Source organism: Pseudomonas sp. LP_7_YM (assembly GCF_004364435.1).
In the GTDB taxonomy this organism is placed as follows: domain Bacteria; phylum Pseudomonadota; class Gammaproteobacteria; order Pseudomonadales; family Pseudomonadaceae; genus Aquipseudomonas.
Genome location: NZ_SOCT01000012.1, coordinates 1 through 57,671, shown reverse-complemented (window position 1 = coordinate 57,671; position 57,671 = coordinate 1). Strand labels below are relative to the sequence as shown.

The following is a 57,671-nucleotide window of genomic DNA, read 5'->3' as shown; positions in this document are numbered from 1 at the left end:
GGTATCTGCTGGCCACAAATCCGCAGATGAAACGCCTGCTGGTATTGACCGGGCCTGCGCATTCGCGGATCTCCGAAGAGCGCCTCAAGGGCGTGAAAGCGGCGCTGACGCAAAGCGGCAAACAGGTGCAACTGGATGTGTTCGCCGGGGATTACACGCTGCAACCGGCCTATCAAAGCACCCTCGATTTCCTGCAGGCGCACCCGCTGCCGGATGCCATTTTCGGTTTCAACCAGTTGATTACGCTGGGGGCGATGAAGGCCTTGCGTGACTGCGGTATTGCCCACGAAAGCCTGCCCATCTGCGGCATCGACCGACTGCCTTTCGCCGACATCTTCGGCATCCCCATCGCCTGCATCGCCCACGACGCATCCCTGGCCGGCAGCAGCGCGGTGAAGATGCTGTTCGAGCGGATTCAGGACCGGTATCTGCCGAAGGCGAAGGTAGTGATTGTGGGACGGTTGGAGAATGGCTCGATCTCGCAGCGTCCACCTGCTCTGCCTGACCCCGCGCAGGCTCACCCACACTGAAGGCTCAATCGGCACCGCACTTGTAGAAGCGAATTCATTCGCCAAGGATCGTACAAGCACCGCATTCCTGTCGCCCGTACCATTTTTCGCGAATCAATTTTCTCCCACAGTGGGTATGCATACGGCCTGCAACTGAGCGCCTGATTTGATGACTACCGGCTGGTATACCCACCATCAATCGGCAACGACACGCCGCTGATCATCGATGCTGCGCTGCTGAGCAGGAACAGAATCGGTGCGGCGACTTCAGACGTCTCGGCAAAACGCCCAAGCGGAATCGCAGCCAGTGCCGGGTCACGCTTGCTCGGTTCGCTCCACGCCATCATGGCCATGGGCGTGAGGGTGACGGTCGGGTTGACGCTGTTGACGCGAATGCCGTGCCGACCCCATTCACCGCACTGCACACGAGTCATGGCGTCCATCGCGCCTTTCGACGCGCAGTAACTCAAGTGATCGTCCAGCGCCACCAATGACGCCTGGCTGGAGACGTTGACGATGCTGCCCGCCACGCCCTGCGCGAGCATCTTTTTCGCCACACTCGCCGCAACCATTGCTGCCGCCCGTACATTGACCGTCATGACCTGATCGAATGCGGCGGCGCTGACGTCTGTGGCGGCTTCAAGAATGGAAATCCCCGCGCAATTGACCAGACCGTGCATCACTGGCAAATCCGCGAGCAATGCGGTCAGTTGCAGATGATCGCCGATCTCCACGCGCAGCACGTGACAGCCTTGGGCTTCCAGTTGTTGCAGCGCCCCTGGATCACGCCCGAGGGCATACACCTGGGCACCGCTGATGAGCAATTGCCGGGCGACTTCCCAGCCGATGCCGCTGCTGGCGCCGGTCACCAGAATGCGCTGGCCGCTGAAATCGAAATGGGCGGTATTCACAGTCAGGCTCCCTGCAGACGATGCATGATGGGTTTAAGCGCCGGATACAGCGCCACGTAATCGGCGAACAAGCGTGAATACAGCGCTACGTTGTGGGCCTGCGGTTCGGCCCTGCGCTGCAGTTGCACCCAGCCTTTATGCACCTGCGTCTCGTCCACCAGCCCGCCTGCGTAGGCTGCGAGCAACGCTGCACCGAAGGCCGCCTCCACTTCCTGAACGATGGTGTAGACCGGAAAGTGGGTGACGTCAGCGATGATCTGCATCCACAGATCCGAATGGCTGGCGCCGCCGACCACGATCAGTCGCGGGTCCAGGGATTGCGCGCCTTTGGTGCCAGCTTCGATGTTGTGACGCAGGGCGAAGGTGACGCCTTCCAGCACCGCGCGATACAGGTGAATACGGGTGTGGTAGAGGTTGAGACCGACGAAACTACCGCTGGCTTTGGCATCCCACACCGGGCTGCGCTCGCCCATCAGGTAGGGCTGGAAAAGCACGCCGTCGCTGCCTGCAGGAATCTGCGTCGCGGCGCGTTCGAGAATGGCGTGGCTGTCTTCACCCGTTTCGCGGCCCTCTTGCTCTTCGGCCTGACAGAACTGTTCGCGAAACCAGCTCACCGACGCGCCTGCGGTAATCGCGCCGCCAAAGATATAGAGGTCTTTCGCACCGTTGAAGACGTGGGGAAAACTCACAAGCCCGTGCCGGGCATCGACCTGCTGATTGAGGTAACCCCAGCACATGCTGGTGCCAATCATGGCCACGTGGTTGCCGGCCTGGGTCACGCCCGCCGCGAACGTCGCCATGGCCGCATCCACGCCGCCGCCGAGCAAGGGTATCCCCGCCGACAGCCCCAGGCATTCGGCCCACTCAGCCAGCAACCCGCCGACCACATCGCCGGAGTACACCAGACGCTCAGGCATCATCGACGACGGGATGCCAAGTGCGTCGAGCATTTCCGCTGACCAGCTTCGCGCCTGGATGTCATAGACGCCGCCGATGTTGCCAGCAGCGCTGTGGTCCACTGCGATCTCGCCAGTGAGGCAGTAATTGATATAGCTGTTGGGCGGCAGCAGCAAGCGCGTCTGGGCCCAGATGTGCGGCTGTTTATCCTTGAGCCAGAGCATCTTGGTGAAACCGTAATAGCTGTCCACCGAGTTGCCGGTGATCGCGTGCAGCCGCTCGAGATCGACATGCTGATTGACCCACCCGACCTGCTCTTCGGCGCGCCGATCCATCCAGATCAGACACGGATACAGCGGCTTGACCTGCGCGTCGACGGCAATACCCGAGCCGCCGTACAGGCTGCTGATGCAGAGGGCTTTGACGCTGTCTTTGGGCACGCCGCCCTGGCGCATGCAGCCTGCGACACAGGTCTGGACGGCATCGAGCCACACCTGCGGCCATTGTTCGGCCCAGCGAGGTTTTGGCGTGTCGACCTTATAGCCATGGCTGTGCTGCGCGACGATGCGGCCCTGAGCGTCGACCAGCAGTGCCTTGGTGCTCTGGGTGCCGATGTCGACCCCGATGACATATTCCATCTTTGTGCGCTCTCTTGTTGTTGGATACACCACCTGATCTGCGACGCTCCAAGCGCATCATCGCGAATGAATCCGCACCCACAGGAGAGCGCACTCTAGCTGTGGGTGTAAATTCATTCGCCAGACGGCATCAAGCGCGGCACACATTCAGACCCCGGTTGCAGGCTTGAGCAACACCTTGATCGACTTCGTCGAGTTCGCCAGTTCGAACGCCTCGGCGTAGTCATCCAGCCCGAAGTCATGGGTGACGATGCCTGCGGAGGTCACCAGTCCACGCTCGAACAGGTCGATGGCAATCGGGTAGCAATACGGGCCCAGATGGGCGCCGCGCACGTCCAGCTCCTTGCGGTCGCCGATGATCGACCAGTCGGCGCTGGTCTCGGCACCGAACACGCTGAACTCGACGAAACGACCCAGCTTGCGAATCAGGTCCAGTCCTTGAGTCACACCCACCGGCACGCCGGTGGTCTCGATATACACATCACAGCCATAACCATCGGTAAGGCCGTTAATAATCTCTTTCGCGTTGTCGCGGCCGGGGTTGATCACTACGTCGGCACCGAATGTCTTCGCCAGCTCCAGACGCTCGTCGACCATGTCGATGACCACCAGTTTCCTCGGCGTTTTCAGGGCCGCAACCTGCACCATGCACAGGCCCAGCGTGCCTGCGCCAGCGATCACCAGGACGTCATCGAGTTGCACCTCACCCCGGTTGACGGTGTGGATCGAGCAGGCCATCGGCTCGACCAGCGCGGAGTCTTCCAGCGACACCGACTCGGGAATCCTGTGCACGATGGCCGTCTTCGGAATGCGCATGTATTGCGCCATGCCGCCTTCGGCCACATCCTTCTGGAAGCCGAAAATGTTGTGCACTTCGCACATCCAGTACTTGCCGGATTTGCAGAACCTGCACTTCTCGCAGGGCACGATCTGCTCGGCGATGACCTTGTCGCCGAGCTTCACACCGAAGTGTTCTTCAGCGCCCTCGCCGACCGAGTCGACGTAGCCGAAGAATTCGTGGCCTGGCACCACCGGCGCCTTGACCCAAGGGCTTTCACCACCCCAGAACATTGCCGCCCCCGAATGGCATTTGCAGTCGCTGGCACAGATACCGCAGGCGCCGATGCGAATCACCAGTTCATTGGCGCGGGCCACGGGTTTGCTGATGCGCTCCAGACGATAGTCCTTCGGTGCATGGCAGACGACGGCTTGCATGGTGGTTTTTGTGTTTTGTTCCATGTCGGTTCACCTGTTGGGTTATTCGGTCGGCTGATTTGGCCGCAGATTCAATTTCGATTCGTTGGTGACTGCAGCGGCCCTTTCATGAGCAAGCTCATGAAAGGGCCGCCACATGCCTTATTTATGCCGCTGCCGACTGATGAAAATCGCCAGCAAAATGATTGCGCCCTTGATCACGCTCTGTACGTACGGCGACACGCCAAGCATGTTCAGCCCGTTGTTGAGCACGCCCAACAACAGCGCGCCCACCAGCGTGCCGATGATCACGCCGCGTCCGCCCGCAATCGACGCACCGCCCAATACGACGGCAGCAATCGCATCCAACTCGAAACCAATCCCGGCATTCGGCTGGCCACTCATCAGGCGCGAGGACAGCACCAGCCCGGCAATCGCCGCCGTCAGGCCGCTGATCGAATACACCAGCAGCTTGAAGCGCGAAGCACGCACGCCAGACAGGCGCACAGCTTCCTCGTTGCCACCAATGGCATACACGTAGCGACCGATGCGCGTGTGCTGCAACAACACCCAGGCGACGAAGTAGGTCAGCAGCATGATCAGGATCGGCACTTGAATACCGAACAAGGTGCCGCGACCGAACCAGGCGAACCACTCCGGCATGCCTGCAATCGGGTAGCCGTCGGTGTACATCAGGCCCAGGCCGCGAGCGATGCCCATGGTCGCGAGGGTGACGATGATCGGTGGCATTTTCAGGTAGGCGACAAAGACACCGTTACCCACCCCGAAGCCCACACCCACCAGCAAGCCAATGAGAATCGCAATGGGCGCAGGGACACCCGCGACCATCAACCCCGTCGTCAGCGTGCCAGACAGCGCCATGACAGGCCCCACCGACAAATCGATGCCGCCGGTGAGAATCACGCAAGTCATGCCGACGGCGATGATCGCGTTGATCGACACCTGGCGCGCGATGTTTTCCAGGTTCGCACCGGTGAGGAATTTGTCGCTGGCAAAGATCATGAAGACGGTCACCAGCAATAGCCCGACAAAGGGATAAAGCGCCGGCGAGCGGATCAGTCGGGCAACGTTGTGCTTCGTCCGGCCAGGTTGCGCGGTCATGGTTTTAGTGGAGGTGTTCACTGTTCAGACTCCCGGTGGCGTGACGCATCACTTCTTGCGGGTTGATGGCCGTTGACTCCAGTACATTGACGATGGCGCCCTTGTTGAAGACGGCCACGCGGTCGCACATGCCGATGATTTCCGGCAGTTCCGAAGAGATCATGATGATCGCGTAGCCTTGTTCGGTGAGTGTGCGCATCAGGGTGTAAATCTCCGCCTTGGCACCGACGTCGATGCCGCGGGTCGGTTCGTCGAAGATCAGAATGTCGCAGTGGTGATTGAGCCAGCGCGCGATCACCACCTTCTGCTGATTACCGCCGCTCAAGTTGAGCACCCGGCTTTCGCAGGTGGGCGCCTTGATCGACAGCTGCTTCATCAACTCATCGGTGGTGGTGTCTTCCTTGTGCCGGTCGAGCAGATGCGCCACGCCTTCGTACTTGCCCAGATTATTCAGCGAGATGTTTTCACGAATGCTGAAATCGACGATCAGCCCTTCACTCTTGCGGCTTTCCGGCAGCAGGCCGATGCCATTGGCCAGCGCATGGGCCGGGTCACTGAGATTGACCGACTGGCCGCGCAGCAGTACGTCCTTACTCATCACCGGCAACGCGCCAATCACCCCCAGCGCCAGCTCCGTACGCCCCGAACCGACCAGCCCGGCAAAGCCGAGAATCTCGCCTTTATGCAGAGTGAAACTGTTGTGCGGGCCGTTGCGGGTCAGTTGAATATCACGCACCTGCAAAACCACATCGCCGCGCGGCCGGCTTGGCTTGGGTGGGAAACTGGCCTCCAGACGCCGACCCACCATCATCTCCACCAACGTATCGATATCGCTGTCGGCCACGGTCAACGCGCCAACGTTGGCGCCGTCGCGCAACACGCTGATGCGGTCGCAGACCTGAAAGATTTCCTCCAGGTGATGGGAGATGAAAATCACCGCCACGCCCTGGCTTTTCAGCTCGCGCATGATGTCGAACAGCAGCTCGGCCTCGGACGGCGTCAGAGTCGCGGTCGGCTCATCGAGAATCAGCAGACGCGCCTCAAGGGCCAGCGCTTTGGCAATCTCGACGAACTGCTGCTCGGCGACGCTCAGATGCTGCACCGAACACTCCAGATTGATCCTCACGCCAAGACGGTCAAACAATGCGATGGCCTTTTCACGCATCTCACTTTTACGCAGCCAGCCCAAGCCGTTAACGATCTCATGACCGAGGAAAATGTTTTCCACGGCATCGAGGTAGGGAATCAGGCTGAATTCCTGAAAGACGATGCCGATGCCCGCCGCCACCGCTTCGTTGTAGGTCGCGAAGTGCTGCTCGGCGCCATTGATGCGAATGCTGCCTTTGTCCTGATGTTCGACACCGGCCAAGATCTTCATCAGCGTGGATTTGCCCGCGCCGTTCTCGCCGAGCAGTGCATGAATTTCGCCGCACTCGACCTCAAGGTTGATCGACTTGAGCGCATGCACGCCGGGGTAGCTTTTACAGATGTTTTCCAGTTGCAGAAGGCAGCTCATGGGCACCTCGCCAAAGCAGAAACTCGCTTGAATCGGCGGTGCTTGCCGGACCGCAAACGATCAGGCAAGCAGCGACAGTCCGGTTACCAGGAAAAGGTTTTGGCCTTGGCCTGATCCACCAGGAGGATGTCCACGGGAACGGTGGCCGGGACTTGCGAGCCCCACTTTCTGGCAAGCGCCAGCCCCAGGGCCAGACGCACCTGATCGCGCGGGTATTGGGCGGAGGTGGCGATGAACTTGCTATCGGCCTTCTGGATTTCCTTGATCGCTTCCGGCGCGCCGTCGACGCTGGTTAACTTGACGTCCATGCCGCTGGATTCGATGGCGGCCAGTGCGCCAAGCGAGCCATTGTCGTTGACGCTGAACAGGCCTTTGAGAGTGGGCTGCGCCTGGAGCATGTTCTCGGTCACGCTCAGTGCCTGATCACGTTCCTGTTTGCCGTTCTGAATGCTGACGATTTTGATGTCCGGGTACTTGCCCAATGCTTCCTTGCAGCCGCGAACCCGCTCCAGGATCGGCACCACGGCGATACCGTCGAGAATACCGACGTCGCCCTTGCCGCCGATGTTTTTGGCCAGGTAGTCACAGGCCTGAACGCCTGCGTCAAAGTTCTTCGAGCCGACGAACGAATCCAGCGGGCCATTGGCCTGAGCGTCGACCGCAACAACCACAACACCCTTGTCGTGAGCCTCTTTGACGGCGGACTGAACACCCACCGAATCGGTCGGGTTGATGATCAGAATATCGATGCCTTTTTGCAGCATGTCTTCGATGTCGCTGATCTGCTTGGAAACGTCGTGACGCGCATCGGTCACCAGCAACGTCGCGCCGATGCTGCGGGTGGCGTCCTGCAGCGCGTCCTTCATGGTCACGAAATAGGGGTTGTTGATCTCTTGAAACGAGGCACCGATCTTCAGCGGAGCGTTTTTGGCGTCTGCGGCGTGGGCGGTTGTAAAGCTGGCGCACGCTACTGCTATAGCGAGCGAACAAAAGACGGCAGGGAAGCCCTTCTTGAGGCGAGTTGTCATGGCGAGAAATCCTGTTGTTTTTATTGTTAAACCGGAAATGTCATCGTTAACATTCCGGAAATTAGCAGAGAAACTGGAGGTCCGCAACAACCGTCAAACGGCATGCATGCTTCCCTTACCGCGTTGACATTTTTTGCAACGAATGCGGATAATCCGGTCACATGTCATACGACAACGGATGACACCAATAACAACAACATTTCAATCAGGGCTTGCTCACGATGACTCAATCAAGTGCCCACACCCCGTTCAACCGCCTGCTGCTCACCGGTGCGGCTGGCGGACTTGGCAAGGTACTGCGCGAAAGCCTGCGCCCCTATGCCCGAATCCTGCGTCTTTCCGACATCACCGAAATGGCCCCCGCCGCTGGCGAGCATGAAGAAGTGCAGATTGGCGACCTGGCGGACAAGACCGCTGTCGATCATCTGGTCGAAGGCGTCGATGCCATCGTGCATTTCGGCGGCGTCTCCACGGAGCGTTCGTTCGAAGACATTCTCGGCCCCAATATCTGTGGCATTTTCCATATCTACGAAGCGGCGCGTCGTCACGGCGTGAAGCGCGTGGTGTTTGCCAGTTCCAATCATGTGATTGGCTTCTATCGCCAGGACCAGACCATCGACGCCAGCGCTGCACGGCGTCCAGACAGTTACTACGGCCTTTCCAAGTCCTACGGTGAAGATCTCGCCAGCTTCTACTTTGATCGCTATGGCATTGAAACCGTGAGCATCCGCATCGGCTCCTCGTTCTCCGAAGCGCAGAACCTTCGGATGATGAACACCTGGCTGAGCTATGACGACCTCACTCAGTTGGTCGAGCGTGGCTTGTTCACCCCCAATGTCGGTCATACCGTGGTGTACGGCGCGTCCAACAACGCCCATGTCTGGTGGGACAACCGTCTGGCTAATCATCTGGATTACCAGCCCAAGGACAGCTCCGAGCAGTTCCGTGCCAAGGTCCAGGCGCAGCCAATGCCGGCGTCGGACGATCCGCTGATGGTCTATCAGGGTGGCGCGTTTGTGGCGGCAGGCCCGTTCGACGACAAGTGAAACTGCGTTGAAAGCGGCCGGCCAGGTTGGCCGTCCCGCCCTCTTGAACCTCACAGGTGGTCATCATGCAGGCTGAGCTGATCCTCGACTCATGCAACGTTACTGGCGAATGTCCGGTCTGGCATGCCGGTGAGCAAGCGCTGTACTGGGTGGATATCCCGGCGCGAACACTCAACCGCTGGAGTGCGCTGGATAATCAGGCTTGCAGCTGGGAAGCGCCGCAGATGCTGGCGTGCGTCGCCAGCTATGGCGACGGTAGCTGGCTGGCGGGTATGGAGGACGGCTTGTTCCGCGTTCGCCCGCAAGAGGACGGAACGCTCGCCTCGCAACGGCTGGCGGGTGTCAAACACGCGCGGCCAAACATGCGCTTCAACGATGGTCGCTGCGACCGCCAAGGACGTTTCTGGGCAGGCACGATGTTCATGGACATGGCCGAGACGTCCGCGGTGGGCGCGTTGTATCGCTACGCAAGCGGCCAACGTGAAGCGCTCAGCGCCAGCGTTACGGACATGATCGTACCCAACGGGCTTGGCTTCAGTCCTGACGGCGCGCTCATGTACCTTTCTGACTCTCACCCCTCGGTGCAGAAAGTCTGGGTGTTCGACTACGACGTCGACAGCGGTACGCCGCACAATCGCCGCCTGTTCATCGACATGAATCAACATCCCGGCCGTCCTGATGGCGCGGCGGTGGACGCCGATGGCTGCTATTGGATTTGCGGCAATGACGCAGGCCTGGTCCACCGTTTCACGCCCGCAGGGAAACTGGATCGTTCCATGCCAGTGCCGGTGAAGAAGCCGTCCATGTGTGCTTTCGGAGGTCGCGATCTGGACACGCTGTTTGTGACCTCGATTCGTCCCGATGGAGACCTCAGCGATCAGCCTCTGGCTGGCGGAGTGTTTGCCTTGCGGCCAGGCGTTCAGGGGCTTGAAGAACCGCTGTTCGGCAAGGGATCTGCCAGGTGAACCCTGACATCACCTCATGAACATGCGATGACCGCTTTTTCATCGCATCGCGTTAGAAGATACCGCCTGCCATTCCGAAATAACCTTATGAAGTTTGGTTATCTTCATAAAGCTCCTGCATAAACTCCTCTTCTATATTTATGACAAAAGGTGATTAGCGATTCACTGATTTATATCTTTATGATCTGAGCCATAACAACCTGAACAGGAGTGAAGGACATGGCGATTCAGATCAAACCCGTAGCAGGCAGGATTGGCGCCGAGTTGAGTGGCATCAAACTTTCCGGTGATATCAACACGCAAGATTTCGACTTCATCAACCGCGCGCTGCTGGAGCACAAGGTCCTGTTCTTGCGCGAGCAGTTCCTCACCGATGAGCAGCACGAAAGCTTCTCCCGGCGCTTTGGCGATCAAGTGCCACATCCGACCGTACCTTCTGCCAGGCAGAGCAACGCCATCCTGCATCTGGACGCCAGGGAGACCCGTGCCAACTCCTGGCACACCGACGTCACCTTCGTCGCCAATTACCCGAAGATTTCCATTCTGCGTGGCGTGGTCATTCCTCCCTACGGCGGCGATACCGTATGGGCCAACACAGCTGCCGCATACGCCGACCTGCCTGCGCCACTGAAGACGCTGGCGGACAGTCTGCGGGCCTTGCACACCAATCTCTACGATTACGCGGCGCCGCGAGACACCGGCGATGCCGGGGTAAAGCGCTATCGCGAGCAGTTCACTGCGCAGGTTTACGAAACCGAACATCCGCTGGTACGCGTGCATCCCGAAACCGGCGAGCGCAGCCTGCTGCTCGGGCACTTCGTCAAACAGATTCAAGGTCTCAGCAGCAATGATTCCAAACAACTGATCCGCCTGTTCCACGACCGCATCACTCATCTGGACAACACCGTACGCTGGCGCTGGAGCGAGGGCGATGTGGTGATCTGGGACAACCGCGCTACTCAGCACATCGCAATCAACGACTACGGCAACGCTGAACGTATCGTGCGTCGCACAACCGTGGCCGGCGACATCCCGGTAGGCGTCGATGGACGCGCGAGCCAGGCGATCAAGCCCACCTCCGACACCCTTTCCCCGCCGACAGAAGCCGACAAAAAGCATCTGGCCGCCTGACTCCCCGTCGCTCAATTCTCAAGGAAAAAACGTCATGGCAAAGACCAAGCGCCCCTCTGTATTGAGTACGAAAAGTGTAGCTACCGCACTGGCGGCGCTGCTGATGGTGCCCTTGGCCGAGGCCGACGTGCTGCGCATTGGCGTGGCCAGCGCGGGGGGCGGCGATCCGGTTACCTTCAGCGGCTCGCCCTTGGGCATCGTGCGCAACCAGCAGCTTCTGGAAAAAGCCTTCGAGGGCACCGGCACCGAAATTCAATGGTTTTTCTTCAAGGGCGCAGGCCCTGCGGTGAACGAGGCGCTCTCGAATCAGCAGCTGGATTTCGCCTACGAAGGCGACCTGCCGCAAGTAGTCGGGCGTGCCAACGGCCTGGACACCAAACTGCTGGCCGCCATCGGTGTGCGCTCCAACGTGTACCTGGCAGTGCCGAAAGGCTCGGACATCAAGACCATCGAAGACCTCAAGGGCAAGAAAGTCGCAGTGTTCCGGGGCACCAACGGCCATCTGGTGTCGATCAACCTGTTGGCCGATCACGGTCTGACCGAACGCGATTTGAAAGTGATCAACCTCGACAGCGGCAGCAGCCAGGCCGCCCTCGCGTCTAAAGGAGTCGATGCCGCATTCGGCGGTCGTGAGCTGTTCAAGCTGCGCGATCAGGGGCTTGCGGACATCATCTTCGATAACCCGAACAACGACGTACGCTACACCCGCCAGTGCGCTCTTGTGGTTCGCGGCGCCTATGAAAAGGAACACGCGGACAACGTGCAGAAGGTGATCAACACCTTGGTTGATGCCGCCAAATGGGAGTCCGAAGAGAGCAACCGCGACGCCGTGCTCAGCGAGTGGGCCAAGACCAACGAACCGCTGGCCTCGCTCAAGGCCGATTTCGGGCATATCACCTTGCGCGACAGTGCCTCGCCATTGGTGGATGAATTCCTGCGCACGCGTTATCAGGCAGTCGCCGATCAGGCCAAGGACGAGAAGATGATTCGCCGTCCGGTGACCATCGACGGCTGGTTCGAAACCAAATACCTGGAAAACGCGCTGAAAGCCAAAGGCCTTGAGCATTACTGGACAGCCTATGGCGCGGACGGCAAGGCACCCGCGAACAACGCGACGGCGTCATCGGACAAAACCCTCAACAACGGAGGCTGATGCCATGGCCAGAGCCACCGCAACCGCGCTCGATCCACGACAGTCGCCAGCCAAGACACTGGCGCCTGTGGAACGTCTGCCTAACGTCCCGGCTCGCCCGCCACGGCGCGTGGCCACTGCTGCGCGTCCTCGTAAAGCCTGGCAAATCCGCACGCTGAACCTCGCGCTGTCGTGGCTGCTGCCCGCCGCGCTGCTGGGCCTCTGGTATCTGGGCACCGAGCGCGGATGGCTTTCCGAGCAGGTACTGCCGCCGCCAGCTTACGTCTATCAAACGCTGACGGATCTGTTCACCACCGGCGATCTTTGGCTCAACGCCTCGGCCAGTCTGCAAAGGGTACTGGCGGGTTTTCTGATCGGCTCCGGGCTTGGTGTAACGCTGGGGCTGTGCATGGGGCTGTCGAAGACCGTCGAGGACTACCTGCTGCCCACCTTCAACGCACTGGTGCAGATCCCGGTGTTGGGCTGGATGCCCTTCGCCCTGCTGCTGTTCGGCATCGGCGAGCCCTTAAAATACGTACTTATCGCCCATGCAGCGCTAGTGCCGGTCACCCTGTGTACCTTGCAGGCGTTTAATCAAGCGCCCAAGCGCCTGCTGGAAGTGGGTCAGGCTTACGGCTTCAGTCAGCGTCAGATCGTCACCGACATCGTCCTGCCATGCGCGATTGCGCCGATCTTCACCGGGCTGCGCCTGGGCTTCACCAAAGCCTGGCTGTCGCTGGTGGTGGTCGAGCTGCTCGCCTCCAGTGAAGGCCTGGGCTATCTGATTGCTTACGGACGTCAGTTGTTTCAGCTGGATCTGGTGATGGCGGCGGTTGTAGTGGTCGGCACCGTCGGGCTGTTGATCGATCGTGGGTTCGAAGTCATCGAGCGGCGTCTCAACAAGGGTCGGACAGTGACGCCGGGGAGATTGGCATGAGTTCATTGGCAGTCACACCCACCTCTGGGCAACATCGCTATCGCGGCTGGGTCGTGCCCGTGGCAGGTGTCGCCCTTTGGTGGCTGGCGGCGAACCAGGGCTGGAGTGATTCGGGCCTGCTGGTGTCGCCGCAGACGGTCGCGGTTACCGCCTGGGAACAGGTGACTTCTGGCCAGTTCTGGCGGGCGATTTCGTCGAGTCTGGCACGCGACCTCAGCGGCTTTTTCATCGGCACTGTACTGGGCCTGGTCCTCGGCTGCCTGCTGGGCTTCTCGCGATTGTTCGAGCGGCTGGTGGGACCAAGTTTCAATACGTTCAAGCAGATTTCGTTGTTCGCCTGGATCCCGCTGATTTCGGTGTGGTTCGGCCTGGGTGACGTGGCCAAGGTGGTCTTTCTTTCTCTGGCGGCACTGGTGCCCGTGGTGGTCAACACCTGCGACGGTCTGCGCAACGTACCCAACGCGTTTGTGGAAGTGGCCAAGGTGTATGGCTTCAGTCGCTGGCAAACCATCGTCGGGGTGATGCTGCCCGCAGCGCTGCCTTCGATCTTTACCGGGATTTATCTGGCGCTGGTGTACTCATGGCTTGCCACCATCGGCGCTGAATACCTGCTGGTCTCAGGCGACGGCATCGGCAACACGCTGATCGACGGCAGCGAGCATTTCATGATGGATCTGGTGCTGTTCGGCATGGTCATCATCGGGCTGGTCGGTTGGGGGCTAAACGTTCTGGCACGCCGACTGGAGCGTCGTATGCAACGGCTGTACGGCATCGCACCTCGCTAGTCTTTCCTCTCGACCATTACGCATTCAAAGGAATCCACCATGTCTGCCAGTCAACCGCTTCCCCTTTCAACACCGCAAGGCAACGGGCTGCGTCTGGAGCACATCAGCAAGCACTTCTCCGGCACCGGCAACGACACGCCGCTGCACGTGCTGGACAACATTCAGCTGGACATCGCTCCTGGCGAATTCATTACCATCGTCGGCGCCAGCGGTTGCGGCAAATCGACCCTGCTGCGGCTGATTCTGGGGCTTGATGAGGAATTCGACGGGCGCCTCCTGCTCGATGACAGACCGATCAAGGGCACGGGGCTTGAGCGCGGCATCGTGTTTCAGGATCATCGTCTGTTCCCGTGGCTGACCGTGGAACAGAACGTCGCCGTGGGGTTGAAAAACGCGCCGCTGACACCTGCGCAAAAGCGCGAAACCGTACGCGAGCATATTCATCTGGTGGGTCTCCAGGACTTCACCGAGTCCTATCCGCATCAGATTTCCGGCGGCATGGCGCAACGCGTGGCAATCGCCCGCGGCTTGGTGAATCGTCCCAGTGTGTTGTTACTGGACGAGCCTTTCGGCGCGCTCGATGCATTGACCCGCACTCGCCTGCAACGCGAACTGCAGAACATCTGGCAGCAGGAAAAAATCACCATGGTCCACGTGACCCATGATGTGGATGAGGCGGTGTATCTGGGTGATCGTGTGGTGGTCATGCAACCGCATCCGGGGCGGATTCGGCGCATCCTCGACATCGACTTGCCACGCCCACGCAATCGCAGCGATGCGCGGTTCATTGCGCTGCGTGACGATGTGCTGAGTGATTTTGCAGAAGTGTCGTGAGGCACTGATGACTCGGCAGAATGCATCTGTAACAGGGTCGCTTCATGCTGCGACACAGGCTGCGTTCATTTCGCTTGAGTTAGCCAGCCCCTGAATAAAACAAGCCCCGACGCGAGCGCCAGGGCTTGTAATGGCCACATCCTTGTGGCCTTCGCATGAACCTTCAATCGATCGACTGACGACCTCCCTGGCCTTCAATCGCCCGTTCGTACGGTTCCTGGAAATTGATTACTCAGCTTTCAGGCCGTCAGCCGAAACGGCTTTTACGCCTTTGATTTTCTTGGTGATAGCAACGGCGGTAGCCTTTTGAGCATCAGTGACAGCGACGGTCGACGACAGGGAAACCACGCCTTTGTTGGTCTCAACCTTGATATCGGAACCTGGGATGCCTTTCTCAGTCAGCAGGTCGGATTTGACTTTGGTAGTGATCCAGGTGTCAGCAGTGGCTTCTTTAGTTTTATTGACTTCGCCTGAAGCAACCGTCATAGGCGCTTGAGCTTGAGTAGAGGTCTGAGCCATGGCTACGTTAGCCAGAGTCAGGGTCAGAGCAGTGGCGGTAGCAGCAGCGATAGCGAACTTCTTCATACGAGTAACTCCTGTTTTTCTCAGAAACTGCGCCAACCTCGTTGGCCGCAGGGTTACTGGTATATCGCAATCGCTGTGCCACATCTCGATGAGCTGTTTTTACCTTATAAATCAGCAGGTTAAAAAACTTCCAGTTCACTACCGTCGTGCAGATTGCCCGTTTATCAAAAGTTCCGCTTGCAAGATGCATGTTCGCGTCTGCCGACGGAGTGCCTTCCTACGCTGTAAGCCATTAATTGCAATCGAAAAAAAAGGGCCCTATACGGGCCCTTTTTACAGCCGGAGCTATATAGCGTTAGACGCCCGAAGCTTTGGCAGCTGCTACGTCTTTGATCGACAGCTTGATGCGGCCGCGGTTATCAACGTCCAGTACCAGCACTTCGACTTCCTGACCTTCTTTCAGAATGTCGGTCACTTTCTCTACTCGAGCATCGCTCAGCATGGAAATGTGAACCAGGCCATCTTTACCCGGCAAGATATTGACGAATGCGCCGAAGTCGACGATGCGTTCAACCTTGCCGACGTAGATCTTGCCGATCTCGGCCTCAGCGGTGATGCCCAGAACGCGCTGACGTGCTGCTTCAGCCGCTTCCTTGGTTTCGCCGAAGATCTTGATCGAGCCGTCGTCTTCGATGTCGATCGAAGCCTTGGTTTCTTCGCAGATGGCGCGGATGGTTGCACCACCTTTACCAATGACGTCACGGATCTTGTCGGTGTCGATCTTCATCGCGATCATGGTCGGAGCATTTTCCGACAGCTCGGTACGCGACTGACCGATGATGGTGTTCATCTGGCCGAGGATATTCAGGCGAGCTTCCAGGGCCTGGCCCAGGGCGATCTCCATGATCTCTTCGGTGATGCCCTTGATCTTGATGTCCATCTGCAGCGCGGTGACGCCTTTGGCGGTACCGGCTACTTTGAAGTCCATGTCGCCGAGGTGGTCTTCGTCACCCAGGATGTCGGTCAAGATGGCGAACTTCTCGCCTTCCTTGACCAGACCCATGGCGATACCGGCAACCGGTGCCTTCATCGGCACACCGGCGTCCATCAGTGCCAGGGAAGCGCCGCAGACCGAAGCCATGGAACTGGAACCGTTGGACTCGGTGATTTCCGATACGACGCGGATGGTGTACGGGAACACATCAGCGGCTGGCAGCATGGCCTGAACCGAACGACGGGCCAGGCGGCCGTGACCGATTTCACGACGACCAGCGCCGCCCATGCGACCACACTCGCCCACCGAGAACGGAGGGAAGTTGTAGTGCAGCATGAAGGGGTCTTTCTTCTCGCCTTCAAGGGTGTCAAGCAACTGCGCGTCACGTGCGGTACCCAGGGTGGCAACGACCAGCGCCTGAGTTTCGCCACGAGTGAACAATGCCGAACCGTGGGTCTTTGGCAGAACGCCAACTTCGATGTTCAGCGGACGCACGGTACGGGTGTCGCGACCGTCAATACGAGGCTTGCCGTTAACGATGTTTTCGCGAACGGTGCGGTATTCGATTTCACCGAATGCGGCTTTGACTTCGGAGGCAGACGGGCTGCCCTCTTCGACAGCCAGCTTGGCAACGATCTGATCCTTCAACTCGCCCAGGCGAGCGTAGCGGTCGGCCTTGACGGTAATGGTGTAGGCCTCGGAGATGGCAGCGCCGAACTCGGAGCGGATAGCGCCCAGCAATTCGGTCGCTTCAGCTTTCGGAGCCCAATTCCAGACAGGCTTGGCGGCTTCGGCTGCCAGCTCTTTGACGGCCTTGATCACCGACTGGAATTCATCGTGGGCGAACAGCACGGCGCCCAGCATCTGGTCTTCGGTCAGCTCTTTGGCTTCGGATTCGACCATCAGTACCGCTTCTTCGGTACCGGCTACAACCATGTCCAGGCTCGATGCCTTGAGTTGCTCGTAAGTCGGGTTCAGCAGGTAGCCGGTGCTTTCATGGAAAGCCACACGCGCGGCACCGATCGGGCCGTCGAAAGGAATACCGGAGATTGCCAGCGCTGCCGACGTACCGATCATCGCAGCGATATCCGGATCGGTTTTCTTGCTGGTGGAAACGACGGTGCAGACAACCTGCACTTCGTTCATGAAGCCTTCGGGAAACAGGGGGCGGATCGGACGGTCGATCAAACGCGAAGTGAGGGTTTCTTTTTCCGAAGGACGGCCTTCACGCTTGAAGAAACCGCCTGGGATCTTGCCGGCAGCGTAGGTTTTTTCCTGATAGTGAACGGAAAGTGGGAAGAAGCCTTTGCCGGCGTCTGCTTGCTTGGCGCCGACCACAGTCACGAGCACGGTGACGTCGTCGTCAACGGTGACCAATACCGCACCAGAAGCTTGACGGGCGATGCGGCCTGTCTCCAGGGTTACGGTCGATTGACCGAATTGAAATTTCTTGATTACCGGGTTCACGGTTTCCTACCTTCTTTGTGGCTCTTGGGGGAACTAGTTTCTTGCGAATTCTTGGGCAGCGAGGGGAATCGGCCCCTTCGGCAGTCCAGATAAAACTAGAGGCTGGAGGCCTGTCAGAAACCCCGGTAAACCGGCGAATACTGGCAGACGACCAACCTCTTACTGCGACGTTATTAGCGACGCAGACCCAGACGACCGATCAGGGCGCTGTAACGGCTAACGTCCTTACCTTTCAGGTAATCCAGCAGCTTACGACGCTGGTTTACCATACGGATCAGACCACGACGGGAGTGGTGGTCCTTACCGTTGGCCTTGAAGTGGCCTTGCAGTTTGTTGATGTTGATGGTCAGCAGTGCAACTTGCACTTCTGGCGAACCCGTGTCACCAACAGCTTGCTGGTAGTCGGTTACGATCTGAGCTTTTTCTTCAACGCTGAGTGCCATGTGGGCATTCCTTTATCAGGAAACCGCTCCAGAGAGAGGTTTCAACAGGCCGAGAGCAGACTCTCGTATTAAAAAGTGAGGAGTGACCATGCCTGTTAACAGCCACCCTCAACCGCCATGTCAGAAACCTGTCATGACGGGTCCGGTCATTCCGACCGAATCAGTCGACGCGGCGCAATCCGCCCGTCTTCGCTCACTTCACCGATTCCGATGAAGCGTCCTTCATGATCCTGCACCCGCACCATGCCAAACTTCGGCGCGTCCGGGGCGCGGACTGGCTGACCATGCAACCAGTAAAACGAACTGTGCTCGGAAAACTTCAACAGAGGCCAGTCGAGCAAGCCGCTGTCGGAAGGCATCAGGAAACGATCAACCGCCTCATTTCCCCCCTCGGCATGCACTGCTTCCAGCTCTTCGAGCGTTACCGTCTGCGCGAGGGTGAAAGGGCCTGCCTGGGTACGACGCAACTGGGCAACATACGCACCACAGCCAAGTTGCTCACCGATATCCTCCACGAGGGTACGGATATAGGTGCCTTTGCTGCAGTCGACGGCCAGTCTCGCGGTTTCGCCTTCGCTCGCCAATAATTCCAGGCGCGCAATAGTAACAGAACGCGGTTCACGCTCCACCACTTCCCCTGCACGAGCCAACTTGTACAACGGCTGGCCATCACGTTTGAGAGCGGAGTACATCGGCGGTATCTGGCTGATTTGTCCGCGAAAACCGGGCAGCGCAGCCTCGATATCGGAGCGACCAACGGTCACCGGGCGAGTTTGTAACACCTCGCCTTCGGCGTCTGCCGTCGTTGTGGTCTTGCCCAACTGCATCAGGGTTTCGTAACCCTTGTCGGAATCGAGCAGGTATTGGGAGAACTTGGTCGCCTCGCCGAAGCATAACGGCAGCACACCGGTCGCCAATGGATCGAGGCTACCGGTGTGGCCGGCCTTTTCCGCATTGAGCAGCCAACGAACCTTCTGCAGGGCCGCATTGGAAGTGAACCCCAAAGGCTTGTCGAGCAGGATGATGCCGCTGACATTGCGGCGGATACGCTTGACCTGAGCCACGCCTTTACTCCTCCGGACCGTCTTGCTTGGGAGTTGGCTCATGCTGACCGTCTTCTGCCACTGCACGCTCGATCAATGCCGACAGATGTGCACCGCGCACGACGCTTTCGTCGTAATGAAAGTGCAGCTGAGGCACGCTGCGCAGCTTCATTTCCCGGGCCAGTTGCATGCGCAGGAAGCCCGCAGCGGAGTTCAGCACCTTGATGGACTGGGCAATGTCTTCGGCATTGTCCTGGCCCATCACGGTGATGAAGACCTTTGCGTGGCCCACGTCACGGCTGACGTCGACTGCGGTGATGGTGACCAGACCCACACGCGGGTCTTTCACTTCGCGGCGAATCAACTGAGCCAGTTCGCGTTGCATCTGATCGCCGATACGTTGAGTACGGCTGTATTCTTTTGCCATGTCTTGTTACCTGTCACTGACTCACAGCAAAAGCTGTGCAGTCTGAAAGCGGCAAACGCCCGGCCTGGCAGAAGCCGGACCGGGCGTTGCGTTTAGAGTCCATGATGCGCCAGGCATTTGCATGCGATGGCAGCATGGCTCCTGAAGCTCGCGGTTTAGAGGCTGCGAGCCACTTGGACCTTCTCGAAGACTTCGATCTTGTCGCCGACCTTGACGTCGTTGTAGCTCTTGACGCCGATACCGCATTCCATGCCGGCACGTACTTCGGAAGCGTCATCCTTGAAGCGGCGCAGGGATTCCAGCTCGCCTTCGAAGATCACGATGTCTTCACGCAGTACACGGATCGGACGGTTGCGGAATACAACGCCTTCGATGACCATGCAACCGGCGATCGCACCAAACTTCGGCGAACGGAATACGTCGCGAACTTCGGCAATACCCAGGATGTTCTCCCGGACGTCGCTGCCAAGCATGCCGGTGAGGGCTTTCTTGACATCTTCGATGATGTCGTAGATGACGTTGTAGTAACGCATGTCCAGACCTTCCTGCTCGACGATCTTGCGCGCGCCAGCATCAGCACGCACGTTGAAGCCGAACAGAACAGCGTTGGAAGCCAGCGCCAGGTTGGCATCGCTCTCGGTGATACCACCGACGCCGCCGCCCACTACGCGTACCTGTACTTCGTCGTTGCCCAGGCCATTCAAAGCGCCCTGCAAAGCTTCCAGAGAACCACGGACGTCGGATTTGAGGACGATGTTGAGCGTCTTCTTCTCTTCCTGCCCCATGTTCTCGAAGATGTTTTCCAGCTTGCCTGCGTGTGCACGGGCCAGCTTGACTTCGCGGAACTTGCCTTGACGGAACAGAGCCACTTCGCGGGCCCGCTTCTCGTCAGCCACTACGCTCATCTCGTCGCCGGCGTCCGGTGTACCGTCCAGGCCGAGGATCTCGACAGGGATCGATGGACCGGCTTCCTTGATAGGCTTGCCGTTCTCGTCGAGCATGGCGCGAACACGACCATAGTTGGAGCCGACCAGCACCATGTCGCCCTGACGCAATGTACCATCCTGAACCAGAACGGTCGCAACCGGACCACGGCCCTTGTCCAGGCGAGACTCGACGACGACACCACGGCCAGGCGCCGATGGGGTGGCAACCAGCTCAAGCACTTCGGCCTGCAGCAGCACGGCTTCGAGCAGATCGTCGACACCGGTACCCATCTTCGCAGACACCGAAACGAAAGGCGTTTCACCGCCCCACTCTTCGGAGGTCACGCCGTGAACCGACAGCTCGCTGCGAATACGATCGAGATCAGCGCCAGGCTTGTCGATCTTGTTCACGGCAACAACCAGCGGAACACCGGCAGCCTTGGCGTGTTGCACGGCTTCGATGGTCTGTGGCATCACGCCGTCGTCGGCAGCGACAACCAGAATCACGATATCGGTAGCCTTGGCACCACGAGCACGCATGGCTGTAAACGCCGCGTGACCTGGGGTGTCAAGGAAGGTCACCATGCCGCGCTCGGTTTCCACGTGGTACGCACCGATGTGCTGGGTTATACCACCGGCTTCGCCAGCGGCAACCTTGGCACGACGGATGTAGTCAAGCAGCGAGGTCTTACCATGGTCAACGTGACCCATGACGGTAACAACCGGTGCACGGGAGAACGTTTCACCTTCGAACTTCAGGGACTCGGCCAGGGAATCTTCCAGGGCTGTGTCGCTGACCAGGGTCACTTTGTGGCCCAGCTCTTCGGCGACCAGTTGGGCAGTTTCCTGATCCAGTACCTGGTTGATGGTGGCTGGAGTGCCCAGCTTGAACATGAACTTGATGATTTCAGCGGCTTTGACCGACATCTGTTGAGCGAGATCGCCCACGGTGATGGTCTCGCCGATCTTCACTTCACGAACCACAGGACCGGTCGGGCTCTGGAAGCCATGAGCGTTACGCTTCTTCAGTTTGGCTTTGCCACGACCGCCGCGACGGAAGCCATCGCTTTCTTCATCGGTAGTGCGCGGCGCAACGCGTGGCGTTGGCGCCTTTTCCTTGACCGAAGCACGGTGTGGAGCGTTCTTGCGCTCACTATCGCCACCACCACCGCGACGACTGTTGTCGTCATTGCGTGGCTTGTCAGGACGACGTTGCTCATCCTTCTTGCGATCAGCGACCGGCGCAGGGGCAGCGGCAGGCGCTTCCTGAACAGGCCGGGCCTGCGCTGCCGGTTCGGCTGCAGGTGCGCTGGCAGCTACCGCGTCGCCAGCCTGCGCAGAAGCAGACGGCTGACGGCGTGCTTCTTCGGAACGCTGACGGGCTTCTTCTTCAGTCTTTTGACGAGCGGCATTTTCTACCGCACGACGTTCGTCCTGCTCGCGCTTGCGCTCGGCTTCGATTTCTTCCGGGCTGCGCTGTACGAAGACTTTCTTTTTGCGCACTTCTACGCTGATGCTTTTGCTGCCAGCAACGCGCAGGGTGCTGGTGGTTTTACGCTGCAAAGTGATCTTGCGCGGTTCTTCCACTTTAGCCTTGTGGCCGCTTTTCAGGTGCGTCAACAAGGCTTGTTTTTCGTTATCGGTCACAACTTGCTCGGCGGCGGTGTGCGGCAGACCTGCCTCACGCATCTGCTGTAACAGGCGCTCTACCGGTGTGTCGACCGTTTTGGCCAGTTCTTTCACCGTGACTTGCGTCATGCACTTCTCTCCTCAGGCCGCATCTACTTACTCGAACCAATGGGCTCGGGCGGCCATGATCAACTTGCCGGCACGATCATCGTCAATGCCGTCGATGTCGAGCAGATCGTCAATAGACTGCTCGGCCAGGTCTTCGCGGGTAATTACGCCGCGCACCGCCAGTTCCATCGCCAAATCCTTGTCCATACCCTCAAGCGAGAGCAGGTCTTCGGCCGGATGGGCGTCTGCCAGCTTTTCCTCAGTAGCGATGGCTTTGGTCAACAAACGATCCTTGGCGCGAGCACGAAGCTCGTTGACGATATCTTCGTCAAAGCCGTCGATGTTGAGCATTTCTTCCAACGGTACGTAGGCAATCTCTTCCAGGCTGGTGAAGCCTTCGTCTACCAGTACCTGAGCAAGTTCTTCGTCGACTTCCAGCTCGTCAATGAAGTTGCGCAGGATGTCACCGGTTTCCGCTTGCTGCTTGGCCTGGATGTCCGATTCGGTCATCACATTCAAGGTCCAGCCAGTCAATTGACTCGCCAGACGCACGTTCTGACCACCGCGGCCAATCGCCTGGGCCAGATTATCTGCACCTACAGCGATATCCATGGCGTGGGCGTCTTCATCAACGATGATCGCTGCCACTTCGGCAGGCGACATGGCGTTGATGACGAACTGAGCCGGGTTGTCATCCCAAAGCACGATATCCACACGCTCGCCGCCCAACTCGCCGGAAACAGCCTGGACACGCGAACCACGCATGCCGATGCAAGCGCCTTGCGGGTCGATGCGTTTGTCCTTGGAGCGAACTGCTATCTTTGCACGCGAGCCAGGATCACGAGAGGCAGCCATCACCTCGATGAGACCTTCGGCAATTTCCGGAACTTCAATCCGGAACAGCTCGATCAGCATTTCCGGCGCAGTACGCGACAGGATCAGCTGAGGACCGCGGTTTTCAGTGCGGATTTCTTTTAGCAATGCACGAACGCGGACACCAACACGGAAAGTTTCCCGGGAAATGATGTCTTCACGCGCCAGCAGAGCCTCGGCATTGTTACCCAAGTCGACGATGACGTTGTCACGTGTGACTTTTTTAACAGTGCCGGAGATGATTTCGCCCAGACGCTCACGATAAGCGTCTACCACTTGAGCACGCTCGGCTTCGCGAACCTTCTGCACAATGACCTGTTTGGCAGTCTGCGCAGCGATACGGCCGAACTCGATGGAATCGATCTTTTCTTCTACGACGTCGCCAACGTTGGCGCCCGGATGCGTCTCGGCGACTTTGCTCGGCCAGGTTTCGATGGCCGGATCATCAAGATCGTCTTCTGCAACGACTGTCCAGCGACGGAAAGTCTCGTATGCACCCGTGTGGCGATTGATTTCCACGCGAAGGTCAACTTCGTCTTCGAAACGCTTTTTGGTGGCCGTGGCCAGAGCTATCTCAAGCGCTTCAAAAATAACACCGGCCGGTACGCCTTTTTCATTGGATACCGACTCAACAACCAGCAGTACTTCTTTGCTCATCGTACGCCTCGCCTTTCGCAAGCCATTGGATCCGCGGGATCCGCGTCTCAGTCAAACGTGGGAATAATGTTGGCTTTGTCGATCAGATCGATCGGCAACAGGTATTCGTGATCATCCACCTGCACCACGACATCCTGCTCCTCCACCCCGCGGAGAAGGCCTTGAAAGTTGCGTCGACCGTCGAAGGGCGAACGCAGCTTTATCTTCACTTGTTTCCCGGCAAAGCGTGCAAACTGCTCGATCGTGAACAGCGGGCGTTCCATGCCAGGAGAAGAAACTTCGAGCGTATATTCGGAGCTGATCGGATCTTCTACGTCCAGAACACCGCTGATCTGACGGCTGACGATGGCACAATCGTCCACCAGCACGCCGTCCTCTTTATCGATATAAACGCGCAACATTGAGTGACGGCCTTGTGCCGAAAACTCGATACCCCAGCATTCATAGCCCAGGGCCACGATTACCGGGGCCAACAAGGCCTGCAACTGTTCTAGCTTGCTCGACACCTGAACCCCCTCGTGCATGCTGTGCAAATAAAAAATGGGCAAAGCGCCCATCATGAAAAACACCGTCGAACAGCGGCGTAATAAAGTGTCCAGCTAACAAAAAGCCCCTGAAAAGGGGCTCCGCTAAAACTGGTTGCGGGGGCTGGATTTGAACCAACGACCTTCGGGTTATGAGCCCGACGAGCTACCAGACTGCTCCACCCCGCGACAAAGCTGGGGCGGAAGTATACGACCGATCCCGATTTGGGTCAATCCGACACATCCACCTACAAGAAAGCCCGCTACTGCGGGCTAACTTGTTAATTGGTACCGAGAAGGGGACTCGAACCCCTACACCCTATGGGCACAACCACCTCAAGGTTGCGTGTCTACCAATTCCACCACCTCGGCATTACAACTCTTTTGCAGCCCCAATATCGACTGCGAATCCTGTGTTACTTCTGGTCAGGAGCAGCGGGCACGTCAGCTGGTACAACGGCTGGCTTTTGCTGCCCTTCCAGAACCGGAACATCATCTGCCGCCGGCTTTTGTTTAACTTCCAACACTGCGGGATCTGGCAAACCTGCTTGAGTCAGCTGATGAGCTTTCTCTTTAGCAAAGTATCCTAACCCCAAGCTAGTTATGAAGAAACAGGCGGCTAGTATAGCAGTAAACTTACTAAGAAAGGTAGAGGAACCTTGGCCTCCGAAGACAGTATTTGATGCACCTGCTCCGAACGACGCGCCAGCGTCCGCACCTTTACCCTGCTGCAGCAATACCAGAGCAACAACGCCCAGTGCACCCAGCAGATGAAGAACGACTACGACTGTTTCCAGCATTTTTTCAGTTTCCCGCGGCGCGAACGATCGCACCGAACTCATCTGCATTCAGGGAAGCTCCACCAATGAGCCCCCCATCGATATCCGGCATGCCGAACAGTTCGACCGCATTGGCCGCCTTCACGCTGCCGCCATATAGAAGCCGCACACCTTGCGCGACCTCAGAATTCTCTTCCGCCAACTGCGCACGAATGGCTGCGTGCACTTCCTGCGCCTGCTCAGGCGAGGCTGTCAGCCCGGTGCCAATCGCCCAGACCGGCTCGTAAGCGATTACCGCATTTACAAAAGCATCGATACCCAGCTCTTCGATGATGCTATCGAGCTGCTGCCCGACCACCTCAAGCGTTTTACCGGCTTGGCGCTGCTCAAGTGTTTCACCAATGCAAAGCACCGGTGTCAGACCGCTTTCCTGGGCTGCCGCAAATTTACGACTGAGGACCTTGTTGCTCTCGCCCATTATCTGGCGACGCTCGGAGTGCCCTACAAGCACCAGCCTGCAACCCGCATCCGCCAGCTGAGTCGGCGAAATTTCACCGGTCAGTGCACCCTGCCCTGCTTCGTGCGCGCTGTTCTGCGCACCCACAGCAATCGACTGACCTTCCAGACAATCAACCACAAGGCTGATGTGCAGGTTCGACGGAAACACCGCGACGTCGACACCGTTCGGAAGGGCCAGGTTTGCAAGGCCCTCGATCAGCTCAGCGACGCTGGCGCGGGTACCGTGCATCTTCCAGTTACCAGCTACCATAGGGCGACGCATGCTGTACCTCGTCGGTCAAAGTGGGCGCAGATGTTACCCAACAGTTTCAACACTGGCAAGCCGAAATCAGGCGCAAACTTCAGCGACCAGTTTTGCCAGTTCATCGGCATAGCCCGCAACCAATGCTTCGTCTTCGCCCTCGACCATGACGCGCACCAGAGGCTCGGTGCCGGACTTGCGCAGCAATACCCGCCCACGACCGCCCATTGCCGATGTAACGCGGTCACATGCTTCCTTGACGGCCGGGTGTTTGACAGGATCGACACCGCCGCCGTCGAAGCGCACGTTGACCAATACCTGCGGGCACTTTTTCAAGCCCTGACGCGCCTCGGCCAGACTCTGCCCCGAGCGTTTAAGCGCCAATAGTACCTGTAACGCCGCAATGATCGCATCGCCTGTGGTGGTGTGCTGGAAGCAGACAATGTGGCCGGAGTTTTCGCCACCTACCTGCCAGTTGCGCTCCAGCAACTCGGCGATGACATAACGGTCACCGACATTGGCACGCACGAACGGGATATTCAGATCCGCCAGAGCAAGCTCCAGACCCAGGTTGCTCATCAGCGTTCCCACAACACCACCCTGCAGGCGTCCGAGCTCATGCAGATCGCGAGCGATGATGTAGAGCAACTCGTCACCATCCACGATCGCACCGGTGTGATCGACCATCAGCACCCGATCGCCGTCGCCATCAAAACCGATACCCAGGTCCGCCTTTTCGGCTGCCACGGCAGCCTGCAGGTTGCCCATATGCGTCGATCCGCAGTCGTCGTTGATGTTCAGGCCGTTAGGCGTTGCAGAAAGGACGGTGACCTGGGCACCCAGTTCGCGGAACACGTTGGGCGCTACCTTGTAGGTCGCACCGTGCGCACAGTCGACGACCAGCTTGAGACCGGCGAAATCCGTACTGGTCGGAACGCTGCTCTTGCAGAACTCGATATAGCGGCCCGCCGCGTCGTTGATCCGGGACACCTTGCCGAGCTTGTCCGACTCGGCCACCGTCATCGGCGCGTCCAGCAGCTCCTCGATCATCATCTCGATCTCGTCCGGTAACTTGGTGCCCTGACCCGAGAAAAACTTGATGCCGTTGTCGTGGTGCGGATTGTGCGATGCGCTGATTACGATGCCGGCTTCAGCGTGGAAAGTGCGGGTCAGATACGCGATTGCCGGCGTCGGCATCGGCCCGAGCAGCATCACATCAGCTCCGGCAGCGGACAGACCTGCTTCTAGCGCGGATTCGAACATGTACCCCGAGATGCGTGTGTCCTTCCCAACAAGGATTCGGCAGGCGCCCATCTTGCGAAACGCCATGCCAGCCGCCCAGCCAAGCTTGAGCATGAAATCCGGAGTGATCGGGAATTGACCTACACGACCGCGAATGCCGTCGGTGCCGAAATATTTTTTCTTGCTCATGGGTGATCCAACCTTCTTATTTTGCCGAATCGACGGCGGCAATCATGCGTACGACGTCGACAGTTTCCGCCACATCGTGCACGCGTAAAATTCTGGCGCCTTGAATCATGGCCATCGCGGCCAGACCAAGTGCACCGTAAAGGCGCTGATCGACAGGCTTGTCGAGCACCTTACCGATCATGCTTTTGCGCGATACACCGACCAACAATGGCCGGCCCAGAGAATGCAGGGCTTGCATATGTTTGAAGAGGCTCAGGTTGTGATCGAGCGTCTTGGCGAAGCCGTAGCCAGGATCCAGAATGATCTTCTCCGCTGCGATCCCCGCGTCAATGCAAGCAGTCATTCGCTCATTGAGGAACGACCCCACCTCGCTCACTATGTCGTCGTAGCGTGGATCATCCTGCATATCGGTAGGCTCACCGCGCATGTGCATCAGACACACAGGCAAACCGGCTGCAACCGCAGCATCCAATGCGCCATCACGGCGTAACGAACGAACATCGTTGATAAGGCCCGCACCAAGCCGGGCCGTCTCACGAATGACCGCCGGGGTCGACGTATCCACCGATATGATCACGTCAAGTTCGCGGTGGATCGCCTCAACGATGGGAGCAACTCGTTCCAACTCCTCGACGGGTGACACCGCCCGAGCACCTGGGCGAGTAGACTCACCGCCCACGTCGACCAGGGTCGCCCCGGCCGTCATCATTGCTTCGGCGTGCCTCAAGGCAAGATCGCGATGGGCAAAACGACCACCGTCGGAGAAAGAATCTGGGGTGATGTTTAGAATTCCCATGACGTGCGTCCGGGATAAATCAAGAACCCGATTGCCGCAAAGCAACCGGGTTGGGTACAGCGCAGAAGTCATGTCAGGCCTTAGTGCTCAGCAGCGGGACCGCCGATCGGTGTCTCCGGGCGCGGACCGACCGGAGCGGTTGGCGTACCGGATGTACCCGAGCCGCCTTCCCAGTCACGAGGTTCGCGAGGTGTGCGACCCGCCATGATGTCATCGATCTGTTCAGCGTCGATGGTCTCATACTTCATCAGCGCATCGGCCATTGCGTCCAGCTTGTCACGGTTATCAGTGAGGATCTGCTTCGCCGTGCCGTAGCACTGATCGATGATGCTACGAACTTCCGAGTCGATCAGGCGGGCAGTATCTGCCGACAGGCTGGCGGTTTGACCGCCACCGCCGCGCCCCAGATACCCACCCTCTTCATCTTCTGAATACATCAACGGGCCGAGTTTCTCGGAAAGCCCCCATTTGGTGACCATGTTCCGAGCGATCTGGCTGGCACGCATGATGTCGTTGGACGCGCCAGTCGTCACACCATCAAAGCCCAAGGTCATTTCTTCAGCAATACGACCGCCGTATAGCGAGCAGATCTGACTGATCAACGCTCGCTTGGACAGGCTGTAGCGATCTTCCTCGGGGAGAAACATCGTCACACCTAACGCACGACCGCGCGGGATAATCGAAACCTTATAGACCGGGTCATGCTCAGGCACGACACGACCGACGATAGCGTGACCCGCTTCGTGATAAGCAGTGTTCTGTTTCTCTTTTTCCGACATGACCATGGATTTGCGCTCGGCGCCCATCATGATCTTGTCCTTGGCCAGCTCGAACTCTTTCATCTCGACAATGCGCTTGCCCATACGAGCCGCGAACAAAGAGGCTTCGTTCACCAGGTTGGCCAGATCAGCACCAGAGAATCCCGGTGTCCCCCGAGCGATGACGGCAGCATTGACGTCGTCACCCATAGGCACTTTGCGCATGTGTACTTTCAGAATCTGTTCGCGACCACGGATATCTGGCAGGCCGACAACAACCTGACGGTCGAAACGGCCCGGACGCAGCAGCGCAGGGTCCAGAACGTCAGGACGGTTTGTAGCGGCAATCACGATGATCCCATCGTTCATCTCGAAGCCATCCATCTCAACCAGCAGCTGGTTGAGAGTCTGCTCGCGTTCGTCATGACCACCGCCCATGCCGGCGCCCCGATGGCGACCTACGGCATCGATCTCGTCGATGAAGATAATACAAGGTGCGTGTTTCTTGGCTTGTTCAAACATGTCGCGGACGCGACTTGCACCGACACCCACGAACATTTCGACAAAGTCAGAACCAGAAATAGTGAAAAACGGTACTTTCGCTTCGCCTGCAATCGCCTTGGCGAGCAGGGTCTTACCGGTACCAGGAGGGCCGACCATCAGCACGCCGCGAGGAATACGGCCGCCCAGACGCTGGAATTTGCCCGGATCCCGGAGGAACTCGACGAGCTCACCGACCTCCTCCTTCGCTTCGTCGCAACCTGCCACATCAGCCAAGGTTGTCTTGACCTGATCTTCTGAAAGCAGACGCGCCTTGCTTTTGCCGAAACTCATCGGCCCACCCTTGCCTCCTGCACCACCCTGCATCTGGCGCATAAAAAACATGAAGACGGCAATGATGACCAGAATCGGGAAGCTCGCTACCAGCAACTGAGTCCAGATGCTCTGCTGCTCAGGCTGCTTGCCTTCGATAACGACATTGTTGTCGACCAAATCACCAATCAGGCCATTGTCTTGAATCGCTGGACGAATGGTCTTAAAGGCATCGCCGTCGCTACGCTTGCCCGTGATGACGTAACCGTCCACGGCAACTTTTTCGACCTTGCCATCCTTCACTTGCTGGATGAACTCGGAATAGTTGAGGGTCTGCGGCTCATTCGGGCTGGAGAAGTTGTTCATCACGGTCACCAGGACCGCAGCAATGATCAACCACAGGATCAAATTCTTTGCCATATCGTTCAATTAGCTACCCTCTGAAGCAAGCTCCACGCTGGAGCGTGCCTCGCATGATATTCACCGGCCTAACTTACTACAGATCCTACAGGCGTGGCAGGCGGCGTCTGTAACCCTTTGTGAGACTTTGACTACAAGATGTTCATTACGCTTCATAAATAAAGCCATTTGAAAAAAGCTTAAGCCTTCACTCGACATCGCCCGGTGCCTCGTAGCCGCCCTTGAAACCACGGCCTAGCAAGTACTGCTCGCGAGAGCGGTCACGGGAGGACAGAGGCTTGCGCATCTGTACCTTGTCGAACATCTTGCGAACATCCTTGTGGTACACATCAAAGCCTTCACCCTGGAAGACCTTGATCAGAAAATCGCCACCTGGACGCAGTACCCGACCCGCCAGGTCGAGTGCCAATTCACAAAGGAACATGGCGCGTGGCATATCCACAGCGCTCAATCCACTCATATTGGGGGCCATATCGGAAATCACAAGGTCTACCTGTGCATTGCCGATCGCCGCGAGGATTTCCTTGAAGACGCCGTCTTCAGTAAAGTCCCCTTGAATAAAGGTCACATCGGGGATGCTGTCCATCTCCAGAATGTCGGATGCGATCAGGCGACCTTTACCGCCAATCAGACGACTGGTCACCTGAGACCAGCCCCCTGGCGCTGCGCCCAGGTCGACAACCGTCATCCCGGGACGAATGATTTTGTCTTTCTCCTGGATCTCCAGAAGCTTGTAGCTGGCGCGGGAACGGTAGCCATCTTTCTGTGCCATTTTGACGTACTTGTCGTCGAAATGTTCTCTCAGCCAGTTATGGCTGCTCTTGGAACGCTGCGCCACTGGGCACCTCGATGATATGCGTCGTGATTAACTGGGCGGAGCCACGGGCCCTCGGGTAAAATGGCCGCCAATTTACAGAATCAGACGAAAAGGGTCAGATTATGCCGCTCACTAACGAGCAGAAGAAACAGTACAAATCCATTGGACATGACCTGAAGCCGGTCCTGATGGTTGCCGGCAACGGTCTGAACGAAGGCGTATTAGCCGAGCTGGACCGTGCTTTGGTCGATCATGAACTGATCAAGGTTCAGATCAAGCTGGAAGACCGCGACGATCGCCGCGCCGTGATCGATGAACTGTGCAAAAAAGGTCGAGCTGACCTGGTACAGACAATCGGCAAGATGGCATTGATCTACCGCAAGAATCCGCAGCCTAACAAACAACTGTCCAACATACATCGCTTCAAATAATGCTGATGCCCGTCAGCGGCGCGACTCTCGCGCCCTGACCGGATCACAGCCTCACTACTCACAGCCGAGCAGAAGTCCGGTGCAGCGAAACAAACCCCTTCGCCGTCACTCACGCCCAACACTGGAAACCACCCCCCCAGGGATGGCATCCGCACTCATGATCAGATGTGTTTAACCTCAACGATCTCGTACTCGATAACACCACTTGGCGTTTTCACTGTAACGACGTCACCTTCTTCCTTGGCGATCAACGCACGCGCAATCGGCGAACCCACTGAGATCTTGCCAAGCTTGATGTCAGCTTCATCTTCGCCAACGATCTGATAGGTCACGCTCTCGTCGGTCTCGACGTTAGCGATCTCCACAGTAGAGCCAAAAATGACTTTGCCAGTGTGAGCAATCGTTGTGACGTCGATGATCACAGCATTTTGCATGCGACCTTCGATATCACGAATACGCGCCTCAACCATTCCTTGCTGTTCGCGGGCGGCATGGTATTCGGCGTTTTCCTTCAAATCACCCAACTCACGCGCAGTACCGATGTCCTGGCTTAGCTTTGGACGAACCACTTTAGTCAGATGGGTCAGTTCTTCTTCCAGAGCGCGAGCGCCCTGGACGGTCATTGGATACTTGATCATGCTTTCAATCCTGCATGTAGATCCTGCAAGCGACGTACGGTTTTTTCAGGACCGAACTTCAGCGCTTCACAGATGGCTTCGCCCGCAGCAATGGTAGTGGTGCAGTAAATCTTGTGCTGCAGGGCATTACGACGGATGGAGTAGGAATCGGCGATCGACTGGCGACCCTCGGTAGTATTGATGATCAGGGTGACTTCGTCATTCTTGATCATGTCGACAACATGAGGACGACCTTCGGTTACCTTGTTCACGCGACGTACTTTCAGGCCGGCATCCTCGATCAGTCGCGCAGTGCCTGCGGTAGCAACGATTTCAAAGCCCAGCTCGATCAGATCACGCGCAACGCCAGCCACCAGTGGCTTGTCGTCGTCACGCACGCTGATGAAGGCGGTGCCGCCGGTCGGCAGCACTTCGCTGGCGCCCATTTGCGCCTTGGCGAACGCTTCGCCGAAGGTGTCGCCAACACCCATGACTTCGCCGGTGGACTTCATCTCCGGGCCGAGAATCGGGTCGACACCCGGGAACTTGGCGAACGGGAAAACCGCTTCTTTCACGCTGTAGAAATTTGGGATGATTTCCTTGGTGAAGCCCAGTTCTTTCAGGGTTTTACCCGCCATGACACGGGCCGCGATCATCGCCAGGGAAACACCGATGCACTTGGACACGAACGGCACGGTACGCGAAGCCCGTGGGTTCACTTCAATGACGTAGATATCCTCGCCCTGAAGTGCCAGCTGTACGTTCATCAGGCCGACGACACCCAGCTCCAGGGCCATCTTCTTGACCTGGTCACGCATCTCGTCCTGGATGTGCGCCGGCAGCGAATACGGCGGCAGCGAGCACGCAGAGTCACCGGAGTGAACGCCAGCCTGCTCGATATGCTGCATGATCGCGCCGATTACTACATCGGTGCCGTCGCAGACCGCGTCCACGTCCATTTCGATGGCGCAGTTGAGGAAGTGATCCAGCAGCACCGGGCTGTCGTTGGACACCTGAACAGCCTCGCGCAGGTAGCGCTTGAGCTCTTCTTCCTCGTAGACGATCTCCATCGCGCGGCCGCCCAGTACGTAGGACGGGCGAACGACCAGTGGATAACCTATCTTCGCTGCAGCGCGGATCGCTTCGTCTTCGCTGCGCACAGTGGCGTTCGGCGGCTGACGCAGGTTCAGGCGCTCGACCATCTGCTGAAAACGCTCACGGTCTTCGGCACGGTCAATGGCGTCAGGGCTGGTACCGATGATCGGTACGCCTGCAGCTTCCAGAGCACGAGCCAGCTTCAACGGAGTCTGGCCACCGTACTGGACGATCACACCTTTCGGCTTTTCGACGCGAACGATTTCCAGCACGTCTTCCAGGGTCACTGGTTCGAAGTAAAGGCGATCAGAGGTGTCGTAGTCGGTCGAAACGGTTTCCGGGTTGCAGTTGACCATGATGGTCTCGTACCCGTCTTCGCGCAGCGCCAGTGCGGCGTGTACGCAGCAGTAGTCGAACTCGATGCCCTGACCGATACGGTTGGGACCGCCGCCCAGAATCATGATCTTGTCGCGATTCGAAGGATTGGCTTCGCACTCTTCCTCGTACGTGGAGTACATGTACGCAGTGTCGGTGGCGAACTCGGCCGCGCAGGTGTCGACGCGCTTGTAGACCGGGTAGATATCGAGCTTGTGGCGATGCGTGCGCAGGTTTTTCTCGGTGACGCCCAGCAGCTTGGCCAGACGCGCATCGGAGAAGCCTTTACGCTTGAGACGGAACATCAGGTCACGGTCGATAGCGGACAGACCGAGGGTCTTGACCTTCTCTTCGTCCTTGATCAGGTCTTCGATCTGCACCAGGAACCAAGGGTCGATCATGTTCATGCCGAAGATCTGCTCGACCGTCATGCCTGCGCGGAACGCGTCGGCCACATACCAGATGCGCTCCGCGCCCGGCACGGTCAGTTCGCGCTTGAGGATGCTGGCGCTCTCAGGATTGCTCAGGTCAAGTTTCGGATCGAGACCGCTAACGCCCACTTCAAGGCCACGCAGGGCTTTCTGCAAGGACTCCTGGAAGGTACGACCGATGGCCATGACTTCACCGACCGACTTCATCTGGGTGGTCAGGCGAGCATCAGCCTTGGCGAATTTCTCGAAGGCGAAACGCGGCAGCTTGGTCACGACATAGTCGATGGAAGGCTCGAACGAGGCGGGAGTTTTGCCGCCGGTGATGTCATTCTGCAGTTCATCCAGGGTATAGCCCACAGCCAGCTTGGCGGCGACCTTGGCGATCGGGAAGCCGGTGGCCTTGGAAGCAAGTGCCGAGGAGCGGGAAACCCGCGGGTTCATCTCGATCACGACCATGCGGCCGGTGTCCGGGCAGATACCGAACTGCACGTTGGAGCCGCCGGTTTCAACACCGATCTCACGCAGAACCGCCAGTGAGGCGTTACGCAGAATCTGGTATTCCTTGTCGCTCAGGGTCTGCGCTGGCGCTACGGTGATCGAATCGCCGGTGTGCACGCCCATCGGGTCGAAGTTTTCGATGGAGCAGACGATGATGCAATTGTCCTTTTTGTCGCGGACAACTTCCATTTCGTACTCTTTCCAGCCGATCAGGGATTCATCGATCAGCAGCTCTTTGGTCGGCGACAGGTCCAGACCACGGGCGCAGATTTCTTCAAATTCTTCGCGGTTGTAGGCGATACCGCCGCCCGTGCCGCCCATGGTGAAGGACGGCCGGATGATGCACGGAAAGCCCAGCTTTTCGAGGACCACATTGGCCTCTTCCATGCTATGGGCGATGCCGGAGCGCGGACATGCAAGGCCAATAGCCTTCATGGCCTTGTCGAAACGTGAGCGGTCCTCAGCCTTGTCGATGGTATCGGCGTTAGCCCCGATCATCTCTACGCCGAACTTCTCCAGAACGCCTTCACGCTCCAGATCCAGTGCGCAATTCAGCGCGGTTTGCCCACCCATGGTCGGCAGCAGTGCGTCAGGGCGTTCTTTCTCGATGATCTTGGCAACAGTCGCCCACTTGATCGGCTCGATGTAGGTCGCATCGGCCATGGACGGGTCGGTCATGATAGTGGCTGGGTTGGAGTTAACCAGGATGACGCGGTAGCCCTCTTCGCGCAGAGCCTTGCAGGCCTGGGCGCCAGAGTAGTCGAATTCACAGGCCTGGCCGATCACGATCGGGCCAGCACCAAGAATCAGGATGCTTTTAATGTCTGTACGTTTTGGCATGGGTTGTCACTCGAATCCTGTGTCAGTCGGCAAGCCGTCTTGAACATTCTCTGAGGTGGCTGGGAGGCTGTCGGATCAGGTCCGGCCATCGCAGCCACTTCCTCGCTACAGTCGCAAGTCAGCTGCTCAGCGGCGCTTGGACATGGCTTTGATGAAGCGATCAAACAGCGGCGCTACGTCGTTCGGGCCCGGGCTCGCCTCGGGGTGCCCCTGGAAGCTGAACGCCTCCTTGTCCGTACGCTCGATGCCCTGCAGCGTGCCGTCGAACAGCGATTTGTGGATCGCCCGCACGTTGCTCGGCAACGTGGCTTCGTCTACCGCAAAACCGTGGTTCTGACTGGTGATCATGACCACACCGGTGTCCAGATCCTGCACCGGGTGGTTTGCACCATGGTGTCCATGGCCCATCTTGACGGTCTTGGCACCGGAAGCGAGCGCCAGCAACTGATGTCCCAGACAAATGCCGAACACCGGAATCTCGGTTTGTAGCACATCCTTGATCGCCTGAATTGCATAATCGCACGGCTCGGGATCACCTGGGCCGTTGGACAGGAATACGCCATCAGGATTGAGGGCAAGAACTTCACTGGCAGGGGTCTGGGCAGGCACCACGGTCACGCGGCAGCCGCGCTCGACCAGCATGCGCAGAATATTGGTCTTCACCCCGTAATCGAAGGCCACCACGTTGTACGGCAAATCGGCAGCGGCGATTTGCGGGCAGCTGTCGGTTTTCAGGCTCCAGACACTGGACCGCCACTCATAAGTCTTTTTGGTGCTGACTTCTTTCGCCAGATCCATGCCTTTCAGGCCAGGGAAGCCGCGCGCGGCTGCGATGGCCGCTTCTTCGGAGATGTTGTCGCCGGCCATGATGCAACCATTCTGCGCGCCTTTCTCACGCAGAATGCGGGTCAGGCGGCGAGTGTCGAGGCCGGCGATGGCGACGACGTTGTTGGCTTTCAAATAGTCAGCCAGAGGCATCTTGTTACGCCAGTTGCTCGCTACCAATGGCAGGTCGCGTATCACCAGACCCGCCGACCATACGCGGTCAGACTCAGCGTCTTCCGGCGTGGTGCCGGTGTTGCCGATGTGAGGGTAGGTCAGAGTGACGATTTGCTGGGCATAGGAGGGATCGGTAAGGATTTCCTGATAGCCGGTCATTGCGGTGTTGAACACCACCTCACCAACGGTTTGACCGTCGGCTCCAATGGCTTCGCCGCGAAAAATGCTGCCATCAGCAAGGGCGAGTATGGCTGGCTTAGTCAAGAAGACCTCCCGTAATAAAGCCTGAAAGGGCGATCGCAGGTTGTAAAAAAGCGGAATGACGTATGGACACGTCACCCCGCTTTTTTCATCGAATTCTCTGCGCGCTTTTAGTGGACACACTAAAGCTGTAGCTTACAGAAAAAGGCTTTTCTAATCCACCGCTAAAACGTCTTTAAGACTGGAGAATGCGACAGGACATCGCGTGACGGCGAGAAACTGCGGGCAGGATACAGGTAAAGCACCTCTTCTACCCGCTGTCACATGGCTCAATGCAGGTTGAGCACGTCCCGCATGTCATAAAGCCCCGACTGTCTGCCATCGAGCCACAGTGCCGCACGAACTGCGCCTTTAGCGAAGGTCATTCGGCTGGACGCCTTGTGGGTGATTTCCAGACGCTCGCCTTCTGCAGCGAACAGAACAGTGTGATCGCCGACCACGTCACCGCCACGTACGGTAGCGAAGCCGATCGTGTCGCGCTCGCGCGCACCGGTATGGCCTTCCCGCCCATAAACCGCCACTTTGTTCAGGTCACGGCCCAATGCCTTGGCCACTACCTCGCCCATGCTGACTGCGGTACCGGAAGGCGCATCAACCTTGTTACGGTGATGCGCTTCGATGATCTCGATATCGGCGTCCTCACCCATCACCCGTGCCGCCAACTCCAGCAGCTTGAATGAAAGGTTGACGCCGACACTGAAGTTGGACGCAAAGACGATCGGAATATCCTTGCTCGCCTCAACCAGCAAACGCTTCTGCTCAGCATTCAGCCCTGTGGTGCCGATAACCATCGCCTTGCCCGCCTTGCGGCAGAACGCGAGGTTTTTAAGCATCACCTCTGGCAACGTGAAGTCGATCAGGACGTCAAATTCATCCGCAACCTGCTGCAGATTGCCGGTCAACTGCACACCGATGCGACCCAGCGAGGCCAACTCACCTGCATCAGCCCCGATCATCGTACTACCCGGACGAACGATCGCCGCCGTTAAACCCGTCATCGGTGTGCGCTCTTGAACCGCCTCGATCAGATGCTTGCCCATGCGTCCGGCAGCACCCATCACAGCAATACGCCGCATGCCCAGCTCCTTAGAGATCACCGAAGAAACGCTTCACGCCTTCGAACCAGCCGCTGGCCTTTGGCGAATGAGAGCTGTCGCCTTCCAGCGAAGCGCGAAACTCTTCGAGCAGCTCACGCTGACGTCGGCCAAGATTGACCGGTGTTTCCACCGCAACACGGCACATCAGGTCGCCCGCCCCACCACCACGCACAGGCGCCACGCCCTTGCCGCGCAGACGGAACTGCTTGCCGGTCTGAGTGCCCTCAGGAATCTTAAGTTTGACCCGACCGTCCAGGGTCGGCACTTCCAGCTCGCCACCCAACGCGGCATCGGTAAAGCTGATAGGTACTTCGCAGTACAGGTGCTTGCCGTCGCGCTGGAAGATGGCGTGCTCGGCCACGTTGATCACGACGTACAGATCGCCAGTCGGACCGCCCTGCACGCCAGCCTCGCCCTCGCCGGAAAGACGAATGCGGTCGCCAGTGTCGACACCCGCAGGCACTTTGACCGAGAGGGTTTTGTATTCTTCGACACGGCCTTCGCCATGGCAGGAATCGCAAGGGTCGGAAATGATTTTCCCGTTACCGTGGCAGCGCGGGCAGGTCTGCTGTACAGAGAAGAATCCCTGCTGCATGCGCACCTGGCCAATACCGCCGCACGTTGGGCAGGTCACCGGGGACGAGCCCTTCTTCGCGCCGCTGCCATCGCACGGCTTGCAATTGACCAGCGTTGGCACACGAATGCTCACGGTAGTACCGCGAACCGCTTCTTCCAGATTCAGCTCCAGGGTGTAGCGCAGATCGCTGCCGCGCTGAGCGCCGCCACGACCACCGCCACCTGCACGACCACCCCCGAAGAAGTCACTGAAGACATCACCAAAGATGTCGGAGAAGTTGGCGCCGCCGCCGCCGAATCCGCCGCCGCCGCCCTGATCCACACCGGCGTGGCCGTACTGGTCGTAAGCCGCGCGTTTACTTGCGTCGGACAGTACTTCGTAGGCTTCGTTAGCTTCCTTGAACGCATCTTCCGAGGCCTTGTCGCCCGGGTTGCGATCAGGGTGATATTTCATGGCGAGCCGGCGGTACGCCTTTTTCAGGTCCGCCTCACTGGAGCCACGCTCCACCCCCAATACTTCGTAATAATCACGCTTTGACATAAGTTTTCTGCACTCTTGAGGACGTTCGACATAACCCTCCTGAGCTTGTCGAACTCGTTGAGCCCCTTTCAGGCCCGGACCCAACTCACGTCAATTAAACGATCCTGGTCTTGGTTCAACGGCCTTCAATCGACCGGTAAAAAGCGGCACAACAAGCCCGATTGCAGGAGCATCAGGCTTTGCCGCAAAGTCCGCGAAACAACGTCGCAAACCCTTGAAAATTTGGGTGCTCCAGACACGCCAACGCGGGAGCAAGCTCCCGCGCGGCGACATCCTACCAGCGACTACTCGAAAGCGGTCAACCGGCGATCAAGTGAGCCTGCGCCTACTTGTGATCAATCACTTCTGGTCTTTCACTTCTTCAAACTCAGCATCGACAACATCGTCAGCTGGTTTGCTTTCTTCCTGCGCGGCCTGTGCACCGTCTTCAGGTTTCTCGGCTTGTTCGGCGTACATTTTCTGAGCCACTGGCGCGGAGACTTTCGACAGCTCTTCGACCTTGGCGTCGATGGCGGCCTTGTCCTCACCTTTGACAGCAGCTTCCAGTGCAACCAGCGCAGCTTCGATGGCAGTCTTTTCTTCGGCAGTGACCTTGTCACCAGCGTCAGCGACCATCTTGCGAGTCGAGTGGACCAGTGCATCACCCTGATTACGGGCAGAGGCCAGCTCTTCGAACTTGCGGTCTTCGTCCGAGTTCGCTTCCGCGTCGCGGATCATCTGCTGGATTTCTTCGTCCGACAGACCCGAGTTGGCTTTGATCACGATCGACTGAGTCTTGCCGGTGGCCTTGTCTTTCGCGCCGACGTGCAGGATGCCATTGGCGTCGATGTCGAAAGTCACTTCGATCTGAGGCACACCGCGTGGAGATGGCGGAATCTCGGCCAGATCGAACTTGCCCAGCGATTTGTTCTGAGTGGCTTGCTTACGCTCGCCCTGCAGAACGTGAATGGTCACAGCGCTCTGGTTGTCATCGGCGGTCGAGAACACTTGCGATTTCTTGGTAGGAATCGTGGTGTTTTTCTCGATCAGCGCAGTCATAACGCCGCCCATGGTTTCGATACCCAATGTCAACGGGCTGACGTCCAGCAGCAGAACGTCTTTCACATCACCGGCCAGTACCGCACCTTGAATCGCAGCACCCATCGCGACCGCTTCGTCAGGGTTGACGTCCTTGCGGGCTTCTTTGCCGAAAAATTCGGTCACTGTTTTCTGAACCAGTGGCATACGGGTCTGACCACCGACCAGGATCACGTCGTTGATGGCGCTAACGTCGATACCCGAGTCTTTCAGCGCGATGCGGCAAGGCTCGATGGTGCGCTGAACCAGATCCTCTACCAGCGCTTCAAGCTTGGCGCGGGAGATTTTCACGTTCAAGTGCTTAGGACCAGTGGCGTCTGCGGTGATGTAAGGCAGGTTCACGTCAGTCTGCAGGCTGGAAGACAGCTCGATCTTGGCTTTCTCAGCACCTTCTTTCAGGCGCTGCATGGCCAGCGGGTCACCTTTGAGGCTCATGCCGCTTTCTTTCTTGAATTCGTCCACGAGGTAGTCGATCAGACGAATGTCGAAGTCCTCACCACCCAGGAAGGTATCGCCGTTGGTGGCTAACACTTCGAACTGGTGCTCGCCGTCAACTTCAGCGATTTCGATGACCGAAACGTCGAAAGTACCGCCACCCAGGTCATAAACAATGACGGTGTGATCGCCTTTCGCCTTGTCCATACCGTAAGCCAGAGCAGCTGCAGTAGGTTCGTTGATGATGCGTTTTACGTCCAGACCAGCGATCCGACCAGCGTCTTTGGTTGCCTGACGCTGACTGTCGTTGAAGTAGGCCGGAACGGTGATGACGGCTTCGGTGACGGCCTCACCGAGGTAGTCTTCAGCAGTCTTTTTCATCTTCTTCAGGATTTCCGCAGAAATCTGAGGAGGCGACATTTTCTTGTCGTTGACCGAGACCCAAGCGTCACCGTTATCGGCCTTGGCAATGGTGTAAGGCACCATCTTGATGTCTTTCTGCACGACTTCTTCGTCGAACTTGCGACCGATCAGACGCTTGACCGCGTACAACGTATTGTGCGGATTGGTGACAGCCTGACGCTTGGCCGATTGACCAACCAGGGTCTCGCCATCATTGGCGTAAGCGATGATCGAAGGGGTGGTACGAGCGCCTTCGGCGTTTTCGATAACCTTCGCAACACCGTTTTCCAGAACCGAAACGCAGGAGTTGGTGGTCCCCAGGTCGATGCCGATAATCTTGCCCATGTCTTGATTCTCCAGAAACTTAATTAGGTTGCCGCAACTGCGTTTACAAATTGCGGTAATTTTTTAATGCATGGCCTTTTAATGGGGGCCACTCAGCTGATTTCAAGCCTGCTCGTCAATTGATGGCGCTGCTGGCGATGGCGCCTTGCTGACCACGACCATGGCCGGGCGCAACAAACGACCGTTAAGCTGATAACCCTTCTGAAACACTTTCAGCACGCTGTTCGGCTCGACATCAGCGCTTTCCTGCATCGCCATTGCCTGATGATGTTCGGCGTTGAACGGCTGGCCATGCGGGTCGATGGCTTCCAGCTGATAACGCTTGAGGGTGTCGCCAAACATTTTCAGGGTCAGTTCGATGCCTTCACGCATCGGTCGGATGCTCTCGTCATCCGGGCTGGACAGGTCCAGGCCACGCTCCAGGCTGTCGACAATCGGCAGCAGATCACCAGCGAACTTTTCCAGAGCGAATTTGTGGGCCTTTTCCACGTCCTGCTCTGCACGGCGGCGGACGTTTTGCAGATCCGCAGCGACACGCAGAGACTGGTCCGTGGCGGCAGCCAGTTTCTCTTCGAGCCCTCGCACGCGAGTTGCCAAATCTTCTCCGGAATTCGCGACGTCGGCAGCATGATCCTGAGCCTGCGTATCCGGGTTCTGTTCGTCAGCCATAGTTCTCTCCTTCCAATTACTTCCGTGAGCTCGACTCACGCTTCTGCCGGCTATATGGGGTCGTAATTTTCCGCTTCAAGGGGTTTGGTTGCAGGAGAAGGCGAATAACCCTACAAATTTGCCGACTAGGCTCGCCTTGGGTGGAAGCCGCCAAAACGCTGGATCGGTGCTAAAAATTTTTTACCGCCTGTCAAATCGTTACCAGAAGGGGCATTGTCAGTCCACCGCAAAACACTGTATAAATAACCAGACAAATCGCTTGGGAGCCGCCCTTATGCTGCTGCACCTGTCCATACATAACTACGCTATCGTGGAACACCTCGATCTCGAACTGGATCGCGGCATGAGCGTCATCACCGGGGAAACCGGGGCCGGCAAGTCGATCATGCTCGACGCCCTGGGTCTGACCCTGGGTGATCGCGCTGACAGCGGCGTAGTGAGACCGGGTGCCGACAAGGCCGATATCCTGGCCACCTTCGATGTTGCCGACATTCCTGAAGCTCGCGCCTGGCTTGCCGAGCGTGACCTGGAAACCGACGGGCCGTGCATCCTGCGCAGAGTCATCACCGCCGAAGGTCGCTCACGCTCCTATATAAATGGCACTCCATGCCCTCAGGGCGATCTGAAAGCGCTGGGCGAACTGGTGATCGACATCCACAGCCAGCACGAACATCAGTCCCTGCTCAAGACCGACACTCATCGCCGCCTGCTGGACGAATACGCTGGCGCCACCGACCTTGCGCGTCAGGTTCATTTGGCAGCTCAGCGCTGGCGTCAGACCCGTCACGAACTGGAGCGCCTATCCAACTCCGGCGATGAACAGCGTGCCAAACACCAGTTGCTCAGCTATCAGCTCGAAGAACTCGAAGGCGTGAGCCTGGGTGAGAACGAACTGGAGTTGCTCGAACAGGAACACGCGACGCTGACCAACGCCGAAAGCCTGCTCGGTATTTGCCGCCAAGTGGTCGAGCTATGCAGCGAAAGCGACTCAGGCAACGCGCTGAATGCGCTGACGGCCAGCCTTAATCGTCTGACCAGTGTGAACAACTCGCCGGATGCGCTGAACGAGGCGACCAATCTGCTTTCCAGTGCGCAGATTCAGGTCGAGGAAGCGGTCGGCGAGATCAACCGTTTTCTGGATCGCTTCGAGGCAGATCCGGCGCGCCTGCAACAGATCGAAGAACGACTGGACACCATCTATACGCTGGCGCGCAAGCACCGGGTACAGCCGACTGAAGTTCCGGCGCTGCATCAGAAGCTGCTGGACGAAATCGAAACGTTGAATGCCAACGACGAAGCCATTGAGCGCCTTGAGCATGAGCTGGCTTCTTACGCCCGACACTATCAGGAAAAGGCCCGCGAATTGAGCGACCTGCGTCATCGCGCAGCACCGGAACTGGCGCATGCGGTGGAACATGAAATCCAGCGACTGGGCATGCCCGGCGGACGCTTCAATATTGAGCTGCGCAAAAACGTCGACAAAGAGCTGTCGCCTAACGGCCTCGAACAGGTTGAACTGCTGGTAAGCGCCAACCCCGGCCAACCACTGAAGGCACTGGCAAAAGTGGCATCGGGCGGCGAGCTGTCGCGAATCAGCCTGGCGATCCAGGTGATCACTGCACAGACTTCCCGTATTCCAACCCTGGTGTTCGACGAAGTGGATGTCGGTATCGGTGGTCCGACTGCAGAGATTGTCGGGCAGTTACTGCGTCGACTGGGCGAACGCGGTCAGGTCATGACCGTTACTCACTTGCCGCAGGTGGCTGCACAGGGTCACCAGCATTTGTTCGTGCACAAGGTTCGCGAAGAAGAAGCCACGCGCACAGCAGTTTCCAAACTCAGCAAGAGCGAAAGGGTGGAAGAAGTGGCGAGGATGCTGGGCGGGATCGATCTGACCAAGGAATCGCTGGCTCATGCCAAAAAAATGGTCGTGGCGGCAAGGTCCTGAGACGCTTTCATTGAATGTATTACGCGAGTCGGGCAACTGATCCACCCGTCTCGCCAACACGCTGCCACTCTAGGCTTCATAACGCTGCCCATCAGATGCATGCATCTGAAACAAGAAAGGCGACCACAGGGTCGCCTTTCTTGTGTATCAGAAAAAAACTTACGCTTTTTTCTTGCGTACGTAGAGCACCAGATTGTGGTCCACCAGCTCGAAGCCGTGCTTGACCACAATGGCTTTCTGCAGCTTTTCGATTTCTTCGTCGAAAAACTCGATCACCTCACCGGACTCCACGTTGACCATATGGTCGTGGTGGCCTCCATCGGCCAGCTCGAACACGGCATGACCGCCGTCGAAGTTGTGGCGTACCACCAACCCGGCTGCTTCGAACTGAGTCAAAACGCGGTAAACCGTTGCCAGACCGACGTCTTCGTTGGCCTCCATAAGCGCCTTGTAGACGTCCTCCGCACTCATGTGGCGCTGCTCTGCAGAATCGAGCATTTGAAGGATCTTCACCCGCGGCAGGGTCACTTTTAGTCCAGCTTTGCGTAGTTCGCTATTTTCAACCATGGTCAGCTTTCTCGCAGACGCTGCTTCGCAGCTTCTCTTAATGCAGGTATGATCGGGGTTTACGTTGTCCCAGCCAAGATAGTGGAAGTCGCCCACCGATGCAAAACACCAAGCTCTTGCTAACCAGTTTCACCTTCGTGGGACTGCTCGCACTCGCCGGTTGTTCATTCCCCGGGGTTTATAAAATCGACATCCAACAGGGCAATGTCGTCACGCAGGACATGATAGACCAGTTGCGTCCGGGAATGACCCGACGGCAAGTACGGTTTATCATGGGCAACCCCTTGCTGAGCGACACCTTTCACCCTGATCGCTGGGACTACCTGTACAGCCTTCAGCCAGGTGGGGGTGAGCGCCAGCAGGAACGGGTCAGCCTGATCTTCGACGGTAGCGATCAGTTGGCCAGCCTTTCCGGCGACTTCAAGCCAGGTGTAAGCCGCGACGAGGCCATCCTCGGAAAAGGCAGCGACACCACTGTAGCCCCCGAAAACAAAGGCGATCAGCCTCAGAAGGAAGAGCCGCCGAAGCCTGGCTCCCTGCTTGAGCAAATCCAGAACGACGTCGACAAAGTCGAAACCGTTCCAGTCCCGACTCAGGAACCGCTGGATACCGATCCACGCTGATCCTCGCTGCTTCCCCAAATCAGCAGCACTAAAAAGCCCGGCAATGCCGGGTTTTTTTACGTCTGCCAAATCGAGCCGATGCAAAATTTAAATCGATCTGGCCTGCTTTTTCGCCAGCGCAGCCTTCTGTGCACGTAGGCGGCGTACTTCTTTTGGGTCGGCAAACAGCGGTCGGTAGAGTTCCACCCGGTCACCGGATTCAAGACGCCGTATCTCAGGAGCCGTTAAAACCTGGCCAAAAATACCGAGAGGGCACTGGGTAAGATCCAGCTCTGGAAAACGCCGGGCCATACCCGAAAGCTGGACAGCCTCCAGCGCGGTCGTTCCGGCAGGCACGTCAAGCGCAATCAGCTCCTGGCGCTCAGCTGTCCCATACACCACTTCGACGACGATCTTCGGCTCAGCCATGCAACTCTTTGGCGCGCTGGCAAAAAGCATCGACCAGGGTATTGGCAGCCTGATTGAACAGAGGTCCGAGCGTTGCACGCACGATAGAGCCGGAATAGTCGAAGGACAGGTCGAGACTGATCTTGCAGGCCTTCTCGTTCAAAGCCTTGAACGTCCAGACACCATGCAGTTGGCTGAACGGCCCTTCCTCAAGATTCATCTCGATGGTCTGCCCCGGTGTCAGCGTATTGCGAGTGACAAAATGCTGACTCAGCCCGCCCTTTGCCACTTCGACCCGTGCACGCATGGACGTGTCGCTCTGGTCGAGAACGGTAGCGCCGGAGCACCACGGCAGAAACTCCGAATAGCGGGCTACATCGTTGACCAGGTCATACAGCGCCTGTGCCGGGTAGGGCAAAAGAGCCGAACGTTGAATATGCGTAGTCATGTCAGCGTTATTTCCAAAGCTGAGCGGCAAATACAATCAGAATGCCGATCGGCGCCACGTAGCGCATCAAAAAGAACGTCAAAGCGAACAGAGCCGGGCTGCGTACCGACAATTCGTCGCGCACTGCCTCACGCCCCATCACCCAACCTGCGAAAATCACAAAACACAATCCACCCAGCGGCAGCATGATCCTGGACGTGAAGAAATCGATCACGCCAAAGAAGTCCAGCCCCGCCGTCGCACCCCACTGGTAGAGGTGAAAGATACCGCCTTCGTTCACGAAAAATTTCGCCTGTTTCCAGATGTTGAACGAAAACACCGTCCCCAAGCCCACGAACCAGCAGATGAAAGACAGCCAGAAGGTTACCCAGCCGCGGCGTACCTTCGTACGCTCCACCAGATACGCCACCATCGGTTCCAGCAGCGAAATCGCCGAGCTCCACGCTGCTACAGCGACAAGAATGAAGAACAACACACCCATTACGGTGCCGAAGGCCACGTTACCAAACGCGTAAGGCAAGGTGACGAACATCAGGCCAGGCCCTTCGCCAGGGTTCAGGCCTGCAGCGAAGACGATCGGGAACAGTGCAAGGCCGGCCAGCAGCGAAACAAAGGTGTCCAGCAGCGCCACACCGACTACGGTCGCACTGATCGACGCCTCCTTGGTCATGTAAGCGCCGTAGATCATGATCGAGCCCACGCCGACACTCAGTGAGAAGAACGCGTGACCCATGGCCGGCAGCAGGCCATCCATGATTTTTTCCGGCTTGAAGTCGAACATGAAATGCACGCCTTCCATAAAGTGCCCGGTTGTCAGGCTGTAGCCCAGCAGGATCAGCATCAGCAGGAACAGCAGCGGCATCAGGACACGCAAGCTGCGCTCCAGACCTGCGTTGACGCCCTTGGCGATCGTGATTGCCGACAGCAGCATGAACAGCGTGTGCCACGCCACCAGACGCCAAGGGTCGGCAATCATCTCAGCGAAAAAGGCGCCGACACCGTCAGGCGTCACTGCATGGAAATCGCCCTTGCCAACATCGACGATGTACTCCAGCGACCAGCCGCCCACCACGCTATAAAAAGAAAGAATCAACAGCGCGGTGATCATTCCGGCAAACGCACCCCAAGACCATTTGCTCGAATGACCCGCTTCCAGCGCCAGGACCTTCAAGGCGTTGGCCGGGCTTTGCCGGGCACGCCTGCCAATCAGGGTCTCGGCCATCATCACCGGAATACCGATCAGCGCGATGCATGCCAGAAACACGATCACGAACGCGCCGCCGCCGTAGACGCCGACCATGTAGGGGAATTTCCATATACTGCCCAACCCCACCGCAGAGCCTGTGGCGGCCAGAATGAATACCCAGCGACTCGCCCAGCTACCGTGGACTGAAACCTTGTCCGTCGACATCGTTGACACGCCCAACACGCAAAAAAGATCGCGCATTGTCCGGGATTCGCTCATCGTGCTCAAGCACGTAGCTTTAGAGGAGCGCAGCCCATAGCCTAGAGCCGCGTTGATCCCTATAATGCGTCGCCTATGGCCAAGCTCAAGAAACATCCCACAGGGACCATCGCGCAGAATAAAAAGGCGCGACACGATTACTTCATCGAACACAAGTTCGAGGCCGGTCTGGTCCTGGCCGGTTGGGAAGTAAAAAGCCTGCGTGCCAACAAGGTGCAGTTGGTGGACAGTTACGTGCTGCTCAAGGACGGTGAGGCCTGGCTGATGGGTTGCCATATCTCGCCGTTGACCACAGCCAGTACCCACGTCATCGCTGACCCGACACGCACCCGTAAACTGTTGCTCAACAAGCGTGAGCTGGACAAGCTCATCACGGCTGTTTCGCAAAAAGGCTATGCGTCCGTCGCGCTCTCCCTTTACTGGAAGCAGCACTTGATCAAGTGCGAGATTGCGCTGGGCAAGGGTAAGAAGGAATACGACAAGCGCCACACCGAGCGCGAGCGCGATTCCGATCGCGAGTTGCAACGTGCTGTGCGCACCAAGGGCAAGGACGACTGATGTGTCACGCATCACTCACAGGTTCTGAATCACTCAGAATCTGTGGGAGTGCGCGTGCTCACGCATAGAAAAACACAGTCAAAACGTCGCCAGCGGCTGTAACTACGCTTTCGTGAGCAAGCTCACTCCCACATGTTCAGCTCACAGCTGGAGACACATCAAATCCCGTTACGCCGCTCGGCCCGGGCAGTTCGCTCAACCTGCTGGCGGACCTCTTCAAGCACCTCCTGCACATACAGCAAATGACGACTCGATACCTCACGAGCGTCGTCCGCACGCCCTTCGATGATCGCCGCGTACAACTCGCGATGCTGATTGATCAGCATGTCGCGGGTCTCCGCACGCTGCTTGTACATCCCTCCGATGTTTGTCACCACGTTACGCTTGAGCAGATCGAACAGCCCGCGAATGGTGTGCAGCAGCACAGCATTGTGGCTGGCTTCGGCAATGGCGAGATGAAAGTTCGCATCGGCCGCGCCTTCTTCCGCACGGCTTACCTCATCGACCCTGCTGTAGCAGTCCTGCAGGGTATCGAACGCTTCGCGTAGCCGAGTACGATCGACATCGGTGGCGCGAATCGCGGCGTAATAGGCACACGACGCCTCAAGGGTATGGCGAAATTCCAGCAGGTCACGTTGCGCGTCCGAACTGCTTTCCAAAAGATGCAGCAGCGGATCGCTAAACGTTGAACCCAGGCTCTCCACGACGTAGTTGCCACCGCCCTGACGGCTGACCAGCAGGCCCTTGGCGGTCAGTTTCTGAATGGCCTCACGCAGGGAAGGACGCGACACGCCGAACTGCTCGGCCAGCGCGCGCTCGGCTGGCAAGCGTCCTCCCGCCCTCAGCGTGCCTTCCAGAATCATTCTTTCGAGCTGCTCGACAATATCGTCAGACAAACGCCGCTGACGCACCTGATCAAAGCCCATACCTCTTCACCCCACATCCCCGGTAGCCCCCCTGACATGCAGCGGGGGCACATATTTTTCACTGATTGTGCACAGACGTTCACGCGGCAGAGGCAGAACAAATAGCCAACTCAGACACCCAACCGAGCATGTACTACAAAAGTTTTAGTGCCATAAATTGACACGCCAACGCCGAGGCTTTTAACCTAGCGCCAAGACATTGTAAATTGGTATTACCAATTTACAGATGCCGGCGACAGGTGGCTATCGACCTCCCCGCCGCAAGCCAGTCACGGCGGTGATCGGCTTGAGCTGGTGAGCTGTGCGACTCGTTCGTCAGCGCCCGCAGGACGACAGGCATTCAGTCGTCGCTTGCAGGAGCCGCGCACGTACGACATGGACACCGGGCCTAACCAAAAACAACTAGGGGCCTCCAACATGCAAACCTGGCAACAGCTCTACACACCTTTCGGCAGCCTGGGCCTTTCGGCACTGGTTGCAGTGATTCCCATCGTGTTCTTCTTTCTGGCACTGGCAGTGTTCCGGCTAAAAGGGCACGTGGCGGGTACCATCACCCTCGTGCTCGCGGTGCTGATCGCGATCCTTGCGTTTCAGATGCCAGCCGACATGGCCATTGCCTCGGCGATCTACGGCTTCCTCTACGGTCTGTGGCCCATCGCGTGGATCATTGTCGCGGCGGTATTCCTCTACAAACTCACCGTCAAAAGTGGCCAGTTCGAGATCATCCGCAGCTCGGTCATGTCGATCACTGACGACCAGCGCTTGCAGGTCTTGCTCATCGGCTTCTGCTTCGGTGCCTTTCTGGAAGGCGCGGCAGGCTTCGGTGCGCCCGTGGCGATCACTGCAGCCTTGCTGGTGGGTCTGGGGTTGAACCCGCTGTACGCGGCAGGGCTGTGCCTGATCGCCAACACCGCGCCGGTAGCATTCGGCGCACTGGGGATCCCGGTCATCGTGGCGGGTCAGGTTTCCGGGATCGACGCCTTTAAAATCGGCGCGATGGCAGGCCGCCAGTTGCCGCTGCTGTCGATGTTCGTGCCGTTCTGGCTGATGTTCATGATGGACGGTATGAAAGGTGTCAAAGAAACCTGGCCAGCGGCGTTGGTGGCGGGTGGCAGCTTTGCCATTGTGCAGTTCCTGACCTCCAACTTCATCGGCCCGGAACTGCCAGACATCACCTCGGCACTGGTCAGCCTGATCTCGCTGACCTGCTTTCTCAAGGTCTGGCAACCGGCCCGCGCCGCAGTCACGCAAGCGGCCGGTGCGGAAGGTGGCGCGAGCGTGATCGCCGGTGCGCCGGGCGGCTTCGGACAGCCACGCACCTCCACCCAGTCTCCCTACTCCATCGCCACCATCATCAAGGCCTGGTCACCTTTCCTGATTCTCACCGCAGTGGTAACGATCTGGACGCTGAAGCCGTTCAAGGCGCTGTTCGCCGCAGGAGGTGCGTTGCAGGCACTGACCATGAGTTTCCCGGTGCCGCACCTGGACAACCTGGTAATGAAGGTTGCGCCTATCGTTGCCAATCCAGTCGCGATGCCTGCCGTTTACAAATTCGACCTGCTCGCAGCGACGGGCAGCGCGATTCTGGTTTCGGCAATACTGGCAATGATCGTCCTGCGCATCGGGGTGAAAACCGGCCTTACCACTTTCAAAGAGACATTGACCGAGCTGCGCTGGGCCATTATGTCCATCGGCATGGTGTTGTCGTTCGCGTTTGTCATGAACTACTCGGGCATGTCCACCACCCTGGCACTCGTGCTGGCGGCAACGGGTTCTGCATTCCCGTTCTTTTCGCCGTTTCTGGGTTGGCTGGGCGTGTTCCTGACCGGTTCGGATACATCATCCAACGCTCTGTTCGGCTCGCTGCAAGCGACGACCGCGCATCAGGTGGGCGTCAGTGACGTGTTGATGGTGGCGGCCAATTCCAGCGGCGGCGTGACCGGCAAAATGATCTCACCGCAATCGATTGCCGTTGCCTGCGCGGCCACCGGCCTGGTCGGCAAAGAGTCGGACCTGTTCCGCTTCACCCTCAAGCACAGCATCTTCTTCGCCGCTATCGTCGGCTGCATCACGTACGTTCAGGCGTACTGGCTGACCGGCATGTTGGTCCATTAACGAGAGCAGCATCGGGCGCGTCCGTATGCGCCCGACCGCTGCCCCGCTCACTCAACGTTGCGAGATCCCATGATCATTTCCGCATCCACCGACTATCGCGCAGCCGCGCAACGCAAACTTCCGCCCTTCCTGTTCCACTACGCGGACGGCGGCGCCTACGCTGAGCACACCCTGCGCCACAACGTTTCGGACCTCGCCAGCATTGCCCTGCGCCAGCGCGTACTGAAGAACATGTCCGAATTGAGCCTGCAGACCACCCTGTTCAATGAAACCCTGAGCATGCCCGTGGCACTGGCGCCAGTCGGCCTGTGCGGCATGTATGCCCGTCGCGGAGAAGTGCAGGCTGCACGCGCGGCGGCGGCCAAAGGCATTCCATTTACCTTGTCGACGGTGTCGCTTTGCCCCATCGAAGAAGTCGCTCCGGCCATCGACCGTCCCATGTGGTTTCAGCTTTACGTGCTAAAAGATCGCGGCTTCATGCGCAATGCCCTCGAGCGTGCCAAGGCTGCCGGGGTCAAGACGCTGGTGTTTACGGTAGACATGCCGGTACCCGGTGCGCGCTACCGGGATCTTCACTCCGGCATGAGCGGCAAGAACGGCCCGCTTCGTCGCGTCCTGCAAGCCATGACTCACCCGCAATGGGCCTGGGATGTTGGCGTCAACGGCCGCCCCCACGACCTGGGCAACGTGTCGGCCTATCGCGGCAACCCCACCGGGCTGACGGATTACATTGCCTGGCTGGGCAACAACTTCGACCCCTCGATCTCATGGAAAGACCTGGAATGGATCCGCGACTCCTGGGACGGTTCGATGCTGATCAAAGGCATCCTTGATCCCGAAGATGCCCGCGACGCCGTGAAATTCGGCGCAGACGGTATCGTCGTTTCCAACCACGGTGGTCGTCAGCTCGATGGCGTGCTGTCCAGCGCCCGGGCACTGCCCGCCATCGCCGATGCGGTGAAGGGCGAGCTGAAGATCCTCGCCGACTCAGGCATTCGCAGCGGCCTGGATGTGGTGAGGATGATCGCACTGGGTGCCGATACCGTGCTGATCGGGCGCGCATTCATCTATGCCCTGGCCACCCATGGCGAGGCAGGCGTGAAAAATCTGCTGGATTTGTTCGAGAAGGAAATGCGCGTGGCAATGGTGCTGACCGGTGCCAAATCCATCAGCGAAATCACTCGTGATTCACTGGTCCGTGAACAACTGGCCTGATCGCCCCTACGCATGCGGCACGTCAGATGCCGCGGCGCCACCTGATGATTGAATGGAACACCGCATGACCCTGCCCGCCGCCTTCCTGTCCGATGTAAAGCGCTTGATCCCCGCCGAACGCCGGTTCGATGACCCGTTATCGACCCTTTCTTTCGGCACCGACGCCAGCTTTTACCGGCTGATTCCCAAGCTGGTGATCCGCGTCGAATCCGAGGGTGAAGTGATAGCGCTGCTCAAACTGGCGCAGATCGACCGCGTCCCTGTGACATTCCGCGCGGCAGGTACCAGTCTTTCCGGCCAGGCCCTCAGCGACTCGGTGTTGCTGGTCCTTGGTGATAACTGGAACGGCCGGGAAATCCGCCGCGAGGGCGAGCAGATTCGTCTGCAGCCGGGCGTGATCGGCGCGCAGGCCAATGTCTGGCTGGCCCCTTTCGGACGCAAGATCGGTCCAGATCCGGCCTCGATCAATGCCGCAAAGATCGGCGGTATCGTCGCCAACAACTCCAGCGGCATGTGCTGCGGTACCGCACAGAACACCTATCACACGCTGGCCGGCATGCGTCTGGTGCTGGCCGATGGCACCCGCGTCGACACTGAAGACACCGATAGCGTGGCGGCTTTTCGTATCAGCCATGCAGACCTGCTGGAGCGTCTGGCACAACTGGGACGCGAGACGCGCGCCAACGCAACACTCGCCGCAAGAATTCGCCACAAATACCGCCTGAAAAACACCACCGGTCTGTCACTCAACGCCCTGGTCGACTTCGACCAGCCGATGGATATCCTGAGCCACTTGTTGGTCGGCTCTGAAGGCACGCTAGGGTTCATCAGCGCAGTGACCTACGACACCGTGCCTGATCACCCCAACAAAGCCTCGGCCCTGATCGTGTTCGCAGATGTTGAAACCTGCTGTCACGCGGTGACCGTCCTGAAAACCCAGCCGGTGTCTGCGGTGGAGTTGCTTGACCGACGCAGCATGCGCTCGGTGCAAGACAAGCCGGGCATGCCGTCTTTTGTACGCGAACTGTCGGAAAATGCTTGCGCGCTGCTCATCGAAGCACGCGCCGCTACACGGCCTCTGTTGCACGAACAACTTGCGCTGATCATGGGCTCGATCGCGCATTTTGCCGTGGAGAAACAGGTCGACTTCACCGAAGACCCGCTGGAAAACGCCCGCCTCTGGGCGATTCGCAAGGACACTTTTCCGGCTGTGGGCGCCGTCCGTGAAACCGGCACCACGGTGATCATCGAAGACGTGACCTTCCCCGTGGAACAGTTGGCCATCGGCGTGCGCCGGCTGATCCAGCTGTTCGACAAACACCATTACGACGAAGCGATCCTGTTCGGCCACGCGCTGGAGGGCAATCTGCACTTCGTCTTCACCCAGAGCTTCAACGACCCGCAAGCAGTGGCGCGCTATTCGGCATTCATGGACGACGTCACCCAATTGGTGGCGGTGGAGTTCAACGGCTCGCTCAAGGCCGAACACGGCACAGGCCGCAACATGGCGCCCTTCGTCGAGCTTGAGTGGGGCAGCGATGCTTACCGATTGATGTGGCAACTCAAGCGCCTGCTCGACCCAAACGGCATCCTCAACCCGGACGTGGTGCTCAGCGAAGATCCACAGATCCACAGATCCACCTCAAGCATCTCAAGCCGATGCCTGCCGCCGACGCGCTTGTGGATAAGTGCATCGAATGCGGATTCTGTGAGCCGGTCTGCCCCTCGAAAGGCATGACCCTCAGCCCTCGCCAGCGCATCGTCATGTGGCGTGACATCCAGGCGAAGAAACGCGCAGGCACAGACACCACCGAGCTGGAGCGCGACTATCAATACCAGGGCATCGACACCTGCGCCGCCACCGGTCTTTGCGCGCAACGCTGCCCGGTCGGGATCAATACCGCAGACCTGGTGAAGAAACTGCGCGGGCAGCAAGCCACTCATGGCAAAGCCGCAACATGGCTCGCCAGGCACTTCACCGCCGCACTCAAGGGAGCGAGACTCACCCTGCATGCCGCCAACGGCGCGCGCATGTTGTTAGGCGCGCCGAGACTGGCCAAGCTCTCGGCCTCGCTGACCCAAGCCTCATCCCATCGTCTCCCGCAATGGACCCCGGCCATACCGCAACCGGAAAACGCGATTGATTTCACCCCGCCGATCAAGGATCAGCGCCCGCGTGTGGTGTACCTCGCCGCCTGTGTATCGCGGGTCATGGGGCCGACAGCGACGGATCGTGAACAGATGTCGCTGATGGACAAAACCCGCAGGCTGCTGGAAAAAGCCGGCTATCAGGTGGTGTTCCCCGAGGATCAGGACAGCCTGTGCTGCGGCCAACCCTTTGCGTCAAAAGGCTATGCCGAGCAGGCTGAGCAGAAGCGCCAGCAGCTGCTCGCCGCGCTGACCAAAGCGAGCCGCGGCGGTCTGGACCCGATTTACTGTGATACCAGCCCATGCACCCTGCGGCTGATTCAGGATCGCCAGGAAACCCGCCTGGACCTTTACGACCCTGTGCGTTTCATCCGCACTCACCTGCTCGACAAACTGGTCTTCACGCCTCAACAGGAGGCCGTTGCGGTGCATGTCACCTGCAGCACCCAACACCTCGGCGAAAGCCAGGCGCTGATCGAACTGGCGCGATTGTGCAGCGTCAATGTCGTCATTCCCGAAGGCATTCATTGCTGCGGCTTTGCGGGCGACAAGGGTTTCACCACACCCGAGCTGAATGCCCACTCACTGCGCACTTTGAAAGGTGCCGTGCAGCGTTGCAGCGAGGGCATTTCCACCAGCCGTACCTGTGAAATCGGCCTCACCCGGCATGGCGGAATCGACTACCACGGACTGGTCTATCTCGTGGACCGTGTCACTCGGCCAAGACCGGCTTGATGCACACAAATGGGGCGACGTTCGCCCCATTTTTGCCGACACATCCTGCAATATGGCTTTTTCACATTAGCTGCAAAATAAATAGAACCCCGGCACTGGCCCGCAGTCCATCTCTTTAAGCGCCACGACCGGAGGGCGCTTTTTCCTCTATCTCGGAGACCGCCCCATAGAGCGGCTACACCGAGTCCACAGGCTCAAGGAGATACACATGAAGCGCACAGCATTGACTGGCTTGTTCCTTACCGCTGCACTGTTGGGGTCCCCTGTATTCGCTGCTGACGACCTGTGCGGCGCAAATCTGCAGACGCTAAAGGATGCTCAGAAATCCTCGTCATCCAACCTGGGCGCAGACACCAAGGACGAAAGCGAGTCAGCCTACGATAAAGGCCTGGCTCAGCAAAAAGCTGGCGACGACAAAGCCTGTATCGAAACCACCACCAAGGCTATCGCCGAGCTGAAACGTCTCGGCTCCGGCAGCGAAGGCGGCGCAGCGAAGTAACAACGCGGCTCGGCCGGCACAAGCCGGCCATACCACCGCGTGCAGGTTGAAGGTCGACGTATCCCATTGATTCGGGTACACTCCGCGGCCTGACTGCTAAAGCAGCAGAATTGGGGCCGATTAGGATTCGACGCCGGTGATGAAACTCTAGGGGCATGCCGACTTGGTAACAGAAGTCGTAAATCCACTGTTGCAACTTTCTATAGTTGCCAATGACGAAACCTACGGGGAACAAGCTCTCGCTGCGTAAGCGGCGCTAGCCTTCCTTCTGGTAGCTTCGGCTCCAGCAATCATCAGGGGATGCCTGTAAACCCAAAATGATTGTCATACAGAACAGGATCGCCGTGCAGTACGCTGTGGACGAATCGGCTAAAACTTACACAGCTCGCCCAAAGCACCCTGCCCGTCGGGTCGCTGAGGGTTAACTTAATAGACACGGCTAAGCATGTAGGCCCGAAAGCGGAGTACTGGCGGACGGGGGTTCAAATCCCCCCGGCTCCACCACACAAGCATTACAAGTCAAGCACTTAGCGATCATCGCAAGTGCTTTTTTTGTGTCATTTGGGGCTGTTTTGGCTCCGTAATGCCAGCTTAATGACAGCTGGCGGCTTCTAGGGGATGGAAGTGGGCGCCGAAATAGATCGAGTAAAGCAACGCAAGGAAAGCAGGGAGCTGATCAATGCCCTATTTCAAGACTCAACCCGCGTATACGTGATCCATTATTCGTGTGAATCCTTCTATGAGGGATCGACTGGCGCGTCGAAAAGGGTGACGTCGATTGCCGTGCGAAATCTGAAGACCGGGCAGACCAGCTCTTGGTCTCTTCATAAGTCCGCGGAGCTGGACGGCCAGCTGGAGTCGATGCATGAGAATCTGGACCGTTATGAAAAGTCGATGCTCGATGGTTATTTCACGTTTCTAGAGCAGCATAGCGGCTGCCGATTCATCCACTGGAACATGCGAGACGAGCATTTCGGATTCTATGCTTTGGAGCACAGATACAGAGTCCTGAAGGGCGTTCCATATGAGCTACAAGACGACAAGAAAGTGGACCTAGCGAGGGTTCTAGTCGATCTGTTCGGTAAAAAGTACGCTCCTCATGAAGACAGTAAGGGTAGAAGCGGGCGCATTATGAGCTTGGCCGAGCTCAACAAAGTTACCGATAAAGATGCTCTCAGCGGCAAGGAGGAAGCAGCGGCCTTCGTCACGGGAGACTTTTTGAAAATGCATCGTTCAACGCTGCGGAAGTTGGATATGTTTGCCAATTTCTTCGAGAGAACGCACAAAGGCGACCTAGTCACTAAGGCGTCCTGGCTAGATCGGGTGGGAGTGCATCCAGTTGCTGTGATCGAATGGCTGAAATCACACCCGGTGGTCAGCGGTTTCATCCTGATAGGTGCGATCCTGGGGGCGATCGTTAAATACGAAGCTGCGTGGCAGTGGGCCAGATCGCTTTTCTGAGCAGACTTTCCGCTCAGCCCGATCCTGCCGTGCGTAGCTGGTGTAAGAAGAATGCGCTTAAAGGGGCGTCCCAGCGCAGTCAGAACACCCTGAAAACCCCTGTTGGGACACTGATTGGTACAAAAAGTGGTACGAGCTCTTGACCGCCGACTATCTCCTTAGCCTTTCAAAAGTGTGACTGCCATGACCACCGACGACCTCGTTATGCCTGCCGCTGTTCGCCAGGAGCTGGATCATCTGCTAGCCACAATCAAGCGCGCCACGACAAGCGATGAAGCAGAGCGAGCCGGCCTCCGTGCAGAAGGCTTGTTCTGGGCGTCGAGCGATTGAAGGCGCTCCAACCTGTCTCCATCGAGGCGCTATACCTGCTTGTTGAGCAGCCTGTGGAGTTGCGCTCCGGAGACCTAATAGCTCAAAAGTAGGCAGAGTCGCGACTGAAGTCTTTACCCTGCACGTGCTCGTGGTTACGATGCTAGCTCAAAGCCATCGGAGACCTGCACATGGACGCAAAAGCTCGCCTGATTCAAAAAATAAAAGAACGCGACCGCGAGATTGAAACAGCAGCCGCTACCCGTAACAGCGCTTTGAATTCGTTCAACAAGGACCTTGCCGAGTTGCATAACATGCTCCGAAACCTCGTAGAGGATCTGCCGTCCGTCAAAATCGAATCGCTGGCGTCGATTGTCGATGGAGAAACCTTCAAGGATGGCAGCCTTTCAATCGAGCTTTATGGAAATGTCATGACGTTTGACGTTGCGAAAGAGGCGGGTAAGTGTAAGCGTCCGCCGAAGTCACCTTGCACGATTTAGGCAGATACCCACTGATGCGGCAGCAGTTGCTCAATCTCACTCGCTCGCTGCGTCGGCAACCGCGTCAGCACATCTTTGAGATAGGCATACGGATCGTGCCCATTCATGCGCGCCGATTGGATCAAACTCATGATCGCCGCCGCCCGCGTGCCGCTGCGAAGCGACCCGGCAAACAACCAGTTGGAACGTCCAAGTGCCCACGGCCGAATCTGGTTTTCGACTGCGTTGTTGTCTATGGGTACA

51 protein-coding genes, 2 tRNA genes, 1 other RNA gene and 1 pseudogene (1 of these 55 running past the window's edge) are annotated in these 57,671 nt (G+C 58.1%); 20 read left to right on the top strand and 35 right to left on the bottom strand.

All coding sequences use genetic code 11. The features are described 5' to 3' along the window. Window positions 1-530, top strand: partial view of a LacI family DNA-binding transcriptional regulator gene (locus tag EC915_RS21095; RefSeq protein WP_133752447.1) — the 3' end only. It extends 532 nt beyond the left edge of the window; 530 of the gene's 1,062 nt are visible here — the last part of the coding sequence; its start codon lies off the left edge, out of view; its stop codon occupies window positions 528-530. Window positions 531-682: 152 nt separating this feature from the next. Here the strand turns inward: EC915_RS21095 and EC915_RS21090 are convergent, their stop codons facing one another. The 6 genes from EC915_RS21090 to EC915_RS21065 form a co-directional block, all read right to left on the bottom strand. Beyond that, window positions 683-1,420: an SDR family oxidoreductase gene (locus tag EC915_RS21090; RefSeq protein ID WP_133752446.1), complete on the bottom strand. Its 738-nt coding sequence runs from the start codon at window positions 1,418-1,420 to the stop codon at window positions 683-685. Window positions 1,421-1,422: 2 nt separating this feature from the next. After that, window positions 1,423-2,955, bottom strand: a complete 1,533-nt coding sequence (locus tag EC915_RS21085) for an FGGY-family carbohydrate kinase (RefSeq protein WP_133752445.1) — start codon at window positions 2,953-2,955, stop codon at window positions 1,423-1,425. A gap of 147 nt (window positions 2,956-3,102) precedes the next feature. Next, the gene (locus tag EC915_RS21080; RefSeq protein ID WP_133752444.1) at window positions 3,103-4,194 is read right to left on the bottom strand and encodes an alcohol dehydrogenase catalytic domain-containing protein; all 1,092 of its coding nucleotides are present in this window, start codon (window positions 4,192-4,194) and stop codon (window positions 3,103-3,105) included. Window positions 4,195-4,311: 117 nt separating this feature from the next. Then, on the bottom strand, window positions 4,312-5,271 hold the full coding sequence (locus EC915_RS21075; RefSeq protein ID WP_133752506.1) for an ABC transporter permease: 960 nt from the start codon (window positions 5,269-5,271) through the stop codon (window positions 4,312-4,314). Window positions 5,272-5,275: 4 nt separating this feature from the next. Then, window positions 5,276-6,787: a sugar ABC transporter ATP-binding protein gene (locus tag EC915_RS21070; protein WP_133752443.1), complete on the bottom strand. Its 1,512-nt coding sequence runs from the start codon at window positions 6,785-6,787 to the stop codon at window positions 5,276-5,278. Between the two features lie 83 nt (window positions 6,788-6,870). Beyond that, on the bottom strand, window positions 6,871-7,815 hold the full coding sequence (locus tag EC915_RS21065) for a substrate-binding domain-containing protein (protein ID WP_133752442.1): 945 nt from the start codon (window positions 7,813-7,815) through the stop codon (window positions 6,871-6,873). A gap of 221 nt (window positions 7,816-8,036) precedes the next feature. Between EC915_RS21065 and EC915_RS21060 the strand changes: the two genes are divergently transcribed. The 7 genes from EC915_RS21060 to EC915_RS21030 all read left to right on the top strand — a co-directional run bounded on the left by EC915_RS21060 (window position 8,037) and on the right by EC915_RS21030 (window position 14,645). Continuing rightward, a complete protein-coding gene (locus tag EC915_RS21060) occupies window positions 8,037-8,861 on the top strand; it encodes an NAD(P)-dependent oxidoreductase (protein ID WP_133752441.1) in 825 nt (274 codons plus the stop codon). A gap of 65 nt (window positions 8,862-8,926) precedes the next feature. Further along, the gene (locus EC915_RS21055) at window positions 8,927-9,826 is read left to right on the top strand and encodes an SMP-30/gluconolactonase/LRE family protein (RefSeq protein WP_133752440.1); all 900 of its coding nucleotides are present in this window, start codon (window positions 8,927-8,929) and stop codon (window positions 9,824-9,826) included. Window positions 9,827-10,045: 219 nt separating this feature from the next. Then, on the top strand, window positions 10,046-10,957 hold the full coding sequence (locus EC915_RS21050; RefSeq protein WP_133752439.1) for a TauD/TfdA family dioxygenase: 912 nt from the start codon (window positions 10,046-10,048) through the stop codon (window positions 10,955-10,957). Between the two features lie 34 nt (window positions 10,958-10,991). Then, window positions 10,992-12,110 (top strand): ABC transporter substrate-binding protein, encoded by a 1,119-nt coding sequence (locus EC915_RS21045; protein ID WP_133752438.1) that lies wholly within the window; start codon window positions 10,992-10,994, stop codon window positions 12,108-12,110. Window positions 12,111-12,114: 4 nt separating this feature from the next. Continuing rightward, window positions 12,115-13,026, top strand: a complete 912-nt coding sequence (locus tag EC915_RS21040) for an ABC transporter permease (protein WP_133752437.1) — start codon at window positions 12,115-12,117, stop codon at window positions 13,024-13,026. Next, window positions 13,023-13,811: an ABC transporter permease gene (locus EC915_RS21035; protein ID WP_133752436.1), complete on the top strand. Its 789-nt coding sequence runs from the start codon at window positions 13,023-13,025 to the stop codon at window positions 13,809-13,811. The genes EC915_RS21040 and EC915_RS21035 overlap by 4 nt, the downstream gene beginning before the upstream one ends. 39 nt (window positions 13,812-13,850) lie before the next feature. Continuing rightward, window positions 13,851-14,645 carry an ABC transporter ATP-binding protein gene (locus EC915_RS21030; RefSeq protein WP_133752435.1) on the top strand — a complete coding sequence of 265 codons (795 nt, stop codon included), beginning with the start codon at window positions 13,851-13,853 and terminating at the stop codon, window positions 14,643-14,645. A 228-nt stretch (window positions 14,646-14,873) separates the two neighbouring features. On the opposite strand, the gene EC915_RS21025 is transcribed toward EC915_RS21030, so the two are convergent. The 16 genes from EC915_RS21025 to rlmE all read right to left on the bottom strand — a co-directional run bounded on the left by EC915_RS21025 (window position 14,874) and on the right by rlmE (window position 30,856). Continuing rightward, complete coding sequence (locus EC915_RS21025; RefSeq protein ID WP_133752434.1) at window positions 14,874-15,230, bottom strand: BON domain-containing protein; 357 nt, start codon at window positions 15,228-15,230, stop codon at window positions 14,874-14,876. Between the two features lie 295 nt (window positions 15,231-15,525). Next, the gene (gene pnp, locus EC915_RS21020) at window positions 15,526-17,631 is read right to left on the bottom strand and encodes a polyribonucleotide nucleotidyltransferase (RefSeq protein WP_133752433.1); all 2,106 of its coding nucleotides are present in this window, start codon (window positions 17,629-17,631) and stop codon (window positions 15,526-15,528) included. Window positions 17,632-17,804: 173 nt separating this feature from the next. Next, window positions 17,805-18,074 carry a 30S ribosomal protein S15 gene (gene rpsO, locus EC915_RS21015; RefSeq protein WP_133752432.1) on the bottom strand — a complete coding sequence of 90 codons (270 nt, stop codon included), beginning with the start codon at window positions 18,072-18,074 and terminating at the stop codon, window positions 17,805-17,807. Window positions 18,075-18,220: 146 nt separating this feature from the next. Next, complete coding sequence (gene truB, locus EC915_RS21010; RefSeq protein WP_133752431.1) at window positions 18,221-19,138, bottom strand: tRNA pseudouridine(55) synthase TruB; 918 nt, start codon at window positions 19,136-19,138, stop codon at window positions 18,221-18,223. A gap of 4 nt (window positions 19,139-19,142) precedes the next feature. Next, the gene (gene rbfA, locus EC915_RS21005; protein ID WP_133752430.1) at window positions 19,143-19,544 is read right to left on the bottom strand and encodes a 30S ribosome-binding factor RbfA; all 402 of its coding nucleotides are present in this window, start codon (window positions 19,542-19,544) and stop codon (window positions 19,143-19,145) included. A 155-nt stretch (window positions 19,545-19,699) separates the two neighbouring features. Further along, a complete protein-coding gene (gene infB, locus EC915_RS21000) occupies window positions 19,700-22,228 on the bottom strand; it encodes a translation initiation factor IF-2 (RefSeq protein ID WP_133752429.1) in 2,529 nt (842 codons plus the stop codon). A 27-nt stretch (window positions 22,229-22,255) separates the two neighbouring features. After that, window positions 22,256-23,737 carry a transcription termination factor NusA gene (gene nusA, locus EC915_RS20995; protein ID WP_133752428.1) on the bottom strand — a complete coding sequence of 494 codons (1,482 nt, stop codon included), beginning with the start codon at window positions 23,735-23,737 and terminating at the stop codon, window positions 22,256-22,258. A 47-nt stretch (window positions 23,738-23,784) separates the two neighbouring features. Next, window positions 23,785-24,243, bottom strand: a complete 459-nt coding sequence (rimP, locus tag EC915_RS20990; RefSeq protein ID WP_166651054.1) for a ribosome maturation factor RimP — start codon at window positions 24,241-24,243, stop codon at window positions 23,785-23,787. A 130-nt stretch (window positions 24,244-24,373) separates the two neighbouring features. Further along, window positions 24,374-24,450: transfer RNA gene (locus tag EC915_RS20985), tRNA-Met, on the bottom strand. A 97-nt stretch (window positions 24,451-24,547) separates the two neighbouring features. Then, window positions 24,548-24,633: transfer RNA gene (locus EC915_RS20980), tRNA-Leu, on the bottom strand. Between the two features lie 44 nt (window positions 24,634-24,677). Beyond that, window positions 24,678-25,061, bottom strand: coding sequence for a preprotein translocase subunit SecG (gene secG / locus EC915_RS20975; protein ID WP_133752504.1), 384 nt, complete (start codon window positions 25,059-25,061; stop codon window positions 24,678-24,680). A 4-nt stretch (window positions 25,062-25,065) separates the two neighbouring features. Continuing rightward, the gene (gene tpiA / locus EC915_RS20970) at window positions 25,066-25,821 is read right to left on the bottom strand and encodes a triose-phosphate isomerase (protein ID WP_133752427.1); all 756 of its coding nucleotides are present in this window, start codon (window positions 25,819-25,821) and stop codon (window positions 25,066-25,068) included. A gap of 66 nt (window positions 25,822-25,887) precedes the next feature. Next, the gene (gene glmM / locus EC915_RS20965; RefSeq protein WP_133752426.1) at window positions 25,888-27,231 is read right to left on the bottom strand and encodes a phosphoglucosamine mutase; all 1,344 of its coding nucleotides are present in this window, start codon (window positions 27,229-27,231) and stop codon (window positions 25,888-25,890) included. Between the two features lie 16 nt (window positions 27,232-27,247). Then, complete coding sequence (gene folP, locus EC915_RS20960; RefSeq protein WP_133752425.1) at window positions 27,248-28,099, bottom strand: dihydropteroate synthase; 852 nt, start codon at window positions 28,097-28,099, stop codon at window positions 27,248-27,250. Window positions 28,100-28,107: 8 nt separating this feature from the next. Continuing rightward, a complete protein-coding gene (gene ftsH / locus EC915_RS20955; protein WP_133752424.1) occupies window positions 28,108-30,018 on the bottom strand; it encodes an ATP-dependent zinc metalloprotease FtsH in 1,911 nt (636 codons plus the stop codon). Window positions 30,019-30,205: 187 nt separating this feature from the next. Then, window positions 30,206-30,856: a 23S rRNA (uridine(2552)-2'-O)-methyltransferase RlmE gene (rlmE, locus tag EC915_RS20950; RefSeq protein ID WP_133752423.1), complete on the bottom strand. Its 651-nt coding sequence runs from the start codon at window positions 30,854-30,856 to the stop codon at window positions 30,206-30,208. 101 nt (window positions 30,857-30,957) lie between these two features. On the opposite strand from rlmE, the gene yhbY reads away from it, so the two are divergent. Continuing rightward, complete coding sequence (gene yhbY, locus EC915_RS20945) at window positions 30,958-31,266, top strand: ribosome assembly RNA-binding protein YhbY (RefSeq protein ID WP_133752422.1); 309 nt, start codon at window positions 30,958-30,960, stop codon at window positions 31,264-31,266. A 161-nt stretch (window positions 31,267-31,427) separates the two neighbouring features. On the opposite strand, the gene greA is transcribed toward yhbY, so the two are convergent. From greA to grpE, 7 genes are all read right to left on the bottom strand, one after another. Then, complete coding sequence (gene greA, locus EC915_RS20940; RefSeq protein ID WP_133752421.1) at window positions 31,428-31,904, bottom strand: transcription elongation factor GreA; 477 nt, start codon at window positions 31,902-31,904, stop codon at window positions 31,428-31,430. Next, window positions 31,901-35,122, bottom strand: coding sequence for a carbamoyl-phosphate synthase large subunit (gene carB, locus EC915_RS20935; RefSeq protein WP_133752420.1), 3,222 nt, complete (start codon window positions 35,120-35,122; stop codon window positions 31,901-31,903). Before carB ends, greA begins: the two co-directional genes overlap by 4 nt. A gap of 126 nt (window positions 35,123-35,248) precedes the next feature. Then, complete coding sequence (gene carA, locus EC915_RS20930; protein WP_133752419.1) at window positions 35,249-36,385, bottom strand: glutamine-hydrolyzing carbamoyl-phosphate synthase small subunit; 1,137 nt, start codon at window positions 36,383-36,385, stop codon at window positions 35,249-35,251. Window positions 36,386-36,651: 266 nt separating this feature from the next. Further along, on the bottom strand, window positions 36,652-37,458 hold the full coding sequence (dapB, locus tag EC915_RS20925; protein ID WP_133752418.1) for a 4-hydroxy-tetrahydrodipicolinate reductase: 807 nt from the start codon (window positions 37,456-37,458) through the stop codon (window positions 36,652-36,654). Between the two features lie 10 nt (window positions 37,459-37,468). After that, window positions 37,469-38,596 carry a molecular chaperone DnaJ gene (dnaJ, locus tag EC915_RS20920; RefSeq protein ID WP_133752417.1) on the bottom strand — a complete coding sequence of 376 codons (1,128 nt, stop codon included), beginning with the start codon at window positions 38,594-38,596 and terminating at the stop codon, window positions 37,469-37,471. A 339-nt stretch (window positions 38,597-38,935) separates the two neighbouring features. Further along, complete coding sequence (dnaK, locus tag EC915_RS20915; RefSeq protein WP_133752416.1) at window positions 38,936-40,855, bottom strand: molecular chaperone DnaK; 1,920 nt, start codon at window positions 40,853-40,855, stop codon at window positions 38,936-38,938. Between the two features lie 102 nt (window positions 40,856-40,957). Then, on the bottom strand, window positions 40,958-41,524 hold the full coding sequence (grpE, locus tag EC915_RS20910; RefSeq protein WP_133752415.1) for a nucleotide exchange factor GrpE: 567 nt from the start codon (window positions 41,522-41,524) through the stop codon (window positions 40,958-40,960). A gap of 274 nt (window positions 41,525-41,798) precedes the next feature. On the opposite strand from grpE, the gene recN reads away from it, so the two are divergent. Further along, window positions 41,799-43,472 (top strand): DNA repair protein RecN, encoded by a 1,674-nt coding sequence (gene recN, locus EC915_RS20905; RefSeq protein WP_133752414.1) that lies wholly within the window; start codon window positions 41,799-41,801, stop codon window positions 43,470-43,472. Between the two features lie 159 nt (window positions 43,473-43,631). On the opposite strand, the gene fur is transcribed toward recN, so the two are convergent. Further along, window positions 43,632-44,039, bottom strand: coding sequence for a ferric iron uptake transcriptional regulator (gene fur, locus EC915_RS20900; RefSeq protein ID WP_110951407.1), 408 nt, complete (start codon window positions 44,037-44,039; stop codon window positions 43,632-43,634). Window positions 44,040-44,137: 98 nt separating this feature from the next. Between fur and EC915_RS20895 the strand changes: the two genes are divergently transcribed. Continuing rightward, a complete protein-coding gene (locus EC915_RS20895) occupies window positions 44,138-44,662 on the top strand; it encodes an outer membrane protein assembly factor BamE (RefSeq protein ID WP_133752413.1) in 525 nt (174 codons plus the stop codon). A gap of 87 nt (window positions 44,663-44,749) precedes the next feature. Here EC915_RS20895 and EC915_RS20890 read toward each other — a convergent pair whose 3' ends face one another. Genes EC915_RS20890 through EC915_RS20880 form a run of 3 tightly spaced genes read right to left on the bottom strand, consistent with a single transcriptional unit; the run spans window position 44,750 to window position 46,908 of the window. Then, a complete protein-coding gene (locus EC915_RS20890) occupies window positions 44,750-45,070 on the bottom strand; it encodes an RnfH family protein (protein WP_133752412.1) in 321 nt (106 codons plus the stop codon). Then, window positions 45,063-45,497 carry a type II toxin-antitoxin system RatA family toxin gene (locus tag EC915_RS20885; RefSeq protein ID WP_133752411.1) on the bottom strand — a complete coding sequence of 145 codons (435 nt, stop codon included), beginning with the start codon at window positions 45,495-45,497 and terminating at the stop codon, window positions 45,063-45,065. Before EC915_RS20885 ends, EC915_RS20890 begins: the two co-directional genes overlap by 8 nt. A 7-nt stretch (window positions 45,498-45,504) precedes the next feature. Beyond that, on the bottom strand, window positions 45,505-46,908 hold the full coding sequence (locus EC915_RS20880) for a sodium-dependent transporter (RefSeq protein ID WP_133752503.1): 1,404 nt from the start codon (window positions 46,906-46,908) through the stop codon (window positions 45,505-45,507). Window positions 46,909-47,037: 129 nt separating this feature from the next. Here EC915_RS20880 and smpB point away from each other — a divergent pair, with 129 nt between their 5' ends. Further along, window positions 47,038-47,520 (top strand): SsrA-binding protein SmpB, encoded by a 483-nt coding sequence (smpB, locus tag EC915_RS20875; protein ID WP_133752410.1) that lies wholly within the window; start codon window positions 47,038-47,040, stop codon window positions 47,518-47,520. Window positions 47,521-47,678: 158 nt separating this feature from the next. Here smpB and EC915_RS20870 read toward each other — a convergent pair whose 3' ends face one another. Then, complete coding sequence (locus tag EC915_RS20870; RefSeq protein WP_133752409.1) at window positions 47,679-48,446, bottom strand: GntR family transcriptional regulator; 768 nt, start codon at window positions 48,444-48,446, stop codon at window positions 47,679-47,681. Between the two features lie 417 nt (window positions 48,447-48,863). Here EC915_RS20870 and EC915_RS20865 point away from each other — a divergent pair, with 417 nt between their 5' ends. The 8 genes and pseudogenes from EC915_RS20865 to EC915_RS20835 all read left to right on the top strand — a co-directional run bounded on the left by EC915_RS20865 (window position 48,864) and on the right by EC915_RS20835 (window position 57,428). Continuing rightward, window positions 48,864-50,561: a lactate permease LctP family transporter gene (locus EC915_RS20865; RefSeq protein WP_133752408.1), complete on the top strand. Its 1,698-nt coding sequence runs from the start codon at window positions 48,864-48,866 to the stop codon at window positions 50,559-50,561. A gap of 69 nt (window positions 50,562-50,630) precedes the next feature. Next, window positions 50,631-51,776: an FMN-dependent L-lactate dehydrogenase LldD gene (lldD, locus tag EC915_RS20860; RefSeq protein ID WP_133752407.1), complete on the top strand. Its 1,146-nt coding sequence runs from the start codon at window positions 50,631-50,633 to the stop codon at window positions 51,774-51,776. A gap of 64 nt (window positions 51,777-51,840) precedes the next feature. Continuing rightward, window positions 51,841-54,659, top strand: a pseudogene (locus EC915_RS20855) (FAD-binding and (Fe-S)-binding domain-containing protein). Between the two features lie 208 nt (window positions 54,660-54,867). Beyond that, a complete protein-coding gene (locus EC915_RS20850) occupies window positions 54,868-55,158 on the top strand; it encodes a hypothetical protein (RefSeq protein ID WP_133752406.1) in 291 nt (96 codons plus the stop codon). Between the two features lie 112 nt (window positions 55,159-55,270). Beyond that, window positions 55,271-55,662: a transfer-messenger RNA gene (gene ssrA / locus EC915_RS20845) on the top strand. Window positions 55,663-55,776: 114 nt separating this feature from the next. Next, window positions 55,777-56,619: a hypothetical protein gene (locus EC915_RS20840; RefSeq protein ID WP_177413413.1), complete on the top strand. Its 843-nt coding sequence runs from the start codon at window positions 55,777-55,779 to the stop codon at window positions 56,617-56,619. A gap of 183 nt (window positions 56,620-56,802) precedes the next feature. After that, window positions 56,803-56,949, top strand: coding sequence for a hypothetical protein (locus EC915_RS24905; protein ID WP_166651052.1), 147 nt, complete (start codon window positions 56,803-56,805; stop codon window positions 56,947-56,949). 170 nt (window positions 56,950-57,119) lie between these two features. Then, a complete protein-coding gene (locus tag EC915_RS20835) occupies window positions 57,120-57,428 on the top strand; it encodes a hypothetical protein (RefSeq protein WP_133752405.1) in 309 nt (102 codons plus the stop codon). Here EC915_RS20835 and EC915_RS20830 read toward each other — a convergent pair. Continuing rightward, window positions 57,425-57,671: transposase domain-containing protein (locus EC915_RS20830; protein WP_133752404.1), on the bottom strand; the 247-nt coding region annotated here is incomplete at its 5' end. The two genes, EC915_RS20835 and EC915_RS20830, sit on opposite strands and share 4 nt — an antisense overlap.

Coding starts and splice junctions, on each gene's coding strand:
- ftsH (WP_133752424.1), bottom strand. CDS start 30,018: ATGGCAAAGAATTTGATCCTGTGGTTGATCATTGCTGCGGTCCTGGTG.
- EC915_RS20895 (WP_133752413.1), top strand. CDS start 44,138: ATGCAAAACACCAAGCTCTTGCTAACCAGTTTCACCTTCGTGGGACTG.
- EC915_RS20885 (WP_133752411.1), bottom strand. CDS start 45,497: ATGACTACGCATATTCAACGTTCGGCTCTTTTGCCCTACCCGGCACAG.
- fur (WP_110951407.1), bottom strand. CDS start 44,039: ATGGTTGAAAATAGCGAACTACGCAAAGCTGGACTAAAAGTGACCCTG.
- EC915_RS20835 (WP_133752405.1), top strand. CDS start 57,120: ATGGACGCAAAAGCTCGCCTGATTCAAAAAATAAAAGAACGCGACCGC.
- EC915_RS24905 (WP_166651052.1), top strand. CDS start 56,803: ATGACCACCGACGACCTCGTTATGCCTGCCGCTGTTCGCCAGGAGCTG.
- EC915_RS20890 (WP_133752412.1), bottom strand. CDS start 45,070: ATGGCTGAGCCGAAGATCGTCGTCGAAGTGGTGTATGGGACAGCTGAG.
- glmM (WP_133752426.1), bottom strand. CDS start 27,231: ATGAGCAAGAAAAAATATTTCGGCACCGACGGCATTCGCGGTCGTGTA.
- tpiA (WP_133752427.1), bottom strand. CDS start 25,821: ATGCGTCGCCCTATGGTAGCTGGTAACTGGAAGATGCACGGTACCCGC.
- dnaK (WP_133752416.1), bottom strand. CDS start 40,855: ATGGGCAAGATTATCGGCATCGACCTGGGGACCACCAACTCCTGCGTT.
- EC915_RS20880 (WP_133752503.1), bottom strand. CDS start 46,908: ATGTCGACGGACAAGGTTTCAGTCCACGGTAGCTGGGCGAGTCGCTGG.
- EC915_RS21055 (WP_133752440.1), top strand. CDS start 8,927: ATGCAGGCTGAGCTGATCCTCGACTCATGCAACGTTACTGGCGAATGT.
- EC915_RS21070 (WP_133752443.1), bottom strand. CDS start 6,787: ATGAGCTGCCTTCTGCAACTGGAAAACATCTGTAAAAGCTACCCCGGC.
- EC915_RS21035 (WP_133752436.1), top strand. CDS start 13,023: ATGAGTTCATTGGCAGTCACACCCACCTCTGGGCAACATCGCTATCGC.
- EC915_RS21065 (WP_133752442.1), bottom strand. CDS start 7,815: ATGACAACTCGCCTCAAGAAGGGCTTCCCTGCCGTCTTTTGTTCGCTC.
- rbfA (WP_133752430.1), bottom strand. CDS start 19,544: ATGGCAAAAGAATACAGCCGTACTCAACGTATCGGCGATCAGATGCAA.
- nusA (WP_133752428.1), bottom strand. CDS start 23,737: ATGAGCAAAGAAGTACTGCTGGTTGTTGAGTCGGTATCCAATGAAAAA.
- EC915_RS21040 (WP_133752437.1), top strand. CDS start 12,115: ATGGCCAGAGCCACCGCAACCGCGCTCGATCCACGACAGTCGCCAGCC.
- lldD (WP_133752407.1), top strand. CDS start 50,631: ATGATCATTTCCGCATCCACCGACTATCGCGCAGCCGCGCAACGCAAA.
- recN (WP_133752414.1), top strand. CDS start 41,799: ATGCTGCTGCACCTGTCCATACATAACTACGCTATCGTGGAACACCTC.
- dnaJ (WP_133752417.1), bottom strand. CDS start 38,596: ATGTCAAAGCGTGATTATTACGAAGTATTGGGGGTGGAGCGTGGCTCC.
- greA (WP_133752421.1), bottom strand. CDS start 31,904: ATGATCAAGTATCCAATGACCGTCCAGGGCGCTCGCGCTCTGGAAGAA.
- EC915_RS21080 (WP_133752444.1), bottom strand. CDS start 4,194: ATGGAACAAAACACAAAAACCACCATGCAAGCCGTCGTCTGCCATGCA.
- EC915_RS21085 (WP_133752445.1), bottom strand. CDS start 2,955: ATGGAATATGTCATCGGGGTCGACATCGGCACCCAGAGCACCAAGGCA.
- carB (WP_133752420.1), bottom strand. CDS start 35,122: ATGCCAAAACGTACAGACATTAAAAGCATCCTGATTCTTGGTGCTGGC.
- dapB (WP_133752418.1), bottom strand. CDS start 37,458: ATGCGGCGTATTGCTGTGATGGGTGCTGCCGGACGCATGGGCAAGCAT.
- rpsO (WP_133752432.1), bottom strand. CDS start 18,074: ATGGCACTCAGCGTTGAAGAAAAAGCTCAGATCGTAACCGACTACCAG.
- EC915_RS20865 (WP_133752408.1), top strand. CDS start 48,864: ATGCAAACCTGGCAACAGCTCTACACACCTTTCGGCAGCCTGGGCCTT.
- EC915_RS21030 (WP_133752435.1), top strand. CDS start 13,851: ATGTCTGCCAGTCAACCGCTTCCCCTTTCAACACCGCAAGGCAACGGG.
- folP (WP_133752425.1), bottom strand. CDS start 28,099: ATGACTTCTGCGCTGTACCCAACCCGGTTGCTTTGCGGCAATCGGGTT.
- grpE (WP_133752415.1), bottom strand. CDS start 41,524: ATGGCTGACGAACAGAACCCGGATACGCAGGCTCAGGATCATGCTGCC.
- smpB (WP_133752410.1), top strand. CDS start 47,038: ATGGCCAAGCTCAAGAAACATCCCACAGGGACCATCGCGCAGAATAAA.
- EC915_RS21045 (WP_133752438.1), top strand. CDS start 10,992: ATGGCAAAGACCAAGCGCCCCTCTGTATTGAGTACGAAAAGTGTAGCT.
- EC915_RS20840 (WP_177413413.1), top strand. CDS start 55,777: ATGGAAGTGGGCGCCGAAATAGATCGAGTAAAGCAACGCAAGGAAAGC.
- EC915_RS20850 (WP_133752406.1), top strand. CDS start 54,868: ATGAAGCGCACAGCATTGACTGGCTTGTTCCTTACCGCTGCACTGTTG.
- infB (WP_133752429.1), bottom strand. CDS start 22,228: ATGACGCAAGTCACGGTGAAAGAACTGGCCAAAACGGTCGACACACCG.
- EC915_RS20870 (WP_133752409.1), bottom strand. CDS start 48,446: ATGGGCTTTGATCAGGTGCGTCAGCGGCGTTTGTCTGACGATATTGTC.
- EC915_RS21075 (WP_133752506.1), bottom strand. CDS start 5,271: ATGACCGCGCAACCTGGCCGGACGAAGCACAACGTTGCCCGACTGATC.
- EC915_RS21025 (WP_133752434.1), bottom strand. CDS start 15,230: ATGAAGAAGTTCGCTATCGCTGCTGCTACCGCCACTGCTCTGACCCTG.
- secG (WP_133752504.1), bottom strand. CDS start 25,061: ATGCTGGAAACAGTCGTAGTCGTTCTTCATCTGCTGGGTGCACTGGGC.
- yhbY (WP_133752422.1), top strand. CDS start 30,958: ATGCCGCTCACTAACGAGCAGAAGAAACAGTACAAATCCATTGGACAT.
- EC915_RS21060 (WP_133752441.1), top strand. CDS start 8,037: ATGACTCAATCAAGTGCCCACACCCCGTTCAACCGCCTGCTGCTCACC.
- EC915_RS21050 (WP_133752439.1), top strand. CDS start 10,046: ATGGCGATTCAGATCAAACCCGTAGCAGGCAGGATTGGCGCCGAGTTG.